Below are 56,315 nucleotides of genomic sequence, written 5' to 3' on the forward strand. Positions count from 1 at the left end.
GCGCGGGGCTGCATGTCAAGAACCTGTATCTGCGCGACCGCAAGAAGAAGAACTGGCTGGTGACGCTGGAACAGGACCGCGACATCGACCTGAAACGCTTGGGCGATCAGATCGGCGCGGCGGGGCTGTCCTTCGGGTCGGAAGAGCGGCTGATGGAGCATCTGGGCATCAGGCCGGGGGCTGTCAGCCCGCTTGCGATGGTGACGGGGGTGAAGATGGGCGTGACGCTGGTGCTGGATGCGAAGCTGCGCGAGGCGGAGGTGGTGCACATGCACCCCTTGGTCAACGACCGCACGGTTGCCATGTCGCCCGCCGCTTTGCTGCGTTGGCTGGATGCTATCGGTGCGGCTCCGGTCTGGCTGGAGATTTAGCCCGACCTGCCGCGCGGGCCTGTCCCCGCGGATGCATGGCGCTGACTTTTGATCTTGGGCGGGCGCTTTCCCAGCTGGACGTGCGTGCCCGGGCGCTGTGCCGGTCGACGAGGGGGCGAGCGACACACCCGGTGCGACTGCCGGCGGCGGAACCCATCCACCTTTGCGCGTTCGATGGCAAAGGGTGGATGGGCCGCTTTTGTCATTCGTCTCAGGTCTTTTTCTTGTCTCCGGTGCCTGACTGGATCGCGTTGGCGAACAGCTCACCGGGCTTTGGGGCGCCGGGCTTCTTGTCTTTCTTGGGCTTTTTCACTTCACGGTTGCTGTGGCTTTTACCTTTGGGCACGGGGATGGTCCTTTCGCCCTGTTCGGGCTGTCGAGGGAATATGCCCGCCCTGAACCGGCGGGGTAGAAACGTGCAGTGTCGGGAACGCCTTGTTCAGGTTGCCAGAACGGCGATCTTTACGTCCAGCGTGACGACCGCGCCGCTTTCGGTCCAGTCGTAGGCGATCGATCCGCCAAGCGCGCTTTCGGCGGTCTGGCGGACAAGTTTGCTGCCGTAGCCGGGTTTTTCCGACGGGCCTTCGATCCGGGGTCCGCCCTGTTCTGTCCAGACGATCCGGACGTCATCTCCGGTCACCGAGCCGGACACGTCGAGAACGCCGGTTTCCGAGGAAAGCGATCCGTATTTAAGCGAATTGGTCGCAAGTTCATGCACGATAAGGGCGAGCAATGCCGCCGAGCTTTCGCCAATGCCCATGCGCGGCACCGAGATGCGGATGCGTCCCGCGAATGCGCCCTTGTCGTCATAGGGGGCAAGCAGGACCGAAAAGATATCGCCCAGCAATGCCGCATCGCCGTGATGGCCGGGAAGCGGGCGGACAAGGTCATGCGCGCGCCCGAGCGCCGTCAGGCGATGCATCAGCTGGCTTGCCATATCGTCGACGCCCGAGGCGGAACGCGAGGTGATCATCGCGAGGGCCGAGGCGATCGACAGCAGGTTCTTTACGCGGTGGCTCATCTCGCCCGCAAGAAGTTCGCTGCTTTCCTCGGCCTGTTTGCGGCCTGTCACATCGAGGAAAACGCCTGTCATGACCCGCCTGAGGATATCTTCGTCATTGCCTTTGCCACGCGCCGATATCCAGCGGACCTTGGTATCCACCAGGGTGCGGAAGTCGATCTCGAACGGGCCGATGACGGCGCGGGTGGCAATGAAGGCGGCGCGCACGCGGTCACGGTCGGCGGGGTGGACCTTGTCGGAGAGGTGCTCGAAGGTCAGGGACTGATCGGTGGGCACGTCCCACAAGGCAAAGCCGTGGTCGTCCATGTCGAACGTGTCGGTGTCGACATTCCATGTCCAGAGCGCGATGCCGGCTGCGTCGACGGCGCGTTGCAAGGCATTGTAGCCCCATTTGGCATCAGGATTGGGCGCGTCGTTCATGAAGATCTCCGCGGCCGGAAAACCGCAGCCGATATTAATTGACCTTGCCGACTGTTCGCTTGGAATGTCAACGAATGATGTCCGGATTGGCGTTTTGACCTGTTCGGGGTTGTCGAACCCAAGGCTGATCCCTGCCCGACATGCAGGTCTGCAAGACAGGGGTTGCCCGACTGTTCAGGTGACGGGCCTGCAAGTGGCGGGCAATGTTTTGCGCGTCAGGGGGCAAGCCATTGGCCCTGCCAGCCGTCTGCCCTGTCAAAGCGTGCGCGGCGGTGGTTTGGCCCCAGATGCACTGCATCGATGGCAAGAACCGTGCAGCGCAAGACGGCAAAGGCAGCGGGATCGGGCGTCTTGACGTAATCCAGCGCCGTGGTGATCGGCGTGCCGGGTGCGGGCATCGTGCCGTAAGCGGATTGCGAGGTTTCGGGCACCCGCTGCCACAGGGCTGCAACCGCCTCTCCGGCAAGCACCTCGACCGAGGCGGTGATCCGCGTCTGCAAATGCGCGGTTCCGTCCCAGACATGCAATGCGGCCAGAGGGTTCAGGCGCAGCGCCATCACCTTGGGCGAGCGCAGGTCGGTATGCACGTCCAAGGTTCCTGCAACGGGATCGGCTGCGCGCAAGACGACGGTGCGTGCCTCGGGGGTGGCGTCGGGGGCCACCGTGGCAAAGACCGGATGGCGCGCGGGCGCGTGCCTGTCGCCCACCCCGCGCACGAGCCTTGCCCAGACCTGGGCAAGAAGCGTGTCCAGCTCTGTTGCCCAAGCGTGCAGATCAGTTGTCATAGCCCGTCATCTCCAGACCTAGGGGCAGGGCCAGCATCTCGCCCGCGTCGAGGTCGAGCGAGACATGTCGCAGCACCGCAGTTTCGGCACGGGGATAGGTCTTGGTCACGTGGCGCAGGCTTAGAAGCATCATGTTTCCTTTCAACCACATCTAACCCTCGCGCGGCGATTTGGAAGGGCAGGCTTGGCCGCATTGCGACATGCCTTGCACCGGGTGCGCTATGCGTTTGCGCCCGGCGGGCGGATGCCGTAGGGGGCGACACAAGCAGAAAGTTTCCCCATGACAATTCCCGCGACGACGGCACCGGTGCCACTGGTTTCCGTCGTCATCCCGCTTTTCCAGAAAATCCGGCACATCAAGGTCGCGCTTGCGGCTGCATATCGGTCCTGCCTGCTGGCGGGGGCCAGCTTCGAGCTGGTCGTGGTGGATGACGGGTCCACCGATGGATCGGGCGATGCGGTGCTGGACTGGGCGGCATCCGATCCGGCGCGGGCAAGAGCTATCCGACTGATCCGGCAGGCCAATCGCGGGGCCGCGGCCGCGCGCAATACAGGCTGGGCTGCGGCCCGTGGCGAGGCGATCCTGTTTCTGGATGCCGATGACACCTGGGCAGACCATCATGTCGCCGAGATCCTTGGCCTGATGGCCGAGTTTCCTGCAGCGGCGCTTTACGCCGATGCTTGGCAAGAGATTTCGCCCGACCGAAATAGCAAGCAGCATGATTTCGGCATAGGATCGGACCGTCGCGGGCCACTTGACTGCTTTTTCGAAGCCATGAGTTCGGGGCCGATGATCGTCACGTCGAGCACGGCGGGAACCTGGAAGAGCTGTCTGATCAAGACCCGCGGGTTTCCCGAAGGCGTAAAACATGGCGAGGACAAGGTCGGTTGGGGCCGTCTGGCACTTTTGGGCGATGTCGTGTGGTCCCCGCGCATCGGTGCGGTCTGGGACAAGTCTGCCGACAACCGGAGCGATCGGGCCGAAGGCTGCCCCCCGCGCACGGCGTGGCGCGATTTCCTTGTCGCCGCGCAGGTCGACAAGAGCCTGTCGGGAATGACCCGCCAGAATCTGGAAATCGCCGTTGCCGTCGAAAACGCCTGCCTGAGCGGGCAGATCGTCTTGTTCGACAAGGGCACGCCTGCCCGTTTCGTGGGGCGTGACAAAGGTATGGACCCCTTGGCTGCGTAAGCCGGCCATCTATGCAACGTGCCGGGCTATTGGAAAGCCTGATCCACCTAAAAGGACCGTTCCCCTTCTGGATAGTAAGTCCAGGCGATGAACCGACTGGTCTTTTGGCCCTGCGCCATTTCGACGACCCTGAAGTCGGCAACCTTCGCCTTCTTCAGCAATCTGGCGAGGGGCACGAGGCTGTCTTTTCTGGACACCAGGCAGGTGAACCACAGGCATTGTCCGGCAAAATCCATGCTTTGCCCGATCATCCGGGCGATAAAGCCGATTTCACCACCCGGGCACCACAGCTCGGCGTTCTGGCCGCCGAAATTGAGTTCGGCAGAGTGGCCCTTGCCAAGATTGCGCCATTTGCGAAGCGTGCCCTCTTGCGCCTTTGCAGGCGAGGCATGAAACGGGGGGTTGCAGAGGGTGACGTGGAAAATATCATCCGGGCCGACGACGCCTTGGAAAACATCCTCGGCGTTGGTCTGACGTTCGAGCTTTATCTTCAGCCCGTTCCGGTCGCAGATCTGCCGTGCCGATTTGATCGAGACCGGATCGATATCGACGCCTGTGAAGGCCCAGCCATATTCATGCTGACCCGTCAGCGGATAGACAAGGCTTGCCCCCGTTCCGATGTCCAGCGCCTTGATTTCGGACCCGTGCGGGATTTCCTGGCCATTCCCTTCGGCAAGCAAATCCGCCAGGTAATGGACGTAATCAACACGCCCCGGGATGGGAGGGCAAAGATACGATGCGGGAATATCCCAGAAATCAAGGTTGTAATGGGTCATCAGAAGCGCCCGATTGAGCATGCGGACCGCGTCCACGTTCTGGAAATCGATCGTCATCTGGCCGCGCGGGCTTTTGATCACGAATGCTGCCAGGTCGGGCGATTTCACGATCAGGAGGTCGAAGTCATACCCGTCTCGGTGTTGGTTGCGCGGGTGCAACATCGGTTTGACAGCCATGGGAAACCTTTTTGCCTGATGCTTCAGGCAGCCTGCCCGACAAGGTGTCACGCTTAGGGCTTTTTGGCTGCCTAAGGAACACATGAACAGACCATTTGATAGGGCAGGTCAGTGCCGGCACTTGGCGTTTCGACACGGATTACCGTGAAAAGGCCGATAATGACGGGGCCTGCCGTTTCGCGACGTTGCAGCTGTCAGCGTTAGTGCGAAGGTATTTGGTCAATCCGAAGATTTTGTGGCAGCCCGTAGGGGAGTCGAACCCCTCTTACCTGGTTGAAAACCAGGTGTCCTAACCGATAGACGAACGGGCCGCGGCTGGTGGGGGGGAATTAGCTTGGGCCTTTGCGGGGTGCAAGAGGGAAAAGACGATTTTATCGGCGAAGCGGAGCGGGCCGCGTGTCAGCCACGGAGGAGTTCGGCGACGAGGGGGTTCGGGAAGCGGCGGGTCAGGGTGACGGCGTAGAAACTTTCGATCACGCCTTCGAGCCGCGCATGTTCGACGAGCGTGCCTGCTGCCAGTTCGTCGGTGACCGCGATGGGAGGGAGAAGCGCCAGACCCGCGCCTTCGCGGGCCAGAAGGCGCATCATGGCGATGTCGTCCACCTCGGCCGCGATTTGCGGGACGGTGTCATATTGCGAGGCGAGGCTGTCGAAGGCGGCGCGCAGCCCGCTTTCCGCCGTGGGCAGGATCAGCGGCTCGCGGGCGAGCAGGATGGCCAGCGTATCGCCCGCGCGGCGGCGTTCGGGCGTGCCGATCAGGCTGACGGGCTGGCCTGCGATGCGCTGCGTCAGGAAGGGGGTCGCCGCATCGCGCGGGACGGGTTCGTTGGTGAGGACGACATCGAGCGCGAGGCCTTCGAGGCCGCGCAAGAGTTCGGCCATGCTGGCCGAACGCAGCACGATTTCGACATCGGACCGGTTCAGAAGCGGGCGCAGGAAGGCAAGCTGGAAGTTGCGCGACAGGGTTGCCAGCGCGCCGACGCGGATGGCGCTGCGGGCGCGGCCGGTCTGGCGCAGGGTGGCCATCAGCTCGTCGCCGGTCTTGAAGATCGTCTCGGCATGGTCGAGCGCGATGCGGCCTGCTTCGGTCAGCTCTAACCTGCGGCCGATGCGGTCGAAGAGGGCGTGGCCAAGACGGTCTTCGAGCGCGCGGATCTGCACGGAAAGGGCCGATTGCGACAGGTTGAGATGTGCCGCGGCACGGGTCAGGTTGCCTTCGAGTGCTACGGCGCGGAAGTAGCGCAGGTGATTGTAGTTCAATTCCATACGTTCGTTAAAACAGAACGTTTTCGCCGAAACAATGTATTTTTTATGTAAGCCCGCGGATGCTAGCTGATCGGTCGCGTTCACATGAAAGGCCGATCCATGTTGCCAGCCCTGATCTACCTTGCCCCCTGTCTGCTGCTGCTTGCAGCCGTCGTGGCCTTTGCCGGTCCGGGGTTCCGTCCGCGGCGCACGCTTTTCCTGACCGAAGCTGCCGCAGTCGGCGCGATGGTCACGGCGCTTGGGGCGGGGGTGCTGCTGTGGCAGTCGGGGGCTGCGACATCGGTTCTGGTCGGGGTGGGCGGGGTCGGTCTTTCCGTACGGCTGGATGTGGTCAGCGTGGTGATGCTGGCGCTGGTCAGTTTCGTCGGCTGGGTCGTGCTGCGGTATTCGGCGACCTATCTGGACGGCGAGGCGCGGCAGGGCGTGTTCATGGGTTGGATGGCGCTGGTGCTGGCGGCCGTGATGCTGCTGGTGACGGCGGGCAATCTGGGGCAGCTGGTGGTGGCTTGGGTCGCGGTGGCTTTGGGCCTGCACAAGTTGCTGCTGTTCTACCCCGACCGGATTCAGGCGCGGCGGGCGGCGCGCAAGAAGGCCATCACGGCGCGGATGGGGGACGGGGCGGTCATCGCGGCTGCGGTCACGCTGGTTGCAGCCTTTGGCACAGGGGATATCGCCACGCTGAACGCCACGGCGGCGGGGCCGATGGCGATGCTGGCTGCGGGCTTGCTGGCGCTGGCGGCGGTGCTGAAATCGGCGCTGTTTCCGCTGCATGGCTGGCTGGTCGAGATGATGGAGACGCCGACGCCGGTGTCGGCGCTGCTGCATGCGGGTGTGGTCAATGCGGGCGGGTTCTTGCTGATCCGGCTGGCCGATGTGATGCTGGCCGCCCCCGGCGTGCTGGCGGTGCTGGTCGCGGTGGGCGGGTTCACGGCGTTGATCGCCGGTCTCGTGATGCTGACGCAGACGGCGGTCAAGACGGCGCTGGCATGGTCGACCATCGCGCAGATGGGTTTTATGATCCTGCAATGCGGGCTGGCGCTGTTCCCGCTGGCGCTGCTGCATATCGTGGCGCATTCGCTTTACAAGGCGCATGCCTTCCTTGCCTCGGGGGCTGCGGTGAACGAGGTGCGCTCGGTGCGGCGCCCCGGTCCGGTGGCGGTGCCTTCGGCGCGGGCGGTGCTGCGGGCATTCGCGCTGGCGCTGGTGATATATGGCGCCGTGGGCTTCGGGTTCGGGTTGTCGGATAAGTCACCGCAGGCGCTGGCGCTGGGGGCGATGCTGATCTTCGGGGTCGCCTATCTGATCGCGCAGGGTCTGGCCGATGCGGCCCCGCGGGCGCTTATGTGGCGCGTGCTTGTCGGATCGGGGTTGGCGGCTGTGAGCTACTTTGCGCTGCAGATCGGGGCCGAGGCGCTGATGCGCGGCACGCTGCCCGCAACGCCTGCGCCGGGGCCGCTGGAATGGGCGCTGATGGTGCTGGCCTTGGTGAGCTTCGGGGCGGTGGCGCTGGCGCAGGCGATGTTTCCGCTGTGGTCGCAGCATCCGGCCGCGCGCGGATTGCGGGTGCATCTGGCCAACGGACTTTATGCCAATGCGGTGTTCGACCGGCTGACCCACGGGTTCGCCAAGGAAACCGCACGGTGAACGGAAATTTTCAGGAGAGCATCATGCTGGTCAAGCATCGCGACAATTTCACCGGCCCGTTTCTGGAGATCATCAGCGCCGCACGGGCGGCGGTGCGGGCGATCCCTCCGGCCTTTCCCCTGTCGGCCACGGTTGCGGTCAACCCGTTCCTTGGCCAAACGGCGGCGGGGTTGGCCGAGGCAGGCCAGCGCATGGCGCGGGTCGGCGGGTTGCGGCTGACGCTGCCGCGGGCGCATTTTGCAGCCGAGCTGGCGGCGGGGCGGATCACGCCGCAGGATATCGCGGCGGTGTTGACAGAGGGGCTGACGCTTGACGCCGTGCTTGGCGCGGTTACGGCGCCGGGCGCTGCGCCAAAGCCGGTGCCGACGGTGGCCGAACTTGCCGCCGAAGTGTCGGGGATCGACTGGCCCGCCATTCTGCTCGACCGGATCGGGATTTACGCCGCCGCGCGCTTCGATCAGGGCCAGGCGATGTGGCCGCTTTCGGCGGCAGGGGGCCTTTACGAAGGCTGGTTGCAATTCGCCACGCAGGACCTTGGCCCCGAGATCGCGGGCCTGACCGGCTTTGCCGAACGGGTTGCGGGTGCGCCCGATGACGCATGGGCTGCGGTGGCGCGGGTGGTTTCCGCACTCGGGATCGGGTCGCCCGAAGCTGAAGTCTATTTCCACGCCCTGCTGCACCGGCTGGGCGGTTGGGCGCAGGCGGCGCGCTGGAAGCTGTGGCAGGCCGAACTTGTGGGCGACAACGACGACGCGGTGACCGACCTGCTGGCGATCCGGCTGATCTGGGAAGAGGCGCTTTTCGCGCAATATGGCGACAGGCTTTCGGCGGCATGGGCCGAAGCGGTGCGGGCATATGGCGCTGGCGATGCGCCTGCGCCGGACTTGCGGATCGATGCGGTGTTGCAGGCGGCATCGGAACGCGCGGGCCAGCGTCGGCTTGGCGCGGTTCTGGCAGCACCGGTGCGGGCAATGGCGGCTGCGCCGAAACTGCAGGCGGCGTTTTGTATCGATGTGCGGTCAGAGGTGTTCCGCCGTGCGCTCGAATCGGTCGATGACGGGATCGAGACCATCGGCTTTGCCGGGTTCTTCGGGCTTCCCTTGGCGCATCGCCCCTTTGGGTCGGTTGCCCATGAGGCGCATTTGCCGGTGCTGTTGAACGCGGGTCTGACATCGACGCCCGATGTCGCCCCCGAGGTCGAGGAAGCCGCGCGCATCACGGCGCGGGCCAAGCGGGCATGGGGGCGGTTCCGGCAGGCGGCGGTGTCATCCTTTGCCTTTGTCGAGGCGGTGGGGCCGGTTTACGGCGCGAAACTGGTGCGCGATGCGCTGGGGTTGGGCACGGCTGCGGGCGTGGCCGAGCCTGCTCCGGTGATCGTGGGGCTTTCGGTTGCGGCCAAGATCGACACCGCTGCCACGGTTCTGGGGGCGATGTCGCTGCGGTCGGGCTTTGCGCCGGTGGTTCTGCTGGTTGGGCACGGGGCCGATGTGGTGAACAACCCGCATCAAAGTGCCTTGCATTGCGGGGCCTGCGGCGGGCGGACGGGCGAGGTCAGCGCAAGGGCGCTGGCGGCTTTGCTGAACGACGCCGGGGTGCGGGCGGGGCTGGTGGAAAAGGGCATTGCGATCCCCGCCGAGACCCGCTTTATCGCGGGGCTGCATGACACTGTTTCGGATGGCATCACGCTTTACGATGTCGCGGGGGATGTGTCGCAGCTGCGCGGCTGGCTTGACCGCGCGGCGGTTCTGGCGCGGGCCGAGCGGGCAGGGCGCTTGCCCAATGCCGGTGTCAAGGGGCGCGGTCTGGCGCGGCGCGGCCGGAACTGGGCCGAGACGCGCCCGGAATGGGGCTTGGCGGGGTGTTCGGCTTTCATCGCAGCCCCGCGCCATCGCACGGCGGGCCGCGATCTGGGGGGCCGTGCTTTCCTGCACAGCTATGACTGGCGGCAGGATGCGGGGTTTGGCACGCTCGAGTTGATCCTGACCGCGCCGGTCGTGGTGGCAAGCTGGATCAGCCTGCAATATTACGGGTCGGTCGTGGCCCCCGAGGCCTTTGGCGGTGGCAACAAGCTGTTGCACAATGTGGTCGGCGGGTTCGGCGTGCTGGAAGGCCATAGCGGTGCGCCACGGGTCGGGTTGCCGTGGCAATCGGTGCATGACGGGCAGGGATTGCAGCATGACCCGCTGCGCCTGACCGTGGTGGTCGAAGCCCCCGCCGGGGCGATCACGGCGGTGCTTGCCCGCCATGACGGTTTGCGCGCCTTGTTCGACAACGGCTGGCTGCACCTGATGCGGCTTGACGACGCGGGCCAGCTAGCCGAACGGCTGCTGCCCGGACTGGTCTGGGAGCCGGTGCCGGGCGAGATGAAGCTGAGTGCCTGAAGCGATACGGCGGCGGAGCGATCTGCCGCCGTGCTGCGTGGCGCTGTGCCCGCAGAGATGCAATGGCACCGAGCAGGGCTGCCTTTTGTCGGTCTTTGTTCCGGGCATCGTGACGTTCAGTGTCGCGCCCGATGCGGAAATGCCGGATCGGGTCGATGGTTTCGAGTTCAATTCGGGCGAGATGCTTTCCGGAATCTTCGACGGGATCATCGACGAAGCCAAGACCAGAGGCGGGGCGGTATTCCGCTTCGTCTAAACAGAAGGGCCGGGCTTGTAACGGACGCCCGGTCCCGCTTGCCCGTCATCCTCTAGCATGGTCGCACCGTGAGCGGTCAGCGCAGCGCGCAGGGCTGCTAAAGTAGACGGTTTGAGTTCCTCGCCCCGCTCGAGCCGCGCTACGGTATCAGGCGACACGCCTGCAAACTTCGCAAGATCACGGACGCCAAGCCCCGTTGCGGCGCGGGCCATTTTGCATTGTGTGGCATTCAAATCGTAACCCTGTTCTGATTTATATCGGCGGATTCCTTGCTGTATGTCTGATCGTAACCACGTTACGAAAAGCACTCAACGGAGAAGCACAGTGAAAACCATTCAGGACATCCTCGCCGATGTGGTGACGGTTAACGGGCTGTCCGAGGCGGCTTTGACCCGCACGAGAGCAAGGAACGTAAAGAAAGATAAGCCGCAGCATGACGTTTTGGCATGGCGGGGTGTTAGGCAGGTAGGGAAATCTTTCAGCTTTTTATATGTAAAATCAATCATTTATTGGTAAATTTGGCGGATGGGGTGGGATTCGAACCCACGGTAGGGTTCCCCCTACGCTAGTTTTCAAGACTAGAGCCTTAAACCACTCGGCCACCCATCCGTGGGCGCGGTGGTATCATGGTGGGTGGCGGATTCAAGGGGGGGCGCGGTGGTGTTGCGTCGGCGGGGAATGGTCGATGCGGGGCGGGCAGTCGAAACCCGAAGCGGACGTGGTGGTTGGGCGGGACAACCAACCGACGAAAGGTGTTTCGATGAAACTGATGACGATGGCCGTTTCTCTGGCGCTGGCGGTGACGCCGGTTCTGGCGCAGACCACTTCGGCCGATGGCCCCGCAGCCGACAGTGCGGCAGGGGTTGGCGTGACCACCGATGCCGTGTTCGTCAAGCTGGCGACCAGCTCGAACATCCTCGAGATCCGGAGCAGCGAGCTTGCCCGCGACCGAGCCGGGAGCGATGCGGTCAAGGCGTTTGCCGAGCGCATGATCGCGGACCACGCCGCTGCGTCGGCGAAGCTTGCCGAAGTGGCGGGGCAGCCCGCGCCGGACATGTCTGCCGATCTGTCGGGCCAGATGGATGCGAAACATGCCGAGCAACTGGCGGCGCTCGAGGCTGTGACGGGCGAAGGCTTCGAACAGGCCTATATCGATCTGCAACGGCAGGCGCATGATGCGGCGGTGGCGCTGTTCCAAAGCTATGCGACGAACGGCGAGGACGGGGCGGTCAAGGACTTTGCCGAAGCCACCGTGCCGACGTTGCAAGAGCATCTGACGCTGGTGCAGGATATGTCTGAGGCGCCGTGACGGATAATCTGTCAGATTTTTCTGACAGATTTGGTGGACCTGGCCGCCGTTTCCTGACTATGATCTGTCGGGCGGGCAGGGTGCCTGCGAAGGGGCAAGAATGGCGGACGGTCAGGATCTGTCGGAGGTCGGCCGCAGCGGCCTTACGGTGCCGCCGCTTACGGGTGCTGCCCGCCCCGGTCTGTGCACCGATTGCGGCGTGTCGCGCATGGGGGACGGCAAGGCCTGCGGGCGAGCCTGCCAGTTCATAGCGCCGGATTACGAAGGTTTGGAGCAGGCGGCGCACGGGCGCGTGGCCGATCCCGAAAGCGGTGAAGAGCTGTTCTTTGGCGTGACCGCGTCGATGCACCGCGCCCGCATGGCCACGCCGGTTCCGGGGGCGCAGTGGACCGGGATCACCACCAGCCTTGCGGCGGCATTGCTGGAAACCGGCGCCGTCACGGCGGTGTTGACGGTGGCGCCCGATCCGTTCGACCGCTGGAAGCCTGTGCCGGTCATCGTGACCGACCCTGCCGATCTGGAGCAGGTGCGGGGGATGCGGATGGGCTGGGCGCCGACGCTGGCGCTTTTGGAACCGGCCGCGCTGGCGGGGCATCGCAGGATCGCGGTGATCGGGATACCCTGTCAGGTCCATGCGCTGCGGGCGTTGGAGGCCGAGTTGGGGTTCGAGCGGATCTATGTGATCGGCACGCCCTGTTCGGACAATACGACGACCGAGAATTTCCATCGCTTCCTGCGGCTGATCGACCCGAAGCCCGATGCGATCAGCTATCTGGAGTTCCGCGCCGATTACCGTGTGGAATTGCGCTATGACGACGGGCGCAAGCGGCGGCTGGTGCCGTTTCTGAAGCTGCCCTTGTCGAAGCTGCCTGCCGATTTCTTTCCGATGACCTGCAAGACCTGCGTGGATTATACCAACCGGCTGGCCGATGTGACGGTTGGCTATATGGGCGGCGATGGCGACCAGTGGGTGATCGCGCGGAACGCACAGGGAGCCGAGCTGCTGGCGCTGCTGGGCGATCGGCTGGTGCTACGCGCCCTGACCGACAAGGGCAGGCGCGAGGCGGCGGTGCGCGGCTTCATGGCCAATACCGAACGTGCGGCGGGGGGGCTGCCGCTGCGGTCGATGCCCGATTGGGCGCGCCCCATCGTCGCCTTCCTGCAGCCGAGGATCGGGCCGCGGGGGCTGGAGTTTGCGCGCGCACGGGTCGAGATGAAGGCGATCGAAACGGTGCTGCATCTGCGCCGGGCGTTTCCGGCGCGGGTGAAAAACATGGTTCCTGCCCATATTTGGCGCATCGCCGCGAAATACGGGCTGTTCCCTTCGGACGACGAGATTGCGGAACGCGAAGGGCGTTGACGGCCTGCCTGCCTGTGGCATCCTTTGCCTGCAAATTGGGAGAGTGTGATGGAACAGGTTCCGGCGCGGCGGGGGCGGGCGGTCCGCCTGAAACAGGGTCAGGCGATCCGCATCGTCAATACGCATGGCACGCAGGTGGTGGATACCTGGGCGTTCAATGCCGATGATCCGACTGAGTTCATGTCGATGGAGCATCTGCACGCGAGCCTCGGGTCGATCTTCCCTTCGCGGGGGGATGCGCTTTATTCGAACCGGCGGCGTCCGATCCTGATGCTGGAAGAAGATACCTCGCCCGGTCGGCACGATACGGTGATCGCGGCTTGCGATGTGCATCGCTATCAGGGCCTCGGCTGCACGGAATATCATGACAATTGCACTGACAACCTGCATGCCGCGCTGGCGATGGTGGGCTTTGTGCGGACCGAAACCCCGTCGCCCCTGAACCTGTGGATGAACATTCCGGTCGCGGCGGACGGCAAAATCGCGTGGGGCGAGCCTTTGTCCAAGCCGGGCGACCATGTGCTGCTGCGGGCGGTGATCGATTGCGTGGTGGTCATGTCGGCCTGTCCGCAGGATATGATTCCGATCAACGGGGCCGATTGCACGCCGGTCGAGGTGCATTACGAGGTGGTCGGCTGAGCGAATCTGTCGGCATCTTCAGGCGGAATGGAACCATTCTGTGGCTGAACCAAGTGCAGGACGCCTTGGTCGGCGGGGCGTTGTTGCCGGTTGCGGAACAATGCGGGGGAATAGTCGCCCAATGTCCATTCACCATGACGGTAAAAGGGCGCAAGCGCGGCCTTTGAATGATCGGGTGGTTGATCGGGCAGGGCGAAGGTGCGATAGTCATGAAATTGCCAAATCCTGGGGGGGACGCGGCGATGCCTGACAAGTGACCTGTTTCACGAGTGCTGCCAAATGACCGACCAGAGCTTTGCCTTGCTCTCTGTCCGCATGTTTGCGGCGGGGACGAAACTTCGGACCGGCGTTGCGCCGGACGATTATACTGCGGTCGAAGACCTGAGCGCAGGCGAAGCGATCTATGATCCGATCAATCGCCGTTTCCATGACATTGCCGATATGTCCTGCGGCACGCTCGACCGTGAACGTGCGCGGGCGCAGGGGCTTGACCTGTACCGTCTGGGGCCGGTTGCCGGGACTGCCGCTCCGGTAAGATGCATGATCGAAAGCCGTGACCTGTCGCCCGTGCGGCGCAAGTCCTCGGCTGACGATAGCGGCGAGGCCGACGTGTTCTACGGGTTGCATTTCGGGGCGCGGGTGATCGTCGATACCGGCGCTGCCTTGTGCGAGGTTCGCTGATCCGCAGCCGAGTGTGTCGCGCGGTCCGATCTTTCCAGAGTGACAGGGTGTCGGCGGCAGGGGCTTTCCTTTGGCTGCGCTTTGCCGCACAAGGGGCCGCTTTTCGCAAGGAGTGCGGCTGATGGCGACGGGGTTCGGGTTTACGGTTCAGGCGACGGATGGCAAGGCGCGGACGGGTGTGATCGAAACCACCCGTGGCGCGGTTCGCACGCCTGCGTTTATGCCCGTGGGCACGGCGGGCACGGTCAAGGCGATGCTGCCCGAAAGCGTGCGCGCCACGGGTGCCGATATCCTGCTTGGCAACACCTATCATCTGATGCTGCGCCCGACGGCCGAGCGGATTGCGGCGCTTGGCGGCCTGCACAAGTTCATGAACTGGGACCGCCCGATCCTGACGGATAGCGGCGGGTTTCAGGTCATGTCGCTGGCGAGTTTGCGCAAGATGACGGAAGAAGGCGTGCGCTTTTCCAGCCATATCGACGGGTCGAAACACATGCTGACGCCCGAACGCAGCATGGAGATCCAGAAACTGCTCGGGTCCGATATCGTGATGTGTTTCGACGAATGTCCGGCGCTGCCCGCCACCGATGCCGAAGTGGCGAAATCGATGCGGATGTCGATGCGGTGGGCGCAGCGGTCGCGCGATGCGTTCGGCGACAGGCCCGGCCATGCGCTGTTCGGGATCATGCAGGGCGGTGTGACGCGCGCATTGCGCGAGGAGAGTGCCGAGGCTTTGACGGCGATCGGCTTTGACGGCTACGCGGTCGGCGGCCTGGCGGTGGGCGAGGGGCAGGAGGCGATGTTCGACGTGCTGAACTATGCCCCCGGCATGTTGCCCGAGGACAAGCCCCGCTATCTGATGGGGGTGGGCAAGCCCGACGACATCGTGGGGGCGGTGGAGCGTGGCATCGACATGATGGATTGCGTGCTGCCCAGCCGTTCGGGCCGCACAGGGCAGGCATGGACGCGCATGGGGCAGATCAACATCAAGAACGCCCGCCACCAGAACGACCCGCGCCCCTTGGACGAGGCTTGCACTTGCCCCGCCTGCCGCAATTACAGCCGCGCCTATCTGCACCATGTGAACAAGGCCGGAGAGATCATCGCGTCGATGCTGATGACATGGCATAACCTGCATTACTACCAAGAGCTTATGCAGGGATTGCGCGATGCCATCGCCGGCGGGCGGCTGGCCGCTTTCGTGGCCGATTTTCACGCGAAGCGGGCGCAGGGCGATATCGAACCGCTGTGAAACCAGGCCAAATGGTCTATAGAATGCCACGCAAAGGCCGCTTGCCCCTGTTGTGACGCAGGGGCATCATATCACCAAGAGGTGCGGTTGACTCGACCCGATGGCCCCCCCAGATATAGGGGGCGAACAGGGGAAAGCCGAGCGTTGCCGACGACCGGGGCCGGAGCTTTCCTGCCAGATAAGGAAATATCATGAGCGAACCGCTTTCCACCAGCTATCCGGTGCTTCCGCTCCGCGATATCGTGGTTTTCCCGCATATGATCGTGCCGCTTTTCGTGGGGCGCGAAAAATCGGTGCGGGCCTTGGAAGAGGTTATGGCCGACGACAAGCAGATCCTGCTGTCGAGCCAGATCGACCCTTCCGTCGATGATCCGGGAACCGATGCGATCTATCGCGTGGGCGTGCTGGCCAATGTGCTGCAATTGCTGAAGCTGCCCGACGGCACGGTAAAGGTGCTGGTCGAGGGCAAGGCGCGGGTGAAGATCACCGAATTCGTCGACAACGCGTCTTTCTTCGAGGCGCGAGCCGTCACGCTGGACGAGACGCCGGGCGACAAGGCGTCGGTCGATGCGCTGATCCGCGCCGTTGCCGACGAGTTCGAGCGGTATTCCAAGATCAAGAAGAACATCCCCGAAGAGGCGCTGGCCGCCGTTTCGGAAGCGCGCGAGCCTGCGCGTCTGGCTGACCTTGTGTCGGGGCATCTGGGCGTCGATGTGGGCCAGAAGCAGGACTTGCTGGAAACGCTGAACGTGGCGGAACGTCTGGAAAAGGTGTTCGGCCAGATGCAGGGCGAGATGTCGGTCCTGCAGGTCGAGAAAAAGATCAAAAGCCGCGTCAAGACCCAGATGGAGAAGACGCAGCGCGAGTATTACCTGAACGAACAGATGAAGGCGATCCAGCGCGAGCTGGGCGATGGCGAAGACGGCCAGAACGAAATCGCCGAGCTGGAAGAGCGCATCGCCAAGACGCAGCTTTCGAAAGAGGCGCGCGAAAAGGCCGATGCCGAGGTGAAGAAGCTCAAGTCGATGTCGCCGATGTCGGCAGAAGCGACTGTGGTGCGGAACTATCTTGACTGGCTGCTGGGCGTGCCGTGGGGGCTGAAGTCGAAGGTCAAGAAAGACCTGTACAAGGCTGAAGCGGTGCTGAACGCCGACCATTACGGGTTGGAAAAGGTCAAGGAACGGATCGTCGAATACCTTGCCGTGCAGGCGCGGTCGGCGAAACTGAAGGGGCCGATCCTGTGTCTCGTCGGTCCTCCGGGTGTGGGCAAGACGTCACTTGGCCGGTCGGTCGCCAAGGCGACGGGGCGCGAGTTCATCCGCATCTCGCTGGGCGGGGTGCGGGACGAATCCGAGATCAGGGGCCACCGGCGCACCTATATCGGGTCGATGCCCGGCAAGATCATTCAGGCGCTGAAAAAGGCAAAGACGACGAACCCGCTGATCTTGCTCGATGAAATCGACAAGATGGGGCAGGATTTCCGCGGCGATCCGGCGTCGGCGATGCTCGAGGTGCTGGACCCCGAACAGAACGCGACCTTTGTCGACCACTATCTTGAAGTGGAATACGACCTGTCCAACGTGATGTTCATCACCACGGCCAACAGCTACAACATGCCGGGGCCGCTTCTGGACCGTATGGAGATCATCACTCTGGCCGGTTACACCGAGGACGAGAAGCGCGAGATCGCCAAGCAGCATCTGATCGACAAGCAGGTTGCGAACCACGGGCTGAAGAAGACCGAGTTCAAGATCACCGACGCGGCGCTGACCGAGATGATCCGCACCTATACCCGCGAGGCGGGGGTGCGGAATCTGGAACGCGAGATCGCCAAGCTGGCGCGCAAGGCGGTGACGGATATCGTCAAGAAAAAGGCGACATCGGTCGAGGTGACGCCCGAGAAGCTGGAAGAATACCTTGGCGTGAAGCGGCACCGCTACGGGCTGGCGGAACAGGAAGATCAGGTCGGTGTCGTCACCGGTCTGGCCTGGACCAGCGTGGGCGGCGAGTTGTTGTCGATCGAGGCGCTGAAACTGCCCGGCAAGGGGCGGATGAAGACGACCGGCAAGCTGGGCGATGTGATGAAGGAATCCATCGAAGCGGCGGCGTCCTATGTGCGGTCGATCAGCCCAGAGTTGGGGGTGAAGCCGCCCAAGTTCGAGACGCTGGACATTCACGTCCACGTTCCGGAAGGGGCGACGCCCAAGGACGGGCCTTCGGCTGGCCTTGCGATGGTGACATCGATCGTGTCGGTGCTGACGGGTATTCCGGTGCGTAAAGACGTTGCAATGACGGGCGAGGTCACCTTGCGCGGCAACGCGCTTGCCATCGGGGGCTTGAAGGAAAAGCTGCTCGCTGCCTTGCGGGGCGGTATCAAGACCGTGCTGATCCCGCAGGAGAATGCCAAGGACCTGCCGGAAATTCCGGAGTCGGTGAAGAACGGGCTGACCATCATTCCGGTCAGCCATGTGCGCGAAGTGTTGAAACTGGCGCTGGTGCGCCAGCCCGAGCCGATCGAGTGGGACGAGGCCGCGGAAGAAGCCGCCGCCGCCCGCAAGGCCGCTTCGGACGCAACGCCTGTCGTGACCGCGCATTGAGCCGCAACTGCGGATGGATAAGGGGGCGCGCCGCAGGGTGCGCCCTTTTTCTTTGACGGCGAAAACAGCGGGCTTCGTCATGTGTTGCTGGCATCGAAAGTGAAATCGGATTATCCTTTGATAAAAGCCGGGATTCAAAAACAGACGGGGACGAGTGATGTCGACAGGCGCTACGAAGAAACCGGCCGCAAAGGCCGCTGGTGGCAAGACGGCAAGCAAGGCTGATGCCGCAAAGGCGAAAGAGCCGACGGTAAAGATCATGGTTCCGACCATCGACATGGCCGCCGTGATCGCGGCCGGGACCGATGCCGAAACGGCAGGTCCGGTGATGGGCTTGAAGAAGAAAGAATTGATCGAGCGCGTCGCCGAGGCTGTCGGTGGCAAGAAAAAGGACGTCAAGGAGATCGTCGAAGCCACGCTCGCCGCCCTTGGCGAAGCGTTGCAGAAGGGCGAGGCGCTGCATCTGCCGCCCTTTGGACATGCCAAGGTGTCGCGCAGCAAGGGCGAGGGCAAGGATTCGTCGATGACCGTAAAGCTGCGCGGGGCGGGCGAAAAAGTTGCGCCGCGACCCAAGAAAGAGGCCCTTGCAGAGGCCGGGGAAGACAGCTAAACACCGCGCCATCGGGCGATTAGCTCAGCGGTAGAGCGCTTCGTTCACATCGAAGATGTCAGGGGTTCAAATCCCTTATCGCCCACCATGCTTAGCAAAAAGCGCCGCAATCGCGGTGCTTTTTGTTTTCTATGCCAGGTGTTTGCCCTTGCCGCAGCGGCCGCGGATGGGGTAGATGGCTGCCGTGGGGCGGTTAGCTCAGTTGGTAGAGCGTCTCGTTTACACCGAGAATGTCGGGGGTTCGAGTCCCTCACCGCCCACCATCCCCACCCCGCTTTGCGCAATCGGGCTTTCCTTTCCGCGTGCTTCTTGGTCAAACAGGGGGAAATACGGGGTAACGCGATGACCGCAATGACACCGCCACTGGGCGGATCGCTCGACAGCTTGCCACCGGCCTTTTCGGTCGCCGAGGTCGGCGCGCTTGCGCGGCAGCACTGGGGGTTGGAGGGCGATCTTGTGCCGCTGACATCGGAGCGGGACCAGAACCATCATCTGCGCGGACCGGGCGGGCAATTCGTGGTCAAGATCGCCAACCTTGCCGAGGGGCATGCCGTGCAGCGGATGCAGAACGGTGCGTTGCGGCATATCGAGGCGCGCGATCCTGCGCTGCCGGTGCCGCGTGTCATTGCCACGCTGGACGGGCGCGACGATGTGGTGTTGGCCGACGGGCATCTGGTGCGGGTGCTGAGTTGGCTCGAGGGGGTGCCACTGCATGCCGCGGCGCAAAGCCCGGCGCAATCGGGGGCCCTTGCGCGGATGCTGGCGCGGTTGACGCGCGCGCTGGAAGGGTTTGACGATCCGGCGGCGGGGCATGTATTGCAGTGGGATATCAAGAATGCCGCGCAACTGCTTGTATTGCTTGATGATATCGCAGACGAGACCGCCCGTGGCCTATGCACCGATGTGCTTGGCCGCTTTGGCAGGAATGTCGCGCCGCGGTTGGGTGACATGCGCTGGCAGGTGGTGCACAGCGATTTGAACCCGCATAACGTCCTGGTCGATCCGGCTGCGCCGGACCATGTGGCGGGCATTCTCGACTTTGGCGATATGGTCCGCACGCCGCTGGTCTGCGATCTTGCGGTGGCGGCGGCCTACCGGATCGACCGCGACGATCCGATAGGGTCGCTTGCGGGATTTGCGGCGGCCTATCATGCGGTGAATCCATTGACGGTGCTGGAGCGCGAGGTCTACTTCGATCTCGTGGCCGCGCGGATGGTGACGACGATCAGCATCGCCAGTTGGCGGGCGGCGCGGTATCCTGAGAATGCGCCTTATATCCTGCGGAATTTCCCCTCGGCGCGGGCGGGGTTGCAGGCGATTGCGGCGCTAAACCCTGCGGACGTGGCGGCAGCCCTGCGCCATGCCTGTCCGGTAAAGGAGTGACCATGCGCGATCCGATGCCCAATGCCTTTGTCGCCGGAGCGGTGGACCTGCCCGAAGTGGAAGCGGCGCTGGTGGCGCGACGCCAGCGCGTTCTGGGGCCGGCCTACCGGCTGTTTTACGAAACACCCGTGCATCTGGTGCGGGGCGAGGGGGTGTGGCTGTTTGATCCCGAGGGCAACGCCTATCTCGATGCCTATAACAACGTGGCTTCGGTCGGGCATTGCCATCCGCATGTGCTTGCCGCCACAGCGCGGCAGGCGGCGCAGCTGGCCAGCCACACGCGCTATCTGCACGACACGGTGCTAAGCTACGGCGAAAAGCTGCTTTCGTATTTCCCGTCAGAGCTTTGCCATGTGATGTTCACCTGTACCGGTTCAGAGGCAAACGACCTTGCGATCCGTCTGGCGCGGGCCGCGACAGGGGGCACCGGCGTGATCGTGACCGAAAACGCCTATCACGGGGTGACGGCTGCGGTGGCGGAGTTTTCGCCCTCGCTCGGGCCGGGTGTGCCGCTTGGCGCCCATGTCCGCACCGTTCCGGCCCCCGATGCGCGGGCGGGCGATCCGGCGGTTACCTTCACGGCCCATGTGCAGGCGGCGATCGACGATCTGCTGCGGCATGGCATCAAGCCTGCGGTGCTGATCGTCGATACGATCTTTTCGTCGGACGGGGTTTTCGCGCAGCCTGCGGGGTTTCTGAAGGGTGCGGTTGCGGCGATCCGGGCGGCGGGGGGGCTTTTCATCGCCGACGAGGTGCAGCCCGGTTTCGGGCGCACGGGGGCTGCGATGTGGGGGTTCCAGCGCCATGGGGTGGTGCCGGATATGGTGAGCCTCGGCAAGCCGATGGGGAATGGCTATCCGGTCGCGGGGCTGGTGATGCAACCGCATGTGGTGGCTGATTTCGGCGGAAAAGCGCGGTATTTCAACACGTTCGGCGGCAATGCTGTCGCCTGTGCGACGGCGATGGCCGTGCTCGAGGTGGTCGAGGGCGAGGGGTTGCAGGAGAATGCGCGCAAGGTCGGGGCCGAGTTTGCCGCAGCATTGCGCGGTTTGCGCGATCCGCGTCTGGGCGAGTTGCGCGATGCGGGGCTGTTTTTTGGCCTTGATGTGTTGGACGGCGACAGGCCCGACGCCGCCATGGCGGCGCGGATCGTCAACGGGTTGCGCGACGAGCGGGTTTTGATCAGCGCCACGGGGCCGAAGGGGCATGTGCTGAAGATCAGGCCGCCGCTGGTGTTTTCGGGCGACCATGTGGGGATCTTTGCCGAGCGGTTGGTCCGCGTTCTGGCGCGGGTCTGAGGCGGCGGGTCTAAGGCGGCGGGGGGCGGCGGCGGGGGGGCCAGCCGGCCCCCCGACCCCCCGATCAGTTCGACGCCGCAACGGCCAGAACGGCCAGCAGCAACAGCGGCACGACGATGCCCTGTGCGCTCGATCCGGTTTGCTGTTCGACGACGGCGGGGGCCATGGTCGGCTCCATCACGGGTTCGGCCATGCCACCCGCGAGGGCGGATTGGGCAAAAAGGGCGAATGACAGGGCGAGTGCGGTGGTTTTCATGGCAGTGATCCTTTGCCTTTGCGCTGACCGCGCCTGCCTCAAGCGAAGCCGACCGATCCGCTGGATAAGCGCGCAAACCCGGCCAAGGTTCCAAGGCCGCGCAAATTTGCGCCGGGCCGCGGCAGGGTTGCCACAGGACGCTGTGCTTCAGCGCACAGAGGCGGCGCGGGGCGGGGCGCATGACAGGCGGGCCTTATGCGCCTATCTTTACAGGATGGACAACATCCGGAGGCTGCCATGAGCTGGAACCCAGCGCTCGACCCGTCGATTCCGATTGGCGATGCCGTCGATGCCATCGAGGCGGTGATCGTGCCGCGTGCGCGTGATCTGGGGGGATTCGAGGTGCGCCGCGCGCTGCCTTCGGCGCAGCGCCAGATGGTGGGGCCGTTCATCTTTTTCGACCAGATGGGACCGGCCGAGTTTCTGACCGGGCAAGGGATCGACGTGCGCCCGCATCCGCATATCGGGCTGGCAACGGTGACCTACCTTATGAAAGGCAAGATGCACCACCGCGACAGCCTTGGCACCGACCAGTGGATCGAACCGGGGGCGGTGAACCTGATGTTCGCGGGCCACGGCATCACCCATTCCGAACGGACGGACGGCGAGATGCGGAAGGGCCCTTACAGCCTGTTCGGGCTTCAGACATGGCTTGCCCTGCCCAAGGACCGCGAGGATGATCCGGCGGCGTTCTACAACGCGGGCGGGGCCGATCTGCCCGATCTGGAGGGCGAGGGGAAGCGGGTGAAGCTGATCCTCGGGACTGCCTGGGGCGAGCGGGTGAAGATCGACACGCCGTCGGAGGTTTTTTACGCCGATGCGGTGCTGGAGGCGGGGGCGGCGATTCCTTTGCCCGACGATCACGAGGATCGCGGGGTCTACATCATCGCGGGCGAGGTTTCGGTGGGCGGGCAGACCTTTCCTGCCGGCCAGATGCTGGTGTTCCGTCCGGGCGACCGGATTTCGGTGAAGGCGGGCGGGCAGGGCGCGCGGTTGATGCTGCTGGGCGGGGCGACGATGGACGGGCCGCGCCATATCTGGTGGAATTTCGTGGCATCATCCAAAGAGCGGATCGTGGCCGCGCGCGAGGCATGGCGGGCGGGCGATTGGGCGCATGGCCGGTTCCGCCTGCCGCCGGATGACAATGCCGAGTTCATTCCCGCCCCCGAGGGCGGTTTATGACGCATAAACCGCGGCGGAATTTGACGCAAATTCCGGGGCGCGCCGGTGGCCGCGCGATTTCTGCGTCAGAAATCGGCGCGGAATTTGCGTCAAATTCCGTCTGGGTGGCGGGATGCGGATCGGTGGAAAAAATCGGAAAGGTCGCTTGACGCCGTGCGCGGGGGTGCGTAATACCCCCACACGTTCGGAGGGCCGGGCCGTGGATACGCGGTTGTAGCTCAGTTGGTTAGAGTACCGGCCTGTCACGCCGGGGGTCGCGGGTTCGAGCCCCGTCAACCGCGCCAAAGCCCTCCCTCCGAACGTAAAATGCGCGGTTGTAGCTCAGTTGGTTAGAGTACCGGCCTGTCACGCCGGGGGTCGCGGGTTCGAGCCCCGTCAACCGCGCCACTTACAAAAAAGCGGCCCCGATCAGGGGCCGCTTTTTGCGTTCAAAGCTTCAGGCGGTAGCGGATGTGGCCATCGCTTGGCGTGAAGCGGTCGTAAAGCTGCCGGGCGGTCGTGTTGCCCTCATCGGTGTGCCAGTAAAGCCGCTGCCAGCCACGGGCGCGGGCCAGTGCCATCAGGTCTTCGATCAGGGCGCGGCCCATACCCTTGCCGCGGGCGGCTTCGGTCAGGAACAGGTCTTCGAGGTAGCAATCATTGCCCATCACCCATGTCGAGGGGTGGTTGAGGTGGATGGCAAAGCCCACCATCACATCGCCGTCGAATGCCAGTCGAGCCTTGACGGGGCTGGCGGGGTCCATCAGCCGCGCCCATGTGGCACTGGTGATTTCGGGTGTCAGGGTGACGTCGTAAAAGCCGAGGTATTGCGCCCAGAGGTCGCGCCAGCCCTGTTCGTCGTGGCGTTCGGCGTCGCGGATCATGCCAGCCTCGCCAGCACGCGCGCCCAGGAGCGGGTGCCTTTGTGGAAACATTCGAGATCGTATTTCTCGTTCGGGGAATGGATCTGGTCATCGTCGCGGCCAAAGCCGATCAGCATCGCGTCCATGCCGAGGTAGGTCTTGAAATAGCCCGCGATCGGAATCGATCCGCCCGCGCCGACGAAGGCGGCGGTGCGGCCCCATTCTTCGGTGAGGGCGGTGCGGGCGGCTTCGAACGCGGGGTCGGCGATGGACATGACCGAGGCGGGGCTGCCTTCGATGCCGTCATGCCAGATGATTTCGCAATCGGCGGGCAGTTGCGCTTGGGCCCAGGCGCGGAAGGCAGTGAGGATTTTGGCGGGGTCTTGCGCCGACACGAGGCGGAAGCTGACCTTGGCATGGGCCTCGGAGGGCAGCACGGTCTTGAAACCCGCGCCGGTATAGCCGCCCCAGATGCCGTTCACCTCGGCTGTCGGGCGGGACCAGATTTTTTCCAGCGGCGTGCGGTCGGATTCGCCGGCGGGCACGGAAAGGCCGACATCGCCGAGGAATTTGGCATGGTCGAAGGCCAGCGCCTGCCATTGTGCGCGCAGCTCGTCGGAGAGTTCGGCCACATCGTCGTAGAATCCCGGAACGGTGACGCTGCCATTTTCGTCATGCAGGCCGGACAGGATGCGGGTCAGCACGTGGATCGGGTTGCGGGCAAGGCCGCCATACATGCCCGAATGCAAGTCACGGTCGGCGGCCTTGACGGTGAATTCGGCCTTGCACAGGCCGCGCAGCATGGTGGTGATGGCGGGGACGGCATCTTCGAACAGGCCGGTGTCGCAGATCAGCGCGAGGTCGGCTTTCAATTCGGCGGCGTTTTCCTGCAGGAAGGGGATGAGCGAGGGGGAACCTGATTCTTCCTCACCCTCCAGAAAGATCGTGAGCTTGCCGGGAAGCGTGCCGTGGACCGCTCTCCATGCGCGGCAAGCCTCGATGAAGGTCATCAGCTGGCCCTTGTCGTCGGACGAGCCGCGGGCGCGGATCACGCGGCCCTTGGGGGTGTCTTGCACCTGCGGGTCGAAGGGGTCGCGGTCCCAGAGCGACAGGGGGTCGACGGGCTGCACATCGTAATGGCCGTAAAACAGGATATGCTTGTCGCCCGCACCGCCATGGGCCACCACCATCGGATGGCCCGGCGTGGGGCGCGAGGCGGCGTCGAAACCCAGCGATTTAAGGTCTTCGACCAGCCAGTCGGCGGCGCGGGCGCAATCGGGCTTGTAGTCGGGATCGGTCGAGATCGAGGGGATGCGAAGCAGGTCCATCAGCCGGTCCAAGGCCTGCGGCAGGTCCTGATCGATGCGGTTCAGGACGGCGTCGAGATCGGCGCGTTGGGGCATGATGTGTCTCCGAGTTGTGATGCGGTGGCGAGCCTAACAGCACTTCTGCCCCTGTCCAGAGCCGCCGCGCCGCGCTAAAAGGCCCCCAATCAAGCGGACATGACCAAGAGGGCGCTATGGCAAAAGCTATGATCGGATGGGCAATGCTGGCGGTTCTGGCAAGCGGCGGTCTGGCAGCCGCGCAAAGTGCGGTCAGCGGTGACGCAGCCGGGCCTGCGCTTTACGACCCGAAGGCGACCGAGGTGGACCTGACGCCGGACCTGTTGCCGAAAGATCAGGCCAAAGTGTTGAAGATGGTCGCCCGTGACCAGCTTTATTACGCCGCCATCGCGATTTCGCCCGACGAGGGGCTGATGTCGGAGGCCACCGTCGCTGCGGCCAATTACCATTCGATCGAGGCGGCCTCGGCTGCTGCGCTGGCCGAGTGCAATGCCAAGAAGAAGGGCGCTGCCGATTGCGCGGTCGCGGCCGTGGTGCGGCCCGAGGGGTGGCAACCGGCCGCCGTGCAACTGTCGTCGGATGCGACGGCGGGTTTTCAGGCCAGCTATGATGCCGGAGCCATGGCGATTTCGGCGCAGACCGGATCATGGGGGATCGGTGCCGACGACGCGGCGGCGGTTGCGGCCTGCACCGAGCGCAACCCTGACGCCACCGACTGCGCGGTCGTCGTAAAGAACTAGGCTGCGACAATCGGCCTGTTCTGACCTGCGCCTGATGCCCTTTTCAAGCGGGGGTATTTGACCCAAGTCAAGGCTGCGCCGCAGAGTCATGTTTAGTCATGGCGCAATGAATGCAATCAGGGCCGCGCCACGCGACCCTCCGGACGGACCCGGGAGACCACGATGGACTATGAAGCCGCACTGAGCGCCAGCCTGCAACGCCTGCATGACGAGGGGCGTTACCGGACGTTCATCGACATAGAGCGCGCGCGCGGCCATTACCCCAAAGCGGTTTGGCGCAAGCCCGATGGCACGACGCAGGACATCACCGTGTGGTGCGGCAACGACTATCTTGGCATGGGCCAGCACCCCGAGGTTCTGGCCGCGATGCACGAGGCGCTGGATGCCACGGGCGCAGGGTCCGGCGGCACGCGCAACATCTCGGGCACCACGGTCTATCACAAGCGGCTTGAAGCCGAGTTGGCCGATCTGCATGGCAAGGATGCGGCGCTGGTGTTTTCATCGGCCTATATCGCCAATGACGCCACACTTTCCACGCTGCGGACGATCTTTCCGGGCCTGATCATCTATTCCGACGCGCTGAACCATGCCTCGATGATCGAAGGCGTGCGGCGGGGCGGCGGGCCGAAGCGTATTTTCCGGCACAACGACGTGGCGCATCTGCGCGAGTTGATCGCGGCGGATGATCCGGCAGCGCCCAAGCTGATCGCGTTCGAATCGATCTATTCGATGGACGGCGATTTCGGTCCGATCAAGGAGATTTGCGATGTGGCCGAAGAGTTCGGCGCGCTGACCTATCTGGACGAGGTGCATGCCGTGGGCATGTATGGCCCGCGCGGGGCAGGGGTGGCGGAACGCGACGGGCAGATGCACCGCGTGGACATCATCAACGCGACGCTGGGCAAGGCTTATGGCGTGTTCGGCGGCTATATCGCGGCCAGTGCGCGGATGGTCGATGCGGTGCGGTCTTATGCGCCGGGGTTTATCTTTACCACCTCGCTGCCGCCAGTGGTGGCGGCGGGGGCTGCGGCGGCGGTCAAGGTGTTGAAGACCGCGCAGCATCTGCGTGACACGCAGCAGCTGCATGCCCGCATCCTGAAGATGCGGCTCAAGGGGTTGGGCCTGCCGATCATCGATCACGGAAGCCATATCGTGCCGGTGCATGTGGGCGACCCGGTTCATTGCAAGATGCTGTCGGACATGCTGCTGGAGCGCTATGGAATCTATGTCCAGCCGATCAACTTTCCGACCGTTCCGCGGGGCACCGAACGACTGCGTTTCACGCCTTCGCCCGTTCATGATCTTAAACAAATAGAACGGCTTGTGACTGCTATGGATGCGCTTTGGGGTCATTGTGCGCTAAATCGCGCCGAGGCCTCTGCCTAACCTTCCGGATGCATGCAAAAGCGCTTGCCCTGTGATAGGTTGTCGTCAATACGAACAGAACACGAGTCGGTGATGATGCCGATTCGGATAATCGGGGCAGTGAAGGGACGGGCGCATGATCGGGCGGAGGTCAAAACCTTCGACGTCTGAGGTCGACAAGCCAAAGGGCTTTGACGATTTCGAGTTGCGTCTTGGCGATCTGATGCGCGGTGAACGTGCGACGATCGGGAAATCCCTGCTAGATGTGCAGCGAGAATTGAAGATCAAGGCGACCTATGTCGCCGCGATCGAAAACGCCGATGTATCGGCCTTTGAAACGCAGGGTTTCGTGGCCGGTTATGTGCGGTCTTATGCGCGCTATCTGGGCATGGACCCGGACTGGGCTTTTGCCAAGTTCTGCGCCGAGGCCAATTTCACCGTCGCCCACGGCATGAGTGCCGCCGCATCTTCGAGCACGATGACCAAGCGCGTGGTGCATGATTTCGGCGACCCGCTGGCCAATCCGAACGCGACCTTCATTCCACGTAGCGAAAGTCTGTTCTCGCGCATCGAACCGGGGGCCATCGGGTCGGTTCTTGTGCTTGCGGCGCTGATCGGGGCCATCGGCTATGGCGGCTGGTCCGTGCTACAGGAAGTGCAGCGGGTGCAGCTTGCGCCCGTCGACCAAGCCCCGAGTGTGGTGGCCGAGATCGACCCCTTGTCCAGCGTCAAGCCGGTCGAGCAAATCGTGGGCGAAGCCGCGACGACCGCGCCTGAAAGCGACGAGACGGATGTTGCCGGTGCGGACCAATCGCCGGAACTTCTGGACCGTCTCTATCGCCCCGAGGCTTTGGATGTGCCGGTGCTGACCTCGCGCGATGGGCCGATCGCGTCGATCGATCCGCGTCAGGTCGGTACGCTTGGCAACGCCCAGTCGACCGAGATGATCGCCGCCGCGGTGAACGAAGCGCTCGATCAGGCGGCCGAAGCGCCTGTGCAGGTCGTGGCCGATGCCGCGCCGAAGCTTGAAGTCTTTGCCGTGCGCCCGTCATGGGTGCGGGTGCAATCGGTGGATGGAACGGTGCTGTTCGAAAAGATCCTCGACGCGGGCGAACGCTACGTTGTGCCGCAGCTGGAAGAAGCGCCGGTGCTGCGGGCCGGAAATTCGGGGTCGATCTATTTCGACGTGAACGGCAAGACCTATGGCCCGGCGGCACGTGATGCGTCAGTGGTCAAGAACCTTGCCCTGTCCGCCGACAGCCTGACCGCGACCTATGCCGAGGCGAATATCGACGCCGACGCCGATCTGGCCAAATTCGTCAACGTGGCAGAAGCCGCAGTGCCCGAAGCGCCGCCGACGAACTGACCTTTCCTTTCGGGCTGTTGCCGTTTCACCTTGCGCCCTTTATCTAGGGGTCAGGCACAAGAGCCTGAGCCGAAAGGGGCCGTCCATGTCGATGAACACCGTCCGTCCGTGGCGCAACATCTACCGCCGTCCGTCGCGCCAGATCAGCGTCGGCAAGGTGCTGGTGGGAGGCGACGCGCCGATTTCGGTGCAGACGATGACGAACACGCTGACGACCGACATTGCCGCGACCATCGAGCAGGTGCAGCGTTGCGCTGTGGCGGGGGCCGATATCGTCCGCATCTCGACGCCGGATCAGGAATCGACCCGCGCGCTGAAAGAGATCGTGGCCGAAAGCCCTGTGCCGATCGTGGCCGATATCCATTTCCACTACAAACGCGCCATCGAGGCTGCCGAGGCGGGCGCGGCCTGCCTGCGGATCAATCCCGGCAATATCGGCGATGCACGTCGCGTGGCCGAGGTGGTGCGCGCGGCCAAGGATCATGGCTGTTCAATCCGGATCGGGGTGAATGCCGGGTCGCTGGAAAAACACCTGCTCGACAAATACGGCGAGCCTTGCCCAGAGGCGATGGTGGAATCGGGGCTCGACCATATCAAGCTGTTGCAGGACAACGATTTTCACGAATTCAAGATCAGCGTGAAGGCGTCTGACGTGTTCATGGCGGCGGCGGCCTATCAGCAGTTGGCCGAAGCGACCGATGCGCCGATCCATCTGGGCATCACCGAAGCGGGCGGATTGGTTTCGGGGACGGTGAAATCGGCCATCGGGCTGGGCAATCTGCTCTGGATGGGGATCGGCGACACGATCCGCGTGTCGCTGTCGGCCGATCCTGTGGAAGAGGTGAAGGTCGGGTTCGAGATCCTGAAATCGCTGGGCTTGCGGCATCGGGGGGTCACGATCATTTCCTGCCCGTCCTGCGCGCGGCAGGGGTTCGATGTGATCAAGACCGTCTCGGCGCTCGAGGAACGTCTGGCGCATGTGACGACCAGCATGAGCCTGTCGATCATCGGCTGCGTGGTGAACGGACCGGGCGAGGCGCTGATGACCGATATCGGCTTTACCGGCGGCGGGGCCGGGTCCGGGATGGTTTACCTTGCCGGCAAGCAAAGCCACAAGCTGGGCAACGAGGCGATGGTCGATCACATCGTCGAGCTGGTGGAAAAGAAGGCGGCCGAGATCGACGCTGCGGAAGCGGCCGAAGCACAGCTTGCACAGTGACGGCGGGCGATTTTCCTGCGAAAAATCAGACCGTGCGCGGCCCTGAATTTTCGCAGAAAATTCGTTGGGCCCGTTAGGCTTAGCCTTCGGACTTCGCGCGTTCCTGCGCGATGATCTCCCGCATGCCGTCCAGCGGAACATAGCCCCGCACCATCGTGCCATCGACCACGAAGGTCGGGGTGCCCGAAATGTCCAGTTTCTGCGCCAGCGCGTGGTTCGCTTCGATCACCGACGTCACTTCGGGCGCGTTCATACGGGTTTGCAACGCGGACCAGTCATAACCCAGATCGCCCGCCAGCCGTTCCAGCGATTCGTCATTCGCATCGGCGCGCAGCGAGATCAGCGCGTCATGGGTCTTGGCATAGGCCTCGTTGCCGTGCAGTTGCAGCACCGCGATGGCAAAGCGCGACGAGATCACCGATTGTTCGCCGAGGATCGGGAACTCCTTCATCACGATGCGGATGTTGCCATCGGATTTCACCAGCTCGTCCACCTCTTGCCAGGCCTTGCGGCAATAGCCGCAGCGGTAGTCGAGGAATTCCACCACGGTCACGTCGCCGTCGGGGTTGCCGCCGACCCAGCTTGCAGCATCGTTGAAGATCGCGTCGCGGTTGGCATCGACGATCTGTTTGTCGTTCTGTTCGGCGGCCGCCTGCTGGCGTGATTGCAGGACGTCCATCGCTTCGATCAACACTTCGGGGTTTTCCAGAAGATAGGCCTTCACCTCGGCCCGGAAGGCCGAGCGTTCGGCATCGGTCATCGCCTCTTGCGCCATGCTTGCGGTTGCCAGGACGGCACAGAGGGCGGCGCCCGACAACTGGGCGAAGAGGGATGGGCGCATGAGAGACCTCGATCTTACGCCCGGGCCGGGCAATGGCTTGACCTTTGCCCCGCATCGGGGACAGTGACGCGCATACCTTAAGGGGGCAGGGATGCGGATTTCAAGGCGGGGTCAGGTCGATCCCTTCATCGTGATGGATGTGTTGCGCGCCGCCCGCGCCGCCGAGGAAGCGGGGCGCCACATCATCCACATGGAGATCGGCCAGCCCGCCACGCCAGCCCCTGCGATGGCCCGCAAGGCGCTGGCGCAAGCGATGGAGCGCGACGCGCTTGGCTATACGGTGGCGCTTGGCCTGCCCGCGTTGCGGCGCGGGATCGCGGCGCTTTATGCGCGCTGGTATGGCATCGATCTGAACCCTGACCGCGTGATCGTCACGGCGGGGTCTTCGGCGGCGTTTCTCTTGTCTTTCACCACGCTGTTCGATGCGGGCGACAGGGTGGGTCTGGGCGAGCCGGGCTATCCGAGCTATCGCCAGATCTTGCGGGCGCTGTCGCTTGAACCCGTGGGCCTGCCTGCGAGCGATGCGAACCGGCTGCAACCCGTGCCTGCGGATTTTGCGGCAGTCGACCTTAAGGGGTTGATCGTCGCCTCGCCCGGCAATCCGTCGGGCACGATGCTGGGCAAGCCGCAGTTGGCCGCGCTGGTTCAGGCAGCGGCCGCGCGGGGCATCAGCTTCATCTCGGACGAGATTTACCACGGGCTGCATTACGGTGACCGGGCCGTGACCGCGCTGGAAGTGAGCGATCATGTGCATGTCATCAATTCGTTTTCCAAGTATTTTTCGATGACGGGGTGGCGCATCGGCTGGATGGTGGTGCCCGAGGATCATATCCGCACCGTCGAGCGGTTGGCGCAGAACATGTTCATCTGCCCGCCCCATGCCAGCCAGATCGCCGCACTTGCCGCGCTTGAGTGCATCGACGAGCTGGAAGCGAACCGCGCCACCTATGCCGAAAACCGCCGCCTGATGCTGGAGGGCTTGCCATCGGCGGGGTTCCACAAGATCGCGCCGCCGGACGGGGCGTTCTACATCTATGCCGATGTGTCGGACCTGACGGACGATAGCCTGTCTTTCGCCGCCGAGATACTCGACGGGGCGGGGGTGGCGGTGACGCCGGGGCTTGATTTCGATCCGCATCGCGGCGGGCGGACGTTGCGCTTTTCCTATGCCGGTGCGACCTCAGACATCGCCGAGGGCATCGCGCGGCTGACGGCATTCATGGCGGGGCGCAAGGCATGAGGGGGCTTTTGCGGCTTGCCCTGCTGTGCGCGGCGTTGCTGGGGGCGCTGCCCGTTTGGGCGCAGGACTTGTCGGCGCTCGCGCGGCTTGACCCTGCGGCCTCGTCCATCACGGGGGACGCGGACGAGGTGACCGTCACACTGGCGATCAGCCAGCCGGTGCCGTGGCGCGTGCGGATATTGGACGATCCGCCGCGATTGGTGATGGATTTCCGCGAGGTTGACTGGTCGGATGCGGGCCGGATCGCCCGCAGCGGTGATGCGGTCACGGACCTGCGCGCGGGCGTGTTCCGTGCCGGTTGGTCGCGGCTGGTGCTGGAATTGTCTGGCCCCTTTACCGTGCAACAGGCGGGGATGCAGACTGCGGGTGCTGCGCGGGTCACGGTCAGGCTGGCCAAGGCAAGCCATGGGGCTTTCACTGCGGCGGCGGCCCTGCCCGAGCCGCCGGAATGGGCGCTGCCCGAACCCTCGGCCCTGCCTGTGGTCGCGGATGAAAGCGGCGGACCGCTGCGCGTGGTGCTGGACCCCGGCCATGGTGGCATCGATCCGGGTGCGGAACGGGACGGGCAGAGCGAGGCCAGCCTGATGCTGTCCTTTGCCCGCGAGTTGAAGGAACGTATGATTCGCGAGGGCGATTTTGCGGTGACGATGACGCGCGAGGAGGATGTTTTCGTGCCGTTGGAAACCCGTATTTCCATTGCCCGCGCGGCAGGGGCGCAGGTTTTCGTGTCGCTGCATGCCGATGCGATCGCGGAAGGCGAAGCGACGGGCGCCACGGTCTACACACTGTCGGACGAGGCGAGCGACGAAGCCTCGCGCACCTTGGCCGAACGCCATGACCGCGACGATCTGCTTTCGGGTGTCGATCTGACGCGGCAGGATGATCTGGTGGCGACGATCCTGATGGATATGGCCCGCACCGACACCACCCCCCGCATCGACCGTCTGGCCGGGGCGCTGGCTGCGGCGATACAGGCGGCGGGCGTCAAGATGCACCGCCACCCGATCCAGCAGGCGGGGTTTTCGGTGCTGAAATCGCCCGACATCCCGTCGGTCTTGCTGGAACTGGGGTTTCTGTCTTCGGGTTCGGATTTGAAGCGGTTGAACGATCCGGCGTGGCGCGACCAGATGCAGGGCGCGATCATCGCTGGTCTGCGCGACTGGCACGCGGCCGATCAGGCCCTGCGCAAGCAGTGACGGCGACATTCCGTGCCCTGTCACGCCATCGTTTTGACCTGACGCGCCTTGCGCGTGTATAAGGCGCGGGCGCAAGGCTGGCGCGGCATGTTTTGGGCGGGGTTTTGGGCGTGGTCAGATTCGTCGGGTCTTTTCTTGGGGCGATCTTTACGGCGGTGACGCTGGGGATCCTGTTTGCGGCCCTGTCGATCGGCGGCATCTTCTACATGTATTCCCGCGACCTGCCGAGCCACGAGAGCCTTGCCCAGTATACGCCGCCGACGATCAGCCGCATCTATTCCGGCGAGGGCGAGATCATCGACGAATTCGCCAAGGAGCGGCGGCTTTTCGTGCCGATCGAGGATATTCCCGATCTGGTCAAAGAGGCCTTCATCAGCGCCGAGGACAAGAATTTCTACACCCACCACGGCTATGACGTGGGCGGCATGGCTGCGGCCTTTCGCGATGCGATCCTGTCGCGCGGGCGCGAGGTGCGGGGGGCGTCGACCATTACCCAGCAGGTGATGAAGAACTTCCTTTTGTCGGGCGACCGCACGGGCGAGCGCAAGATCAAGGAAATCATCCTTGCCACACGGCTGGAAGAATCGCTGTCCAAGGACAAGATCCTTGAACTTTACCTGAACGAAATCTTCCTTGGCCAGAACAGCTATGGCGTGGCCGCCGCTGCCCAGACCTATTTCAACAAGCCGCTCACGGCGTTGACGGCGGGAGAGGTGGCTTACCTCGCCACCCTGCCCAAGGCGCCTTCGGAAATGCACCCCGTGCGGAACAAGGACCGTGCGCTGGAACGCCGGGCCTATGTGCTGAACCGGATGGCCGAGGATGGCTATATCACGCCCGAAGTTGCCAAGGCCGAGGCCGCGACCCCGCTTTTGACCGTGCAGAACGGCGATTTCCCCGCCTTCCGCGAGGCGCTGCCGCCGCGCAGCTATTTCACCGACGAAATCCGCCGCCAGCTTTCGACCACCTTTGGCGAGGATGAATTCTTTGCCGGCGGCCTGTCGATCCGCGCCACGGTCGACCCCGAAATGCAGGTGGTCGCCGCTGCCGCCCTGCGCGAGGCGCTTGAGAAATACGACCGCTCGCAGGGTATCTGGCGGGGCACGAAAAAGGCGCTGACAGCCGAAGAACTGGCCGATTGGCGCAGCGCGCTTGCAGGCGTCGAAGTGCCGCGCGATGTGGCCGGATGGTCGCCCGCCGTCGTGCTGGAGCTTGGCGAGACCGATGCTACGATCGGGATCGAGGGCCAGCCCGACGAGGCGGTGATTCCGGCCAAGGATGTGACATGGGCGCGAAAGCTGGAAGCCGACGGCTCGCTTGGGCGCAAGGCCAAGGTCGCGGCCGATCTGTTGGCGGTGGGCGATGTGGTTCTGGTGCGGCAAGTCACGAATGATGACGGCAGTTTCGAACGCTGGTCGCTGCGCCAGATCCCCGAGGTGCAGGGCGCCTTTATGGCGATGGATGTCTATTCGGGGCGCGTGCTGTCGATGCAGGGCGGGTTTTCCTATCAGGAATCGGTTTTCAACCGCACGACACAGGCCACACGGCAACCGGGGTCGAGCTTCAAGCCCTTTGTCTATGCCGCAGCACTCGACAGTGGTTTCACACCCGGCACCATCGTGATCGACGCGCCGATCGAGGTTGAAACGGCGCAAGGGTTGTGGACTCCGAAGAACGCGTCGAACAAGTTTTACGGGCCGACGCCGTTGCGGACAGGAATCGAGCAGAGCCGGAACCTGATGACCGTGCGCGTGGCGCAGGAAATCGGCATGGAAAAGGTCGCCGATTACGCCGAACGCTTCGGGGTCTATTCGCCGATGCAACCGTTCCTTGCCAATGCGCTTGGCGCGCAGGAGACGACGCTGTTCAAGATGGTCGCCGCCTATTCGATGTTCGCCAACGGGGGCGAGCGGGTGGAGCCGACGCTGGTCGACCGTGTGCAGGACCGGTTCGGGCGCACGGTTTACCGCCACGACACCCGCATCTGTCAGGATTGCAACGCGACGACGTTGCCTGCGGGGCAGGGGCTGACGCTGCGGTCGGAACGCGAGCGGGTGATGGATGCGATCACGGCCTATCAGTTGACATCCATGATGCAGGGCGTGGTACAGCGCGGCACTGCTTCGGGGTCGGTCAACCTGCCGGTGCCTGTGGCGGGCAAGACCGGCACGACGAATGACGCCAAGGACGTGTGGTTCATCGGCTTTACCAGCAATATCGCGGCGGGCTGCTATATCGGCTACGATCAGCCGCGCAGTCTGGGCGGCGGGGCTTCGGGCGGCGGGTTCTGCGGGCCGGTTTTCCAGAAGTTCATGTCCGAGGCGGTCAAGAAATACGGCGGGTCGGAATTCCGCGTGCCTCCGGGAGGGCGGTTCGTAAAGCTGGACCGCTTTACCGGCGCGCTGTTGCCTGATGATGCGAGCGGCCCGAATGTGCAGCCGGAATATTTCCGCGACGGTCCCGACGGGCTGGTGGGGATCGGTATGCTGGTCGATGGCGGCTTTGCGATGGGGTCCAACCTTCCCCTGTTCGCATACGGCGAAAGCGATGGCGGCGAAGGCGAGGCGACTGTGACCACGTCGAGCGGCGAAACTGCCGTCATCCCGAAAAAGGCCGATTTCGGCACGCTCAGTTCCGGCGGGCTTTACTGACCGGGCGCGGGACTTGCCCGTTGCCGCCCTTGGCGTTATCACGCGCAGCGAAGATCAAGACAGGACGAACCCCGATGCGCGCCGAAACGCAGAACACCATCGAAGCGATCAAGAAATCGCTCAAGCTGCTGGCGCAACGGCTGGACTGGGAAACCGCGACCCATCGGCTTGAAGAATTCGATGCGATGATCGAAGCGCCCGACCTGTGGAACGACCCTGCCAAGGCGCAAAAGCTGATGCGCGAGCGTCAGCAATTGCTGGATGCGGTTTCGACCTACAAGATGATCGAGAGCGGGTTGAGCGACAATGTCGAGTTGATCGAGATGGGCGAGGCCGAGGGTGATGCCGAGATCGTCACCGAGGCCGAGGCCGCGTTGAAGGCTCTGGTCGATGTGGCTGCGGCGAAAGAGCTTGAGGCGCTTCTGGACGGCGAGGCCGATGGCAACGACACCTTCCTTGAAATCAACGCAGGTGCCGGTGGCACGGAAAGCTGTGACTGGGCGTCGATGCTGGCGCGCATGTATGTGCGTTGGGCGGAAAAGAAGGGCTACAAGGTCGAGTTGCAGTCTGAAACCTCGGGCGAAGAGGCGGGGATACGGTCTGCGGCTTACAAGATTTCCGGGACCAACGCCTATGGCTGGCTGAAATCGGAATCGGGCGTGCATCGTCTGGTCCGCATCTCGCCCTATGATTCAGCGGCGCGGCGGCATACGTCGTTTTCGTCGGTCTGGGTTTACCCCGTGGTCGATGACAATATCGAGATCGTGGTGCCCGACAATGAAATCCGTATCGACACCTATCGGTCGTCGGGCGCCGGTGGGCAGCACGTGAACACCACCGACTCGGCGGTGCGGATCACCCACTTGCCGACGAATATCGTGGTGACGTCTTCGATGAAATCGCAGCACCAGAACCGCGAGATCGCGATGAACGCGCTGAAATCGCGGCTTTACCAGCTAGAGCTTGACCGGCGCAACGCCGAGGTCAATGCCCAGCATGCGGCCAAGGGCGACGCCGGATGGGGCAACCAGATCCGGTCCTATGTGCTGCAACCCTACCAGATGGTCAAAGACCTGCGGACAGGGGTAGAGACGTCCGATACCCAAGGCGTGCTCGATGGCGACCTCGACCGCTTCATGGCGGCGACGCTGGCGATGGATGTGGCGGGCAAATCACGCGCCGAGGCGATGGCCGACGATTGATCGCGGCCAGATACATCTTTTCGCGCCAACGCTTCCGCGCTTACCCTGTGGCAAACGGGGGAACGCATGACCGACCAGACCGTAACTGGCGCAAGGACCGCGCCCGAGGTGTTGCAGCTTGACGCAGGCGACCTGACCGCTTCGCTGCGGGCGGGGTGGCGCGATTTCAGGGCCGAGCCGCTATATGGCGCGTTCTTCTCGGTTTTCTATGTCACGGGCGGCTGGCTTTTGGTCTTTGCCTTCAGCGCGCAGGGCCAGTTGTGGTGGACATTGCCTGCCGGAGCGGGGTTTCCGATTCTGGGCCCCTTCATCGCCTGCGGTTTTTACGAGATCAGCCGCAGGCGCGAGGCGGGCGAGGGGTTCGGTTTGCGCGATATCCTTGGCGTTGTGTTCCGGCAGAAGGACCGGCAGGTGCCGTCGATGGCGGTGGTGATCGTGGTGTTCTTCCTGTTCTGGAATTTTCTGGCGCATATGATCTTTGCGCTGTTTCTGGGGCAGGCCACGCTGGTCAACGTGTCGTCATCGCTTGGCATCTTTGCTACGGGGCAGGGGCTGGGGATGTTGGCCTTTGGCACGGCTGTCGGGGCGGCGCTGGCCACGCTGCTTTACGCGCTGACGGTTGTCAGCCTGCCGATGCTGCTGGACCGCGAGGTGGATTTCGTCACCGCCATGCTGACCTCGGTCGCGCTGGTGCGGGCCAATCCGGTGGTGATGCTGGGATGGGGCGCGCTGATCGGGGTGCTGCTGTTTGCCGGGATGGCCACGCTGTTCTTCGGGCTGTTCATCGTCTTGCCGGTGCTGGGCCATGCGTCATGGCATCTCTATCGGCGCGCTGTGATCTGGCATTGAAAAAGGGCGCCCGAAGGCGCCCTGATGACCGGATGGTTGGCCTGTCACTCGGCCTTGGGCGCGGTGCTGACCGGCGTGACGGGCGCTGAGGCGCGGCCGTTCGACAGGGGGTCTTCCTGACGTTGGACCGAGCCTTCGAAATGCGCGCCGCTTTCGATTGCGATGGTCTTGTGGATGATGTCGCCTTCGACCCGTGCGGTTGCGGTCAGGCGCACCTTGAGCCCGCGCACGCGACCGACGACGCGGCCATTGACCACGATGTCATCGGCGACGATTTCGCCGCGGATGGTGGCGCTTTCGCCGACGGTCAGCAGATGGGCGCGGATGTCGCCTTCGACCGTGCCTTCGACCTGGATGTCGCCGGTGGTACGCAGGTTGCCGATCACGGTCAGGTCAGACGACAGGACGGACGCGGCCGCCTTTACCTTGGGAGCGGAAGAGACAAACTCGCTCGGCGGTTTCGGAGCGGGTTGCTCCGGCATCTTGGGTCTTTCGATTTCAGTAGGCTTGGGGCCGGGTTCGTTGATCTTGCTTTTAGAAAACATCGCGCGCTGCCTTTATAAAGGTCATCGGGTTGATTGCATTGCCGTCGACCCTGATCTCGTAATGAAGATGGGTGCCGGTCGAGCGTCCTGAGTTGCCCATATCACCGATCCGGTCGCCGCGCGATACCCTATCGCCGACACTGACGCGGATCTGCGACATGTGCCCGTAGCGGGTTTCCAGACCGAAGGCGTGTTTGATCTTGACCAGACGGCCGTAGCCCGATTCCCATCCGGCATAGGTGATGACACCGTCGGCGGTGGCAAGGATCGGCGCGCCGTAGGCACCGGCCAGATCCTGACCCTCGTGGTTGCGGTGCCCGCGACCGAAGGGATCGTTGCGGCCGCCGAAGCCGCTGGTATAGCGCACGGGGGTGTTGACGGGCATCGAGAAGGGCGCCTTGAACGCGGCGATACGGTACATGTTCATCCGGTCGAGGCCGGAGAGCAGGGCGTTGGCCCGCGTTTCTTCCGGCGATCCGGACAGGCCCGAGGTCGAGAGCGTCAGCGGGGCGAGTGGGCCACCCTGACCGGAATAGCCCTTGCGGACGGTCGAGAGCAGGTCGTCGGGCGACAGGCCGGCCTGACGGAACATCTTGTCCAGAGGCTCGACCGATACGGTCAGCGCCTCTTCGAGTTTGGTGAAAATCTCGTCGGTGCGGCGCTGCATGGCGCGCTTGTCGGCTTCCATTTCCGACAGGCGCAGATCGGCCTGTTCGGCGGTGCCGGCCATCGCGTCACGCTCTTTGGCGGCGGCCCCCAGCGCATCGGTCAGATACGACAGCGTGGCTTCGGTATCCTTGGCCTTGCCTTCGGCGCCGCGGGCCGAGGCGCCGGTCTGCGCGTCGGCCAGCGTCAGCGAGGCCATGGTTGCCCGTGCCTCGTCGCGTTCCTTGATGGTGCGGCGCAACGTCTTCTGGATCACGTCGACGCCGGTTTCGAGTTCGCGCCGGCGGTCCTCGGAGGCCAGAAGCCGCCCCTGCATTTGCGCCACTTGCCGCAGCGCAAGGTTGAAGCGTTCCTGCGCGCGCAGCGTTTCCTCGGCGCGGCGGTCGCGGTCGTCGGACATCGCGTTGAGCCGCTGTTCATAGACCGCCTGCTGGCGCTGCGTCTGTTCGCGCGACGATCCGGCACCGATATTGTCCATCATCAGGATCGCGGTCGCCAGAATCGTCCAGGCGACGAACAGGGTGGCGGCCGACAGGGCTATGGCCTGGGTCAGGGGGCGCAAGCGGATGAAGCGCGTATCGGTATCGGATTTCAGGAAAAGGCGTTGCTCGGGAAGATACCGCTCGACTGCGGCATTTATCCGGTAAGAGACACGGGCTAGCACTTTCGAGGGTTCCGATCGCGGCTGGACAGTAGGGTTCGCCCCCGAGGGGGACGCCATCTGATTAGCCACCGACCCACACTGTCGCAACATTTTTGACCGGATGCCCAAGGCAAGGCCCGAGAATCCGCCTATAATCGGCGTAAACCCGCCGAAGCGCGCTTGGTTCCGTAAACCTTGGTTATAGACTGGATGTTTCTTCAGCCGTGACCTTTGGCAGGTCTTCGGTCAGTGGCCAGTAGAAATCGGGCGGCAAGCCTGCCTCGGCGCGTTTCTCCTCGTTGAAGGGGGGCTTCAGGGTTCCGTGGAAATAGTGCCGCACGAGGCGGTGGAACACCTCTTTCGGGTCGCTGCCATCACGCCCGCAGAGCCAGTTGAACCATTTCGAGCCATAGGCGACGTGGCCCACTTCCTCGGCATAGATGGTTTCGAGCGCGGCGATGGCTCCGGTATCGCCTGCCTTGCGGAAAACCTCGATCATGCCGGGCGTCACATCAAGCCCGCGGGCTTCGAGAACCATGGGCACGACGGCAAGGCGACCCATGAAGTCATCGGCCGTATCTTCGGCGGCGCGCCACATTCCGGCATGGGCAGGCAGGGCGCCGTAATGGCTGCCGAGTGCTTCAAGACAATCGGATACCAGATTGAAATGCTTGGCTTCTTCGTCGGCGGCCTTGACCCAGTCGTCGTAAAAGCCAAGCGGCATGGGCTGGTGGGTGAAGCGGGCGATGATATCCCAGTGCAGATCGACGGCGTTCAACTCGATATGGGCCACGGCGTGCAAAAGCGCGATGCGCCCCTGCGCCGATCCGGGCCTGCGGCGCGGCACGTCGCGCGGGTCGAGCAGGTCGGGCTTTTCGGGCCGGGCGGGGCGCAGGGGCGGGGCAGCATGGCCGACGGGCAGGCGAGTGCCTGCCGCGCGGGCGGCGAACCAGTCTGCGGCATGGGCGCGGCCAAGTGCGGCCTTGGCGCGCCCGTCCGCCGTTTGCAGCACCTGCACCGCCCGTTCGGCCAGTGACAGCATCAAAGCGCCTGTGCCGCCGCCAGCACCTCGTCTGCGTGGCCCTTTACGCTGACCTTGTTCCAGACCCGCGCCACGGTGCCTGTGCCGTCGATCATCACGGTGGTGCGTTCGACCCCCATGTAGGTTTTGCCATACATGCTTTTTTCCAGCCAGACGCCGTAGTCTTCGCAGGTGTGGCCCGCTTCGTCCGAGGCGAGGATCACGCCGAGGCCATGCTTCTTGCAGAATTTGTCGTGCGCCTTGACGCTGTCTTTGGAGATGCCGATCACCGTGGTTCCGGCTGCGGTGAAATCGGCCAGACGCGCGGTGAAATCCTGCGCTTCGAGCGTGCAGCCGGGCGTGTCATCCTTGGGGTAGAAGTAAAGCACCACCTTGCCGGGGCGAAGGGCGGAAAGCGTGACCTCGGTCCCGCCATCGCGGGGAAGGGAGAAATCGGGCGCGGCGGCACCTGCGGTAATCATCTGGGCGGCTCCTTGCATTTTGAAGTACTGTGCTTTGCGTTCTAGTTGCCTTTGGGCAAAGATAAAGGCAATCCCCGCGGCAAGGATGCGCTGATGCGCGTCGGGCAGGGCGACAAGGGCGGGAATGACCGAGGTCAGGGCGACACAAAGCGCGGAAGCGGGCGCGGGTTCGGGTGCTGGCCCCGATGCGGATATTCCCGCGTCGGTTCAAGCCGCTGTGCCCGAACCTGCCGCGCCGCCGCCGCCCCCGCCGACTTCGCTGCCGCGCAAGCGCCGCAGCTACCTGCCGCACAGTTTTCTGGGCTTTCTCTTTGCGCTGGTTCTGGGGTTTGCAGCGCTGGTCGCCGCACTCGGGCTGACCGGCACGTCGATCCGCATGCCGGTCTGGGTGGTGGCCGAGGTCGAGACGCGGTTGAACCGGTCGGTCGACGGGATGTTGCCCGAAGGGGCTTTGTCGCTGGGCGGGATCGAGATCGGGTTCGATGCCGATTGGGTGCCGCGCCTGCGGCTTGATGATTTGCGGGTGCAGAACGCGGCGGGCAAGCCGCTTTTGACGCTGCCCGAGACCGGGATCACCTTTGATCTGGACAGCCTGCTCGAAGGTGCGGTGCGTCCGCGCAACCTGCGGATCAGCGGAGCGCGGGTCGATCTGCGCCGCGACGCCGAAGGGCGGTTCGACCTTGCGCTTGGCTCGGGGCAACTGGGCGCGCAGATCGATGGCATTCCGGCGCTGTTCGATCTGGTCGATGCGGCTTTTGCGCTGCCTGTGCTGTCGCGCCTGCAAAGCATCGAGGCGGACGCGCTGGCGCTTTCGCTGCGCGACGACCGGTCGCGCCGGACATGGGAGGTGGGTGACGGCCGCTTGCGGCTGGAAAACCGCGCCCGCGACATCCGCGCCGAGTTGGGGATTTCGATGCTGGGCGCGTCGGGTCAGCCCGCGCAGGCGGTGCTGACGATCATTTCCGACAAGACCGCGACCGAGGCGCGGATCACGGCCACGGTCGATCAGGTGGCGGCGGTGGATATCGCCGATCAGGCCCCGCTTCTGGCCGCGCTGCGGGTGCTGGATGCGCCGATTTCGGGCCGTCTTGCCGCCACGCTGGGGGCCGAAGGCATCACGGCGCTTGACGCCAGCCTGACGCTTGGCAAGGGCGCCTTGCGTCCGACGCAAGCCGCAGCACCTGTGCCCTTTGACCGCGCCACGCTGGAACTGGTCTATGATCCCGACCGGGGCCGGATGAAGCTGACCACGCTGAACGTGGAAAGCCCGTCGCTGCGGATAAAGGCTGTGGGGCAAAGCTATCTGCAATCGGCGGATGGCACCTATCTGACCGGGCCTTTGGGCAGCCGCCTGCCGCAGGCTTTCGCCACGCAGATCCATGTGTCGGAAGCGATGGTCGATCCGGCGGGCCTGTTCGAAAAGCCGGTGCGCTTTTCCGAAGGGGCGATAGACCTGCGGCTGCGGCTTGACCCGTTCAAGATCGACATCGGCCAGATTTCCCTGATCGAAAGCGGCCACAGGCTTTCGGCCAAGGGGACGGTCGGTGCCGGAGATGACGGTTGGACCGCCGCCGTCGACAGCGCGCTGGACGAGATCACGACCGACAACCTGCTTCAGCTTTGGCCGGTATCGCTGGTGCCCAACACGCGCAAATGGCTGGCGGAAAACGTGCTCCAAGGCAGGCTGTCCGATGTGCGGTCGGCCCTGCGGGTGCAGCCGGGCAAGCCCACGCGGTTGCAGATGGGCTATGATTTCAGCAAGACCGAGGTGCGCTTCATCCGCACCCTGCCGCCGATCGTGCGGGCCAGCGGTTACGCCACGATCGAGGGCCAGACCTACACGATGGTGCTTTCCAAGGGAGTGGTGACGCCCCCTCTGGGTGGCGATATCGACATGGCGGGGTCGGTGTTTTCGGTGCTGGATATCACACGGAAACCGGCGCAGGCCGAAGTTCGGCTGAAGACCCGTTCCACCCTGACCGCCGCGCTGTCGATACTGGACGAGCCGCCCTTCCGCTTTCTGACCAAGGCCAACCGTCCCGTCGAAATCGGCGAGGGGCAAGCCACGCTGGATGCGGTGCTGCGCTTTCCGCTGATCCCGCGCATCATGCCGGGTGATGTGAGCTTTGCGGTGAACGGGCGCGTGGCGGGGTTTTCCTCGGCCCAGTTGGTCAGGGACAAGCTGGTGACAGCGCCTGACCTTTCGGTCAGCGCCGACCCAAAGGGGTTACGGATCGCGGGGCAGGGTGCGGTAGGGCGCGTGCCGTTCGGTGTGACCTTCTGGCAGCCATTCGGTCCCGATGCGGCGGGCAAGGCAAGGATCGAGGGAACGGCGGAACTGTCGCCGCTGACGGTTTCGGAATTCAACCTCGGCCTGCCGGAGGCGATGGTTCGGGGCACGGGCCAAGCGCAGGTGACGATAGAATTGCCCAAGGGTGCTGCGCCGCGTCTGTCGCTGGTGTCGGACCTGAACCGCATTTCCATGGCAATTCCCGGCACGGGCTGGTCGAAAGCGGCCGATGTGCAGGGGCGGCTTGCCGTCAGCGCGGTGCTGTCGCAGCCCCCTGTGGTAGACAGCATCACCCTCGACGCGCCGGGGTTGGCGGCCAGCGGCAGCATCAGCCTGCGCGGCGATGGCGGGCTGGATGTGGCGCGTTTCGGGTCGGTCTCGCTTGGTGACTGGTTCGCGGGCGGGGTCGAGATTACGGGGCGCGGGGCTGGCAAAGCGGTGTCCGTGGCGCTGACCGGCGGGGCGGTCGATATCCGCAAGATGGACACCGGCACCGGCACCGGCACCGGCGGCGATGGCGGGGCGGGGGCCGATATCCCGATCACCGCCCGCCTAGACGAGGTGCGGATTTCCGATGACCTGCGCCTGACCGGCTTTGCGGGCCGCTTCACCCCGCGCGGCGGGTTCAACGGCAGTTTCGACGGTCTGGTCAACGGGATTGCCGCCGTGACCGGCACCGTCGTGCCCTCGGCAAATGGCGCTGCGGTGCGGATCAGGTCGGAGAATGCGGGCGCGGTGCTCGACAGTGCGGGGGTCTTTGCCTCGGCGCGTGGCGGCACGCTTGATATGTTGTTGACGCCTGCCGGCCCGCCCGGTGTCTATGCGGGCAGCGCCACCATCACCCGTGTGCGCGTGGCCAATGCGCCGGTGCTAGCCGAATTGTTGTCGGCGGTGTCGGTCGTGGGGCTGCTGGAGCAGTTGAACGGCGAGGGGCTTTTGTTCAACGAGGCGGTGGGCGATTTCACCGTCACGCCGGGTGCGGTGCAGATTTCGCGCGCGTCCGCCGTGGGGGCGTCGCTTGGAGTGTCGATGGCGGGGGTTTACGGCACGACAAGCAAGGAAATGCATCTGCAAGGCGTGGTTTCGCCGCTTTACCTGCTCAACGGGATCGGATCGTTCCTGACCAAGCGCGGTGAAGGGTTCTTCGGCTTTAATTACGAGGTCAATGGCGATGCGAGCGGGGCGTCCGTCTCGGTCAACCCCTTGTCCATTCTCACCCCCGGACGGTTCCGCGAGTTGTTCCGCAGCCCTCCCCCCAGACTTGGAGACAACGGCGGATGAAACTGTCGGATTTCGATTTTGACCTGCCAGACGAGTTGATCGCCACGCGGCCCGCCCGCCCGCGCACCCATGCGCGGCTTCTGCTGGCGCAGGGTGACAGCATCGAAGACCGGCACGTCTATGACTTGCCTGACATTTTCCGCCCCGGTGACCGGCTGGTGTTGAACAACACCCGCGTCATCCCCGCCCGCCTGACCGGCACGCGGGCGCGCGGCGAGGCGGTGGCGAAGGTCGAGATCACGCTTTTGGAGCCGCAAGCCACAGGCTGGCGGGCGCTGGCCAAACCGCTTCGCAAGGTGAACGCGGGCGAGGTTATCAGGTTTTCCGATGCGCTTTCGGCCACGGTGGCGGAAAAGTCGGAAACCGATCTGCGGCTGGTCTTCAACCTGACAGGCGACGATTTCGACGCGGCGCTGGCCGAGGCCGGGGCGATGCCGCTGCCGCCCTATATCGCGGCGAAACGCGCGCCCGACGCGCAGGACCGCGACGATTACCAGACCGTCTTTGCCCGCCATGCCGGAGCCGTCGCAGCCCCCACCGCATCGCTGCATTTCGACGCGGCGCTGTTGCAGAGGCTGGCAGATATGGGTGTGACATTTACCGAAGTCACGCTGCATGTGGGTGCGGGCACCTTCCTGCCCGTCAAGGTAGAGGATGTGACCACCCACCGCATGCACGCCGAATGGGGCGAGGTGACGCCGAAAGCCGCGGCGGAGATCAACGCGACCAAGGCGGCGGGGGGGCGGATCATTCCCGTTGGCACGACTGCGCTGCGGCTGATCGAAAGTGCGGGGCGGTCGGGGAAAGTGGAGCCTTGGGTCGGGCCGACCGATATTTTCATCTACCCCGGTTTCCGGTTCCAGATCACCGATGCGTTGATGACGAACTTTCACCTGCCCAAATCGACGCTGATGATGCTGGTGTCAGCCCTGATGGGGCAGGACCGCATCCGCCGCATCTATGACCATGCCGTAACCAGCCGTTACCGGTTTTTCAGCTATGGTGATTCCTCGTTGCTGGTGCCCCCACGCGGGCGCTGACCCTGACTCTGACGGGGGCACGGGCCTGCCTGTCGTTTTCCTGCGCCGTTTTTGTGCTACCCGTGCTAGCGTTTCCGTTGTTCCGTTCCGAAAGAAGCCGCCATGCTGACCGTCCTTCGCACCTCGTGGCCGCTTTTGCTGGGCGTCATGCTGCTGATGGTCGGCAACGGGATACAGGGGTCGCTCTTGGGGATCAGGGGAAGCATCGAGGGATTTTCGACCTTCCAGATTTCCATCGTCATGTCGGCCTATTTCGCGGGGTTCCTGTTCGGGTCGCGCATGGCTCCTGCGATGATCAGGAAGGTGGGGCATGTGCGGGTCTTTGCAGCACTCGGGTCGATCATCTCGGCGGTGCTGGTGGTCTATCCGGTGGCGCCTGACTGGATCGTGTGGTCGCTGTTGCGGGTGATGATCGGGTTCTGTTTTTCGGGCATCTATATCACCACCGAAAGCTGGCTGAACAACGCCGCAACGAACGAGACGCGGGGGCAGGCGCTTTCGGCCTATATGATCGTGCAGATGCTGGGGATCATCGCGTCCCAAGCCTTGCTCAACGTGTCGGACCCTTCGGGGTTCACGCTGTTCGTCATTCCTTCGGTGCTGGTGTCGCTGGCGTTTTTGCCGCTGCTGCTGGCCCCTACGCCTGCACCCACGTTCGAGACGACAAAGGCTTTGTCGTTCCGCGCGCTGTTTCGCATCTCGCCGCTTGGCTGCGTGGGGATGCTGCTGACGGGGGGCGTGTTTTCCGCGATGTTCGGCATGGCGGCGGTCTGGGGGTCGATGAAGGGGCTGTCGGTGCGCGACATCTCGATCTTCATCGGCGCGCTTTATGTCGGCGGCTTGGTGCTGCAATACCCGATCGGCTGGGTGTCGGACCGGATGGACCGCAGGAAGCTGATCATGGGGCTTTCCGCCGTGGCTGCGGTGGTGATGGTGGTGCCGGTCGTGGTCGACCTGCCGTTTACGCTGCTTCTGGTGGTGGCGCTGCTGCTGGGCGGGATTACCAATCCGGTCTATGCGCTGCTGATCGCCTATACCAACGACTTTCTCGGCAAGGATGACATGGCGGCGGCCAGTGCGGGGATGATCTTTCTGAACGGGTTTGGCGCGATCTTCGGCCCGCTTGTTACCGGCTGGATCATGGGGCGGATCGGGCCTGCGGGGTTTTTCCTTTTTATCGCGGTGCTTTACGTGGCGCTGGCGGGATATGCACTGTGGCGGATGACGCGCCGTGCAGCCCCTGCCGGAACGGGGCATTTCGCCAACCTCGTGCCGACAGCCTCGCCGGTTGCAGCGGCGGCAGTGATGGAAAAGGGGCAGGGGCGGTAAAGCCTGCCTTGCCTTGCACCACCTGCCAAAGCCTGTCAGGCTTTGCGCCTAACGAAAGGCGCGCCCCATGTCCGACCCTGTCCAAGTGCTCGATTTCTGGCTGGGCGATGTCGGCCCCGAAGGCTGGTATGCCGGTGGCGACGAGATCGACGCCGCCTGCCTGATGTTTCAGGACCTGTGGGAAGCCGCGCGTGACGGCGGCTTGGACCATTGGGTCGAGGGCACGGTGGGCACATTGGCCTTTCTGATCCTGACCGACCAGTTGCCGCGCAACATGTTTCGCGGCAAGGCCGACAGTTTCGCCACCGACCCCTTGGCGCTGGCCGCCGCCAAGACGGCGATTGCCGAGGGCTGGGACATGAACGCGCCGGAACCCGAGCGGCAGTTTTTCTACCTGCCGCTCGAACATTCGGAAAACGCGGAAGATCAGGCGTTGTGCGTGGCATTGATCGGGGAACGCATGACCGACCCCGATCTGCTGCTGCACGCCCGCGCGCACCAAGACGTCATTTCGCGCTTCGGGCGCTTTCCGAACCGCAACGCCGCTTTGGACCGGACCTCGACCCCGGACGAGGCCGCGTTTCTGGAACAGGGCGGCTATGGCGCGGTTGTCCGTGCCTTGCAGGCTAGCCATGCAGATGGCGCATAGGGTCACGGCGTTGCGGTCGTTGCTTGGCCCATACATATAGTTTAAGGCCAAACTACTTTTCTTGAGGGAGGAAACCATGGCCGCCACATACGATGTGATCGTGATCGGCGCGGGTCCGGGCGGCTATGTCGCCGCGATCCGTGCTGCCCAGCTGGGCAAGAAGGTCGTGATCGTCGAGCGCGAAAATCTGGGCGGCATCTGTCTGAACTGGGGTTGCATCCCTACCAAGGCGCTGCTGCGGTCGGCGGAAGTGTTCCACCTGATGCATCGGGCCAAGGAATTCGGGCTTTCGGCCAGTGGCGTGTCCTTTGATCTGCCCGCCGTGGTGGCGCGGTCGCGCGGGGTGGCAAAGCAGTTGTCGTCGGGCATCGGGCACCTGATGAAGAAGAACAAGATTGCCGTGGTGATGGGCGAGGCGACCATTTCCGCCAAGGGCCGCGTTTCGGTGAAAACCGACAAGGGCGTGGAAGAACTGGCCGCGCCTGCGATCATTCTGGCGACCGGTGCGCGGGCGCGTGAACTGCCGGGGCTGGAAGCCGATGGCGATCTGGTCTGGGCCTACCGTCACGCGCTGCAACCGGTGCGGATGCCGAAAAAGCTGCTGGTCATCGGCTCGGGCGCGATCGGGATCGAATTTGCGAGCTTTTTCAACACGCTGGGGGCCGATACCACGGTCGTCGAGGTGATGGACCGGATCCTGCCGGTGGAAGATGCCGAAGTCGCGGCATTCGCCAAGAAGGCGTTCATCAAACAGGGGATGAAGATCCTTGAAAAGGCGGCGGTCAAAAAGCTGGATCGCAAGCCGGGTATCGGCGTGACCGCGCATATCGAACAGGGTGGCAAGACCGAATTGCACGAATTCGACACGGTGATTTCCGCCGTGGGCATCGTCGGCAATGTCGAAAATCTTGGTCTGGAGGCGCTTGGCGTCAAGATCGACCGCAGCCATGTGGTGACGGACGAATATTGCCGCACGGGCGTGGACGGGCTTTACGCCATCGGCGATATCGCGGGCGGGCCGTGGCTGGCGCACAAGGCGAGCCATGAGGGCGTGATGGTGGCCGAATTGATCGCGGGCGGGCATCCGCACCCGATCAAGCCGGGCAGCATCGCCGGCTGCACCTATTGCCACCCGCAGGTGGCATCGGTCGGTCTGACCGAGGAGAAGGCCAAGGCGGCAGGTCTGGATATCAAGGTCGGGCGCTTCCCGTTCATCGGCAACGGCAAGGCGATTGCGCTGGGTGAGGCGGAAGGCTTCGTGAAGACGATCTTCGACGCCAAGACCGGCGAGCTTTTGGGCGCGCATATGGTGGGCGCGGAAGTGACCGAGCTGATTCAGGGCTATGTGATCGGGCGGGCGCTGGAGACGACGGAAGAAGACCTGATGAACACGGTCTTCCCGCACCCGACCCTGTCGGAGATGATGCACGAATCCGTGCTCGACGCTTACGGGCGCGCGCTGCATTTCTGAAAAAGGGCGGGGGGCTCGCCCCCCGCACCCCCGAGGATATTTGAAGACAGAAAATGGGGGCAGGATGCGCGCGGTCGTGACCGTTCTTGCACTGTGGTGCGCGGGGCTGGGGGCAGCGGCGCAGTTCGGCAAGATGTCTTTTGCCTTTGACCTGTTTTCCGCGCGCTACCCTGACCACGGGCCTGTCGGCATCGGGTTGCTGGTTTCGGTCGTTGGCATCGTGGGGCTGGTTTTCGGCACCACCGCCGGGCTGCTGGTCGCCCGTATCGGGCCGCGCCGCGCCATCGTGGCGGCGCTGGCGCTTGGCGCGGTGATGTCGGCGGTGCAAATCCTGCCCTTGCCCTATGCGGCGCTGTTTTTGACGCGGGGGATCGAGGGGTTTTCGCATCTTGCCATTGTCGTCGTCGGCCCGACCATGATCGCAGGGCTTGCGCCGCCAAGGCATCAGGGGTTGGCGATGACGCTGTGGAGCAGTTTCTTCGGCGTGACCTATGCGTTGCTGGCAGTGGTGGCCCCCGCTTTGCTGTCGGGCGGAGACACGGGGCCGTTGTTCGGGCTGCATGCGCTGTGGATGGCGGGGTTTGCGCTGGTGCTGCGGGGCCTGTTGCCCGCCGATCCGGCTGCGGTCAGGCATCCTATGACGGGGCTGGTCGGGCAGCATATGGCGATCTATGCCTCGCCGCGCATTGCGGCGCCCGCGACCGGCTTTGTGTGCTACACAGCGCTTTATGTGGCCGTACTGACCCTGCTGCCGCCGCTTATGCCGCCGGATATGCAGGCGGGCGTGGCGGCGGGGATGCCGCTTTTGTCGATCGCCGTGTCCATGACGCTGGGGGTCTGGATGCTGGGGCGGATCACGGCGGTGCAACTGGTGCAGGCGGGGTTTGCGGTTGGCGCGCTTGCGGCGCTGGCGCTCTGGATCGGCTGGGGGCAGGGCGCGGTGATGCTGGCCGCAAGCCTGACACTGGCGGCCGCGATGGGCATCGTGCAGGGGGCGAGTTTCGCCGCAATTCCGCAGCTGAACGACAGCGACCTTGACCGCGCCCGTGCCTCGGGGGCGGTGGCGCAACTGGGCAATCTGGGCACCACGACGGGCACGCCGCTGCTGGCGGCGCTGATCGTAATGGCCGGACCTGGCGGTCTGGCGGGCTTTGCCCTGCTGCTGTGCCTGTCGGGAATTGCCGTGCATTCGTGGCAAGCGCGGCGGCGTTTGGCCGTCCTGCCCCGATAAATTTCCGGCACGTTCCGTTTTATTCCCTTCTTGTTCACCACTTGTTCACTTTTTTCGATTGGAGACTCGGCCCGGCTCACCTATCTCTGACGCTGTGATACGCCTTGTTCAGGGCGGCTGGGGGATAGCATGGCCGAGCAGAAGTTCATCGAGGTGCGGGGTGCCCGCGAGCATAACCTCAAGGGCATCGACGTCGATATTCCGCGCGACCAACTGGTCGTGATCACCGGGCTTTCCGGGTCGGGCAAATCCTCGCTCGCCTTTGACACGATCTATGCCGAAGGGCAGCGGCGCTATGTCGAAAGCCTGTCGGCCTATGCGCGGCAGTTCCTCGACATGATGGGCAAGCCGGATGTCGACCATATCAGTGGCCTGTCACCTGCGATTTCCATCGAGCAGAAGACGACCAGCAAGAACCCGCGTTCGACCGTGGGCACGGTCACGGAAATCTACGACTACATGCGCCTGTTGTTCGCGCGGGTCGGCACGCCGTTTTCGCCCGCCACCGGCCTGCCGATCACCGCGATGCAGGTGCAGGACATGGTCGATGCCGTGATGGCGATGGAGGAGGGGGCGCGGGCCTATCTGCTGGCCCCGATCATCCGCGACCGGAAGGGCGAGTACAAGAAGGAGTTCCTCGAGCTGCGCAAGCAGGGGTTCCAGCGGGTCAAGGTGAATGGGGCGTTTTACGAGCTGGAAGAACCGCCGACGCTCGACAAGAAATTCCGTCACAACATCGACGTGGTGGTGGACCGGATCGTTGTGCGCGATGGCATCCAGACGCGGCTGGCCGATAGTTTCCGCACGGCTTTGGACCTTGCCGATGGCATCGCGATCATCGAGACCGCGCCAGCCGAGGGCGAGGGCCAGCGCATCACCTATTCGGAAAAATTCGCCTGTCCGGTTTCGGGTTTCACCATTTCGGAAATCGAGCCACGGCTGTTTTCGTTCAATGCGCCGTTCGGGGCCTGTCCGGTCTGTGACGGGCTGGGGGTCGAGCTGTTTTTTGACGAGCGGTTGATGGTGCCCGATCAGGGGCTGACGCTGGGGCAGGGTGCATTGGCCCCGTGGTCCAAACAGAAGTCGCCCTATTTTACCCAGACCATCGAGGCGTTGGCAAAGCACTACCAGTTCGACCGCAAGACCAAGTGGAAAGACCTGCCTGCATCGGTGCAGCAGGTGTTCCTTTATGGGTCGGGCGAGGAAGAGATAAAGTTCCGTTATGACGAAGGCGGCCGTATCTACGAGGTTTCCCGCGTCTTCGAAGGCGTGGTGCCGAACATGGAGCGCCGCTACCGCGAGACGGATTCGTCATGGGTGCGCGAAGAGTTCGAGCGCTATCAGAACAACCGCGATTGCGGGGCCTGCCATGGCTACCGGCTGAAGCCCGAGGCGCTGGCGGTCAAGATCGCCGGGATGCATGTGGGCCAGGTGGTTCGCATGTCGATTGCCGAGGCCTATGCGTGGATCGGGTCGGTGCCCGACAGCCTGAGCGCGCAGAAGAATGAAATCGCGCGGGCTATCCTGAAGGAAATTCGCGAGCGGTTGGGCTTTCTGGTCAATGTGGGCCTGAATTATCTGACGCTGTCGCGCAATGCGGGCACGCTTTCAGGCGGGGAAAGCCAGCGCATCCGGCTGGCCAGCCAGATCGGCAGCGGCTTGACGGGGGTTTTGTATGTGCTGGACGAGCCGTCGATCGGCCTGCACCAGCGCGACAATGACCGCTTGCTCACCACGCTCAAGAACCTGCGCGATCAGGGCAATACCGTGCTGGTGGTGGAGCATGACGAGGATGCGATCCGCGAGGCGGATTATGTGTTCGACATCGGTCCGGGTGCGGGCGTGCATGGCGGGCAGGTGGTGGCCCACGGCACACCGGCGCAGATACAGGCCGATCCGGCCAGCCTGACGGGGCAATATCTTTCGGGACGCCGCGAGATTGCGGTGCCGAAGGTGCGGCGCAAAGGGTCGGGCAAGAAGCTGACGGTGGTGAATGCCACGGGCAACAACCTTCGGAACGTGACGGCGGAATTCCCGCTGGGGATGTTCGTCTGCGTGACGGGCGTTTCGGGCGGGGGCAAGTCGACGCTGACCATCGAGACGCTGTTCAAGACCGCCGCGACCCGTCTGAACGGCGCGCGCGAGACGCCTGCGCCTTGCGAGACGATCAAGGGGTTCGAGCATCTGGACAAGGTGATCGACATCGACCAGCGCGCCATCGGGCGCACGCCGCGGTCGAACCCCGCAACCTATACTGGCGCCTTCACCCCGATCCGTGACTGGTTCGCAGGTCTCCCCGAGGCCAAGACGAGGGGTTACCAACCCGGACGCTTCAGCTTCAACGTCAAGGGCGGGCGCTGCGAGGCGTGCCAAGGCGATGGCGTCATCAAGATCGAGATGCACTTCCTGCCCGATGTCTATGTGACCTGCGAGACCTGCAAGGGCCAGCGGTATAACCGCGAAACTTTGGAAGTTAAGTTCAAGAACAAAAGCATAGCCGACGTTCTTGATATGACGTGCGAGGATGCACAAGGCTTCTTTCAGGCGGTGCCCGCAATCCGCGAGAAGATGGATGCGCTGTGTCAGGTCGGGCTTGGCTATATCAAGGTCGGCCAGCAAGCGACCACGCTTTCTGGCGGTGAGGCGCAGCGGGTCAAGCTGTCGAAGGAGTTGTCGCGTCGCGCCACCGGGCGGACGCTTTACATTCTGGACGAGCCGACCACGGGTCTGCACTTTGAGGATGTCCGCAAACTGCTGGAAGTGCTGCACGAGCTGGTCGAACAGGGCAATACGGTGGTGGTGATCGAACATAACCTCGACGTCATCAAAACCGCCGACTGGATCATCGATATCGGTCCTGAAGGTGGTGACGGTGGCGGCGAGATCGTGGCGGTCGGCACGCCCGAGGATGTGGCAAAGGTCGAGGCGAGCCACACCGGGCGCTACCTGCGCGATATGCTCAAACCCCGCCGTGTGGCCGCCGAATAGCCTGCATGGGGCGGGATTCCGCCCGTAAAAGACCGGTTCCCGACCAAGCTTTTTCAAGAAAAGCCGAAAGGTCATGTCGTCTTTAGCGGCATTGCCCCTTGTGGCATTTGGGCGCAGGTTCACCACATGTCGCGTCATGCGGCTTCACCCGAGCTTAGCCAAACCGGCCACAGAGCCGGAACCGTAGACCATGTCGGTCGGCGGAGTATCTCCGCACGCCCCGTGTCACAGGAAGGGACAATCCGTGAAACTGATCAATCCGTCACCCTCGCTTCACAACGAGGATCTGGCGCCTGCAACCGAAAGGAAGTGGGGCGCGTTCTCGATCTTCAACGTCTGGACATCCGACGTTCACAGCCTTTGGGGCTATTACCTTGCCGCCTCGCTGTTCCTGCTGTGCGGCAGCTTCCTGAACTTCGTCATCGCGATCGGCTTCGGGTCGCTGGTGATTTTCGTGATGATGTCGATGGTCGGCAATGCAGGCGTCCGCACCGGCGTGCCGTTTCCGGTGCTGGCCCGTGCGTCCTTTGGCACCTTCGGCGCGAATATCCCGGCACTCGTGCGGGCGGTCGTCGCCTGTTTCTGGTACGGCGCGCAAACGGCAGCCGCTGGCGGGGCCATCGTGGCGCTGCTTGTCCGTTCGCCCGCGCTGCTGGAATTCCACCAGACCAGCCATTTCCTTGGCCATTCGACGCTGGAGGTGATCTGCTATGTCATCGTCTGGTCGGCGCAGCTTTTGATCATCCAGCGCGGCATGGAAACCGTCCGCAAGTTTCAGGACTGGGCCGGTCCCGCCGTCTGGGCGATGATGCTGTTTCTTGCCGGGTATCTGGTCGTCAAGTCGGGCACGTTCAGCTTCGGGTCGGAAATCCCGCAGGACGTGTTGCTGAAAGCCACGGCTGATGCAGGCGTTGCCGGTGCTCCGGGGTCGTTCGCAGCCCTTGCCGCCGTTGCCGCGACTTGGATCACGTATTTCGCTGCGCTTTACCTGAACTTCTGCGATTTCTCGCGCTATGCCACGTCGGAGAAGGCGCTCCGCAAGGGCAACCTTTGGGGACTGCCGATCAACCTTTTGGCCTTCTGCCTTGTGGCAGGTGTCACCACCACCGCGGCCTTCTCGGTCTATGGCGAGGTGCTGCTGCATCCCGAGGCGATTTCGGCCAAGTTCGACTCGTGGTTCCTCGCGCTTCTTGCCGCACTCACCTTTGCGGTCGCAACGCTGGGCATCAACGTGGTGGCCAACTTCGTCTCGCCGGCCTTCGACTTTGCCAACGTTTTCCCCCGTCAGATCGACTTTAAAAAGGGCGGTTATATCGCGGCAGGCATCGCGCTGGTGCTGTATCCCTGGGCCCCGTGGGAAACCGGAGCGGCGCATTTCGTGAACTTCATCGGCTCGACCATGGGTCCGATCTTCGGGATCATGATGGTGGATTACTACCTGATCCGCAAAGGCCGGCTGGACGTGAACGCGCTGTATCAGGAAGAGGGCGAGTTCAAGTTCAACGGCGGCTTCCATGGCAAGGCGTTCGTCGCGCTTGGCGTGGGGATGGTGTTCTCGTCGATCCTGCCGACCTTTACCACGGTGCTTCCGGCATGGTGGGGCACCTATGGCTGGTTCTTTGGCGTGGCCATCGGCGGGGCGGTCTATTACGGGCTGCGCGCAGGTGCTGCCGCACGCATGCAAGCGGCCTGATCCGGCAGGTTGCAACGACAAAGGGCGGGGGAAACCCCGCCCTTTTTCATGTCGCGGCCGAAGCGCGGCGCAGGGCCGCCGGATCGCGCAGATGCACCTCGCCGCGTTCGGTGGTGACCCATCCCGATTTCGCGAAGGCGTCGAGTTTGCGCGACACCACCTCGCGCGCGGACCCGATCCGTGCGGCGATTTCGGATTGGGTGGCCCGCACGACATGGCCATCGGCCAGATCGAGCAGGACCGAGGCGAGACGCGCCTCGACCCGGCCAAAGGCGACCGCTTCCAGAAGCCGCGTAAGATCGGCCATGCGCTGGCCAAAGGACCGCAGCACGAAAAGCCGGAATCCGGCATCGGCATCCATCAGGCGCAGAAAGAGCGGTTTGGGAATCACCACCGTCTCGCAATCGGTGACGGTGACAGCCGCCCCCGAATAGGGTTCGTCACCCAGCAGCCCCAGCGTTGTCTGCACGCAGGATTGCCCCGGTTCGACGCCGTAAAGCATGATTTCGCGGCCGTTCGGTCCGGTCAGATAAACCTCGACCCGTCCGGCCAGCACGACGGGGTAGCCCTGCGCCCGGTCGCCGGGGGAAAACAGGTCCATCCCCTTTGGCAAGGATCGCGCCGGCAAGGCGGCAAGTGCGGCCCGCGTCGCAGGCGCCACGTCTCCCAGTCCGGCAATCCAGTCCATAACTCGTCCCCCTGTACGCGGACAATTGAAACGGGCGGGGCCGCACAATCAAGCGCGAAGAATGACGAAAGGCCGCACAAGGCGGCCTTTCGCTAGTCACGGCTATGGCCGGTTCAGTCCATCGGTTTGAAGTTGAGCGACGCGCCTTCCTTGATGCCCGAAGGCCAGCGCGAAGTGATGGTCTTGGTGCGGGTGTAGAAGCGGAACGAGTCCGGCCCGTGCTGGTTCAGGTCGCCGAAGGCCGATTTCTTCCAGCCGCCAAAGGTGTGATAGGCCAAGGGAACCGGAATCGGTACGTTGATGCCGATCATGCCGACGTTGACGCGGGCGGCAAAGTCGCGTGCCGTGTCGCCGTCGCGGGTGAAGATTGCGGTGCCGTTGCCGTATTCGTGGTCCATCGCAAGGCCAAGCGCTTCTTCGTAGGTCTTGGCGCGAACGGTCGACAGGACGGGGCCGAAGATTTCCTTGCGGTAGATGTCCATGTCTTTGGTGACGTGGTCGAACAGGTGCGGGCCGACGAAGAAGCCGTCCTCATAGCCTTGCAGTTTGAAGCCGCGACCGTCGACCACCAGTTTCGCGCCCTGCGCCACG

The 56,315-nt window shown here is 63.9% G+C and carries 50 protein-coding genes and 6 tRNA genes (2 of these 56 cut by a window edge); 37 read left to right on the forward strand and 19 right to left on the reverse strand.

The genetic code is table 11. From position 1 onward, the window contains the following. Positions 1-371, forward strand: the 3' portion of a protein-coding gene (locus HYN69_RS07545) for a prolyl-tRNA synthetase associated domain-containing protein (protein WP_108435210.1). The gene continues 151 nt to the left of window position 1, outside the view; only the last 371 of its 522 coding nucleotides appear in the window; the start codon falls outside the window, past its left edge; it ends in the stop codon at positions 369-371. Between the two features lie 211 nt (positions 372-582). Here the strand turns inward: HYN69_RS07545 and HYN69_RS21685 are convergent, their stop codons facing one another. The 4 genes from HYN69_RS21685 to HYN69_RS20530 form a co-directional block, all read right to left on the reverse strand. Then, positions 583-717, reverse strand: a complete 135-nt coding sequence (locus tag HYN69_RS21685; protein WP_268902878.1) for a hypothetical protein — start codon at positions 715-717, stop codon at positions 583-585. Positions 718-810: 93 nt separating this feature from the next. Next, the gene (locus HYN69_RS07550) at positions 811-1,812 is read right to left on the reverse strand and encodes a sensor histidine kinase (RefSeq protein WP_108435211.1); all 1,002 of its coding nucleotides are present in this window, start codon (positions 1,810-1,812) and stop codon (positions 811-813) included. A 215-nt stretch (positions 1,813-2,027) separates the two neighbouring features. Continuing rightward, positions 2,028-2,597 (reverse strand): pyridoxamine 5'-phosphate oxidase family protein, encoded by a 570-nt coding sequence (locus HYN69_RS07555; protein ID WP_108435212.1) that lies wholly within the window; start codon positions 2,595-2,597, stop codon positions 2,028-2,030. Then, the gene (locus HYN69_RS20530) at positions 2,587-2,730 is read right to left on the reverse strand and encodes a hypothetical protein (protein ID WP_159082397.1); all 144 of its coding nucleotides are present in this window, start codon (positions 2,728-2,730) and stop codon (positions 2,587-2,589) included. Before HYN69_RS20530 ends, HYN69_RS07555 begins: the two co-directional genes overlap by 11 nt. A gap of 174 nt (positions 2,731-2,904) precedes the next feature. Here HYN69_RS20530 and HYN69_RS07560 point away from each other — a divergent pair, with 174 nt between their 5' ends. Beyond that, a complete protein-coding gene (locus HYN69_RS07560; RefSeq protein ID WP_230426523.1) occupies positions 2,905-3,786 on the forward strand; it encodes a glycosyltransferase family 2 protein in 882 nt (293 codons plus the stop codon). 47 nt (positions 3,787-3,833) lie between these two features. Here the strand turns inward: HYN69_RS07560 and rlmF are convergent, their stop codons facing one another. The 3 genes from rlmF to HYN69_RS07575 all read right to left on the reverse strand — a co-directional run bounded on the left by rlmF (position 3,834) and on the right by HYN69_RS07575 (position 6,005). After that, entirely contained in the window at positions 3,834-4,724 is an 891-nt protein-coding gene (gene rlmF / locus HYN69_RS07565; RefSeq protein WP_230426524.1) for a 23S rRNA (adenine(1618)-N(6))-methyltransferase RlmF, read from the reverse strand. Between the two features lie 251 nt (positions 4,725-4,975). Beyond that, positions 4,976-5,050 (reverse strand) — tRNA-Glu (locus HYN69_RS07570). 88 nt (positions 5,051-5,138) lie between these two features. After that, the gene (locus HYN69_RS07575) at positions 5,139-6,005 is read right to left on the reverse strand and encodes a LysR family transcriptional regulator (protein WP_108435215.1); all 867 of its coding nucleotides are present in this window, start codon (positions 6,003-6,005) and stop codon (positions 5,139-5,141) included. A 99-nt stretch (positions 6,006-6,104) separates the two neighbouring features. On the opposite strand from HYN69_RS07575, the gene HYN69_RS07580 reads away from it, so the two are divergent. From HYN69_RS07580 to HYN69_RS20535, 3 genes are read left to right on the forward strand one after another with little or no spacing between them, the layout of a single operon-like run. Further along, entirely contained in the window at positions 6,105-7,649 is a 1,545-nt protein-coding gene (locus HYN69_RS07580) for a proton-conducting transporter transmembrane domain-containing protein (RefSeq protein ID WP_108435216.1), read from the forward strand. A 23-nt stretch (positions 7,650-7,672) separates the two neighbouring features. After that, positions 7,673-10,030: a YbcC family protein gene (locus HYN69_RS07585; RefSeq protein WP_108437082.1), complete on the forward strand. Its 2,358-nt coding sequence runs from the start codon at positions 7,673-7,675 to the stop codon at positions 10,028-10,030. Continuing rightward, a complete protein-coding gene (locus HYN69_RS20535) occupies positions 10,023-10,286 on the forward strand; it encodes a hypothetical protein (RefSeq protein ID WP_159082398.1) in 264 nt (87 codons plus the stop codon). The genes HYN69_RS07585 and HYN69_RS20535 overlap by 8 nt, the downstream gene beginning before the upstream one ends. Here the strand turns inward: HYN69_RS20535 and HYN69_RS07590 are convergent. Further along, on the reverse strand, positions 10,283-10,498 hold the full coding sequence (locus tag HYN69_RS07590; protein WP_108435217.1) for a helix-turn-helix domain-containing protein: 216 nt from the start codon (positions 10,496-10,498) through the stop codon (positions 10,283-10,285). The two genes, HYN69_RS20535 and HYN69_RS07590, sit on opposite strands and share 4 nt — an antisense overlap. A 112-nt stretch (positions 10,499-10,610) precedes the next feature. Here HYN69_RS07590 and HYN69_RS20540 point away from each other — a divergent pair, with 112 nt between their 5' ends. After that, positions 10,611-10,802, forward strand: coding sequence for a hypothetical protein (locus HYN69_RS20540; RefSeq protein ID WP_159082399.1), 192 nt, complete (start codon positions 10,611-10,613; stop codon positions 10,800-10,802). Positions 10,803-10,805: 3 nt separating this feature from the next. Here the strand turns inward: HYN69_RS20540 and HYN69_RS07595 are convergent. Beyond that, positions 10,806-10,895: transfer RNA gene (locus tag HYN69_RS07595), tRNA-Ser, on the reverse strand. A gap of 151 nt (positions 10,896-11,046) precedes the next feature. Between HYN69_RS07595 and HYN69_RS07600 the strand changes: the two genes are divergently transcribed. The 11 genes from HYN69_RS07600 (at position 11,047) to HYN69_RS07650 (ending at position 21,415) form a co-directional block, all read left to right on the forward strand. Then, complete coding sequence (locus HYN69_RS07600; protein ID WP_159082400.1) at positions 11,047-11,595, forward strand: DUF4142 domain-containing protein; 549 nt, start codon at positions 11,047-11,049, stop codon at positions 11,593-11,595. 100 nt (positions 11,596-11,695) lie between these two features. Beyond that, positions 11,696-12,955 carry a Coenzyme F420 hydrogenase/dehydrogenase, beta subunit C-terminal domain gene (locus tag HYN69_RS07605; RefSeq protein WP_108435219.1) on the forward strand — a complete coding sequence of 420 codons (1,260 nt, stop codon included), beginning with the start codon at positions 11,696-11,698 and terminating at the stop codon, positions 12,953-12,955. 48 nt (positions 12,956-13,003) lie between these two features. Next, positions 13,004-13,594 (forward strand): DUF1989 domain-containing protein, encoded by a 591-nt coding sequence (locus HYN69_RS07610; protein ID WP_108435220.1) that lies wholly within the window; start codon positions 13,004-13,006, stop codon positions 13,592-13,594. Positions 13,595-13,873: 279 nt separating this feature from the next. Further along, complete coding sequence (locus HYN69_RS07615) at positions 13,874-14,275, forward strand: hypothetical protein (protein ID WP_108435221.1); 402 nt, start codon at positions 13,874-13,876, stop codon at positions 14,273-14,275. Between the two features lie 121 nt (positions 14,276-14,396). Continuing rightward, positions 14,397-15,527, forward strand: coding sequence for a tRNA guanosine(34) transglycosylase Tgt (gene tgt / locus HYN69_RS07620; protein ID WP_108435222.1), 1,131 nt, complete (start codon positions 14,397-14,399; stop codon positions 15,525-15,527). A gap of 191 nt (positions 15,528-15,718) precedes the next feature. Continuing rightward, positions 15,719-18,124 (forward strand): endopeptidase La, encoded by a 2,406-nt coding sequence (lon, locus tag HYN69_RS07625; protein ID WP_108435223.1) that lies wholly within the window; start codon positions 15,719-15,721, stop codon positions 18,122-18,124. Positions 18,125-18,281: 157 nt separating this feature from the next. After that, complete coding sequence (locus tag HYN69_RS07630) at positions 18,282-18,734, forward strand: HU family DNA-binding protein (RefSeq protein ID WP_230426525.1); 453 nt, start codon at positions 18,282-18,284, stop codon at positions 18,732-18,734. A gap of 13 nt (positions 18,735-18,747) precedes the next feature. After that, a tRNA-Val gene (locus HYN69_RS07635) sits at positions 18,748-18,822 on the forward strand. A 99-nt stretch (positions 18,823-18,921) separates the two neighbouring features. After that, a tRNA-Val gene (locus HYN69_RS07640) sits at positions 18,922-18,997 on the forward strand. Between the two features lie 79 nt (positions 18,998-19,076). Continuing rightward, positions 19,077-20,117, forward strand: a complete 1,041-nt coding sequence (locus HYN69_RS07645; protein ID WP_108435224.1) for a phosphotransferase — start codon at positions 19,077-19,079, stop codon at positions 20,115-20,117. 2 nt (positions 20,118-20,119) lie between these two features. Beyond that, positions 20,120-21,415, forward strand: a complete 1,296-nt coding sequence (locus HYN69_RS07650) for an aspartate aminotransferase family protein (protein ID WP_108435225.1) — start codon at positions 20,120-20,122, stop codon at positions 21,413-21,415. Positions 21,416-21,479: 64 nt separating this feature from the next. Here the strand turns inward: HYN69_RS07650 and HYN69_RS07655 are convergent, their stop codons facing one another. Continuing rightward, the gene (locus tag HYN69_RS07655) at positions 21,480-21,671 is read right to left on the reverse strand and encodes a hypothetical protein (RefSeq protein WP_108435226.1); all 192 of its coding nucleotides are present in this window, start codon (positions 21,669-21,671) and stop codon (positions 21,480-21,482) included. 237 nt (positions 21,672-21,908) lie between these two features. On the opposite strand from HYN69_RS07655, the gene HYN69_RS07660 reads away from it, so the two are divergent. From HYN69_RS07660 to HYN69_RS07670, 3 genes are all read left to right on the forward strand, one after another. Continuing rightward, complete coding sequence (locus HYN69_RS07660) at positions 21,909-22,853, forward strand: pirin family protein (RefSeq protein ID WP_108435227.1); 945 nt, start codon at positions 21,909-21,911, stop codon at positions 22,851-22,853. A gap of 207 nt (positions 22,854-23,060) precedes the next feature. Then, positions 23,061-23,137, forward strand: a tRNA-Asp gene (locus tag HYN69_RS07665). A gap of 26 nt (positions 23,138-23,163) precedes the next feature. Beyond that, positions 23,164-23,240: transfer RNA gene (locus HYN69_RS07670), tRNA-Asp, on the forward strand. Positions 23,241-23,281: 41 nt separating this feature from the next. On the opposite strand, the gene HYN69_RS07675 is transcribed toward HYN69_RS07670, so the two are convergent. Together HYN69_RS07675 and HYN69_RS07680 are read right to left on the reverse strand one after the other, a co-directional pair. Then, on the reverse strand, positions 23,282-23,716 hold the full coding sequence (locus HYN69_RS07675) for a GNAT family N-acetyltransferase (RefSeq protein ID WP_108437084.1): 435 nt from the start codon (positions 23,714-23,716) through the stop codon (positions 23,282-23,284). Next, positions 23,713-25,098, reverse strand: coding sequence for a M20/M25/M40 family metallo-hydrolase (locus HYN69_RS07680; RefSeq protein WP_108435228.1), 1,386 nt, complete (start codon positions 25,096-25,098; stop codon positions 23,713-23,715). Before HYN69_RS07680 ends, HYN69_RS07675 begins: the two co-directional genes overlap by 4 nt. A gap of 128 nt (positions 25,099-25,226) precedes the next feature. Here HYN69_RS07680 and HYN69_RS07685 point away from each other — a divergent pair, with 128 nt between their 5' ends. From HYN69_RS07685 to ispG, 4 genes are all read left to right on the forward strand, one after another. After that, the gene (locus tag HYN69_RS07685; protein WP_230426526.1) at positions 25,227-25,778 is read left to right on the forward strand and encodes a 5-aminolevulic acid synthase; all 552 of its coding nucleotides are present in this window, start codon (positions 25,227-25,229) and stop codon (positions 25,776-25,778) included. Positions 25,779-25,940: 162 nt separating this feature from the next. Then, the gene (hemA, locus tag HYN69_RS07690) at positions 25,941-27,164 is read left to right on the forward strand and encodes a 5-aminolevulinate synthase (RefSeq protein ID WP_108435229.1); all 1,224 of its coding nucleotides are present in this window, start codon (positions 25,941-25,943) and stop codon (positions 27,162-27,164) included. Between the two features lie 115 nt (positions 27,165-27,279). Further along, a complete protein-coding gene (locus HYN69_RS07695) occupies positions 27,280-28,509 on the forward strand; it encodes a helix-turn-helix domain-containing protein (protein WP_108435230.1) in 1,230 nt (409 codons plus the stop codon). A gap of 85 nt (positions 28,510-28,594) precedes the next feature. Next, the gene (gene ispG, locus HYN69_RS07700; protein WP_108435231.1) at positions 28,595-29,728 is read left to right on the forward strand and encodes a flavodoxin-dependent (E)-4-hydroxy-3-methylbut-2-enyl-diphosphate synthase; all 1,134 of its coding nucleotides are present in this window, start codon (positions 28,595-28,597) and stop codon (positions 29,726-29,728) included. A 79-nt stretch (positions 29,729-29,807) separates the two neighbouring features. Here the strand turns inward: ispG and HYN69_RS07705 are convergent, their stop codons facing one another. Beyond that, on the reverse strand, positions 29,808-30,569 hold the full coding sequence (locus HYN69_RS07705) for a DsbA family protein (RefSeq protein ID WP_108435232.1): 762 nt from the start codon (positions 30,567-30,569) through the stop codon (positions 29,808-29,810). A 91-nt stretch (positions 30,570-30,660) separates the two neighbouring features. Here HYN69_RS07705 and HYN69_RS07710 point away from each other — a divergent pair, with 91 nt between their 5' ends. The 5 genes from HYN69_RS07710 (at position 30,661) to HYN69_RS07730 (ending at position 37,707) form a co-directional block, all read left to right on the forward strand. After that, on the forward strand, positions 30,661-31,809 hold the full coding sequence (locus HYN69_RS07710) for a pyridoxal phosphate-dependent aminotransferase (protein WP_108435233.1): 1,149 nt from the start codon (positions 30,661-30,663) through the stop codon (positions 31,807-31,809). Further along, complete coding sequence (locus tag HYN69_RS07715; protein ID WP_108435234.1) at positions 31,806-33,005, forward strand: N-acetylmuramoyl-L-alanine amidase; 1,200 nt, start codon at positions 31,806-31,808, stop codon at positions 33,003-33,005. The genes HYN69_RS07710 and HYN69_RS07715 overlap by 4 nt, the downstream gene beginning before the upstream one ends. A gap of 110 nt (positions 33,006-33,115) precedes the next feature. Continuing rightward, positions 33,116-35,656, forward strand: coding sequence for a penicillin-binding protein 1A (locus HYN69_RS07720; RefSeq protein ID WP_108437086.1), 2,541 nt, complete (start codon positions 33,116-33,118; stop codon positions 35,654-35,656). A gap of 74 nt (positions 35,657-35,730) precedes the next feature. Beyond that, complete coding sequence (prfB, locus tag HYN69_RS07725; RefSeq protein ID WP_108435235.1) at positions 35,731-36,858, forward strand: peptide chain release factor 2; 1,128 nt, start codon at positions 35,731-35,733, stop codon at positions 36,856-36,858. A gap of 66 nt (positions 36,859-36,924) precedes the next feature. Further along, positions 36,925-37,707, forward strand: a complete 783-nt coding sequence (locus HYN69_RS07730; protein ID WP_108435236.1) for a DUF2189 domain-containing protein — start codon at positions 36,925-36,927, stop codon at positions 37,705-37,707. Between the two features lie 44 nt (positions 37,708-37,751). On the opposite strand, the gene HYN69_RS07735 is transcribed toward HYN69_RS07730, so the two are convergent. From HYN69_RS07735 to HYN69_RS07750, 4 genes are all read right to left on the reverse strand, one after another. Then, complete coding sequence (locus HYN69_RS07735; protein ID WP_108435237.1) at positions 37,752-38,252, reverse strand: bactofilin family protein; 501 nt, start codon at positions 38,250-38,252, stop codon at positions 37,752-37,754. Continuing rightward, a complete protein-coding gene (locus tag HYN69_RS07740) occupies positions 38,242-39,582 on the reverse strand; it encodes a M23 family metallopeptidase (protein ID WP_108435238.1) in 1,341 nt (446 codons plus the stop codon). The genes HYN69_RS07735 and HYN69_RS07740 overlap by 11 nt, the downstream gene beginning before the upstream one ends. Positions 39,583-39,760: 178 nt before the next feature. Next, positions 39,761-40,603: a ferritin-like domain-containing protein gene (locus tag HYN69_RS07745; RefSeq protein ID WP_108435239.1), complete on the reverse strand. Its 843-nt coding sequence runs from the start codon at positions 40,601-40,603 to the stop codon at positions 39,761-39,763. Next, positions 40,603-41,064 carry a peroxiredoxin gene (locus HYN69_RS07750; RefSeq protein ID WP_108435240.1) on the reverse strand — a complete coding sequence of 154 codons (462 nt, stop codon included), beginning with the start codon at positions 41,062-41,064 and terminating at the stop codon, positions 40,603-40,605. Before HYN69_RS07750 ends, HYN69_RS07745 begins: the two co-directional genes overlap by 1 nt. 124 nt (positions 41,065-41,188) lie before the next feature. Here HYN69_RS07750 and HYN69_RS07755 point away from each other — a divergent pair, with 124 nt between their 5' ends. From HYN69_RS07755 to HYN69_RS07790, 8 genes are all read left to right on the forward strand, one after another. Next, positions 41,189-44,635 (forward strand): DUF3971 domain-containing protein, encoded by a 3,447-nt coding sequence (locus HYN69_RS07755; protein ID WP_108435241.1) that lies wholly within the window; start codon positions 41,189-41,191, stop codon positions 44,633-44,635. Then, positions 44,632-45,675, forward strand: coding sequence for a tRNA preQ1(34) S-adenosylmethionine ribosyltransferase-isomerase QueA (queA, locus tag HYN69_RS07760; protein WP_108435242.1), 1,044 nt, complete (start codon positions 44,632-44,634; stop codon positions 45,673-45,675). Before HYN69_RS07755 ends, queA begins: the two co-directional genes overlap by 4 nt. A gap of 102 nt (positions 45,676-45,777) precedes the next feature. After that, positions 45,778-47,004 (forward strand): MFS transporter, encoded by a 1,227-nt coding sequence (locus HYN69_RS07765; RefSeq protein WP_108435243.1) that lies wholly within the window; start codon positions 45,778-45,780, stop codon positions 47,002-47,004. Positions 47,005-47,071: 67 nt separating this feature from the next. Then, on the forward strand, positions 47,072-47,653 hold the full coding sequence (locus HYN69_RS07770; RefSeq protein ID WP_108435244.1) for a DUF924 family protein: 582 nt from the start codon (positions 47,072-47,074) through the stop codon (positions 47,651-47,653). A 76-nt stretch (positions 47,654-47,729) separates the two neighbouring features. Then, complete coding sequence (gene lpdA / locus HYN69_RS07775) at positions 47,730-49,124, forward strand: dihydrolipoyl dehydrogenase (protein WP_108435245.1); 1,395 nt, start codon at positions 47,730-47,732, stop codon at positions 49,122-49,124. 76 nt (positions 49,125-49,200) lie between these two features. Continuing rightward, on the forward strand, positions 49,201-50,355 hold the full coding sequence (locus tag HYN69_RS07780) for an MFS transporter (protein WP_230426527.1): 1,155 nt from the start codon (positions 49,201-49,203) through the stop codon (positions 50,353-50,355). 129 nt (positions 50,356-50,484) lie between these two features. Further along, entirely contained in the window at positions 50,485-53,343 is a 2,859-nt protein-coding gene (gene uvrA / locus HYN69_RS07785) for an excinuclease ABC subunit UvrA (protein ID WP_108435247.1), read from the forward strand. Between the two features lie 244 nt (positions 53,344-53,587). Then, positions 53,588-55,036 carry an NCS1 family nucleobase:cation symporter-1 gene (locus HYN69_RS07790; protein WP_108435248.1) on the forward strand — a complete coding sequence of 483 codons (1,449 nt, stop codon included), beginning with the start codon at positions 53,588-53,590 and terminating at the stop codon, positions 55,034-55,036. Positions 55,037-55,082: 46 nt separating this feature from the next. On the opposite strand, the gene HYN69_RS07795 is transcribed toward HYN69_RS07790, so the two are convergent. After that, positions 55,083-55,724: a Crp/Fnr family transcriptional regulator gene (locus HYN69_RS07795; protein ID WP_108435249.1), complete on the reverse strand. Its 642-nt coding sequence runs from the start codon at positions 55,722-55,724 to the stop codon at positions 55,083-55,085. A gap of 113 nt (positions 55,725-55,837) precedes the next feature. Then, positions 55,838-56,315, reverse strand: partial view of a CoA-acylating methylmalonate-semialdehyde dehydrogenase gene (locus HYN69_RS07800; RefSeq protein ID WP_108437087.1) — the 3' end only. It continues 1,022 nt past the right edge of the window; the window shows 478 of its 1,500 coding nt (coding positions 1,023-1,500); its start codon lies off the right edge, out of view; the stop codon is at positions 55,838-55,840.

It is taken from the genome of Gemmobacter aquarius (assembly GCF_003060865.1).
In the GTDB taxonomy this organism is placed as follows: Bacteria; Pseudomonadota; Alphaproteobacteria; order Rhodobacterales; family Rhodobacteraceae; genus Paragemmobacter; species Paragemmobacter aquarius.

Excerpts from the sequence above, each read along its gene's own strand:
- HYN69_RS07550 (WP_108435211.1), bottom strand. The coding sequence starts at position 1,812 with ATGAACGACGCGCCCAATCCTGATGCCAAATGGGGCTACAATGCCTTG.
- HYN69_RS07555 (WP_108435212.1), bottom strand. The coding sequence starts at position 2,597 with ATGACAACTGATCTGCACGCTTGGGCAACAGAGCTGGACACGCTTCTT.
- HYN69_RS20530 (WP_159082397.1), bottom strand. The coding sequence starts at position 2,730 with ATGATGCTTCTAAGCCTGCGCCACGTGACCAAGACCTATCCCCGTGCC.
- rlmF (WP_230426524.1), bottom strand. The coding sequence starts at position 4,724 with ATGTTGCACCCGCGCAACCAACACCGAGACGGGTATGACTTCGACCTC.
- HYN69_RS07575 (WP_108435215.1), bottom strand. The coding sequence starts at position 6,005 with ATGGAATTGAACTACAATCACCTGCGCTACTTCCGCGCCGTAGCACTC.
- HYN69_RS07580 (WP_108435216.1), top strand. The coding sequence starts at position 6,105 with ATGTTGCCAGCCCTGATCTACCTTGCCCCCTGTCTGCTGCTGCTTGCA.
- HYN69_RS07585 (WP_108437082.1), top strand. The coding sequence starts at position 7,673 with ATGCTGGTCAAGCATCGCGACAATTTCACCGGCCCGTTTCTGGAGATC.
- HYN69_RS07590 (WP_108435217.1), bottom strand. The coding sequence starts at position 10,498 with ATGGCCCGCGCCGCAACGGGGCTTGGCGTCCGTGATCTTGCGAAGTTT.
- HYN69_RS07600 (WP_159082400.1), top strand. The coding sequence starts at position 11,047 with ATGAAACTGATGACGATGGCCGTTTCTCTGGCGCTGGCGGTGACGCCG.
- HYN69_RS07605 (WP_108435219.1), top strand. The coding sequence starts at position 11,696 with ATGGCGGACGGTCAGGATCTGTCGGAGGTCGGCCGCAGCGGCCTTACG.
- HYN69_RS07610 (WP_108435220.1), top strand. The coding sequence starts at position 13,004 with ATGGAACAGGTTCCGGCGCGGCGGGGGCGGGCGGTCCGCCTGAAACAG.
- HYN69_RS07615 (WP_108435221.1), top strand. The coding sequence starts at position 13,874 with ATGACCGACCAGAGCTTTGCCTTGCTCTCTGTCCGCATGTTTGCGGCG.
- tgt (WP_108435222.1), top strand. The coding sequence starts at position 14,397 with ATGGCGACGGGGTTCGGGTTTACGGTTCAGGCGACGGATGGCAAGGCG.
- lon (WP_108435223.1), top strand. The coding sequence starts at position 15,719 with ATGAGCGAACCGCTTTCCACCAGCTATCCGGTGCTTCCGCTCCGCGAT.
- HYN69_RS07630 (WP_230426525.1), top strand. The coding sequence starts at position 18,282 with ATGTCGACAGGCGCTACGAAGAAACCGGCCGCAAAGGCCGCTGGTGGC.
- HYN69_RS07645 (WP_108435224.1), top strand. The coding sequence starts at position 19,077 with ATGACCGCAATGACACCGCCACTGGGCGGATCGCTCGACAGCTTGCCA.
- HYN69_RS07650 (WP_108435225.1), top strand. The coding sequence starts at position 20,120 with ATGCGCGATCCGATGCCCAATGCCTTTGTCGCCGGAGCGGTGGACCTG.
- HYN69_RS07655 (WP_108435226.1), bottom strand. The coding sequence starts at position 21,671 with ATGAAAACCACCGCACTCGCCCTGTCATTCGCCCTTTTTGCCCAATCC.
- HYN69_RS07660 (WP_108435227.1), top strand. The coding sequence starts at position 21,909 with ATGAGCTGGAACCCAGCGCTCGACCCGTCGATTCCGATTGGCGATGCC.
- HYN69_RS07675 (WP_108437084.1), bottom strand. The coding sequence starts at position 23,716 with ATGATCCGCGACGCCGAACGCCACGACGAACAGGGCTGGCGCGACCTC.
- HYN69_RS07680 (WP_108435228.1), bottom strand. The coding sequence starts at position 25,098 with ATGCCCCAACGCGCCGATCTCGACGCCGTCCTGAACCGCATCGATCAG.
- HYN69_RS07685 (WP_230426526.1), top strand. The coding sequence starts at position 25,227 with ATGATCGGATGGGCAATGCTGGCGGTTCTGGCAAGCGGCGGTCTGGCA.
- hemA (WP_108435229.1), top strand. The coding sequence starts at position 25,941 with ATGGACTATGAAGCCGCACTGAGCGCCAGCCTGCAACGCCTGCATGAC.
- HYN69_RS07695 (WP_108435230.1), top strand. The coding sequence starts at position 27,280 with ATGATCGGGCGGAGGTCAAAACCTTCGACGTCTGAGGTCGACAAGCCA.
- ispG (WP_108435231.1), top strand. The coding sequence starts at position 28,595 with ATGTCGATGAACACCGTCCGTCCGTGGCGCAACATCTACCGCCGTCCG.
- HYN69_RS07705 (WP_108435232.1), bottom strand. The coding sequence starts at position 30,569 with ATGCGCCCATCCCTCTTCGCCCAGTTGTCGGGCGCCGCCCTCTGTGCC.
- HYN69_RS07710 (WP_108435233.1), top strand. The coding sequence starts at position 30,661 with ATGCGGATTTCAAGGCGGGGTCAGGTCGATCCCTTCATCGTGATGGAT.
- HYN69_RS07715 (WP_108435234.1), top strand. The coding sequence starts at position 31,806 with ATGAGGGGGCTTTTGCGGCTTGCCCTGCTGTGCGCGGCGTTGCTGGGG.
- prfB (WP_108435235.1), top strand. The coding sequence starts at position 35,731 with ATGCGCGCCGAAACGCAGAACACCATCGAAGCGATCAAGAAATCGCTC.
- HYN69_RS07730 (WP_108435236.1), top strand. The coding sequence starts at position 36,925 with ATGACCGACCAGACCGTAACTGGCGCAAGGACCGCGCCCGAGGTGTTG.
- HYN69_RS07735 (WP_108435237.1), bottom strand. The coding sequence starts at position 38,252 with ATGTTTTCTAAAAGCAAGATCAACGAACCCGGCCCCAAGCCTACTGAA.
- HYN69_RS07745 (WP_108435239.1), bottom strand. The coding sequence starts at position 40,603 with ATGCTGTCACTGGCCGAACGGGCGGTGCAGGTGCTGCAAACGGCGGAC.
- HYN69_RS07750 (WP_108435240.1), bottom strand. The coding sequence starts at position 41,064 with ATGATTACCGCAGGTGCCGCCGCGCCCGATTTCTCCCTTCCCCGCGAT.
- HYN69_RS07755 (WP_108435241.1), top strand. The coding sequence starts at position 41,189 with ATGACCGAGGTCAGGGCGACACAAAGCGCGGAAGCGGGCGCGGGTTCG.
- queA (WP_108435242.1), top strand. The coding sequence starts at position 44,632 with ATGAAACTGTCGGATTTCGATTTTGACCTGCCAGACGAGTTGATCGCC.
- HYN69_RS07765 (WP_108435243.1), top strand. The coding sequence starts at position 45,778 with ATGCTGACCGTCCTTCGCACCTCGTGGCCGCTTTTGCTGGGCGTCATG.
- HYN69_RS07770 (WP_108435244.1), top strand. The coding sequence starts at position 47,072 with ATGTCCGACCCTGTCCAAGTGCTCGATTTCTGGCTGGGCGATGTCGGC.
- lpdA (WP_108435245.1), top strand. The coding sequence starts at position 47,730 with ATGGCCGCCACATACGATGTGATCGTGATCGGCGCGGGTCCGGGCGGC.
- uvrA (WP_108435247.1), top strand. The coding sequence starts at position 50,485 with ATGGCCGAGCAGAAGTTCATCGAGGTGCGGGGTGCCCGCGAGCATAAC.
- HYN69_RS07795 (WP_108435249.1), bottom strand. The coding sequence starts at position 55,724 with ATGGACTGGATTGCCGGACTGGGAGACGTGGCGCCTGCGACGCGGGCC.